Here is a 56,037-nt window from a genome sequence, read left to right on the forward strand (position 1 = left end):
TCTGCGACCCCTTCGCGGTGCGATGGGGCAACCTGCGTCGGTGCGGTTGCGGGGTGCGCCGAAGAACACACTGCGCTGCGTTGCAGCTCCGTTCAGACAACTGCGGCGAGTCAGATCACGACGCACGCGCGCTCCGACGCGCGTGCCACCCCGCAACCGCCCCGCCGCAGGCGCAGCCAGCAGGGGTGGGACAGCCGAACAGCCGGACATCCACACGGGCCATTGCTTCGCTCGGCCCCGCCTCGCGGGCGCAAGCGCCACGCGCTGCGCAAACTGGGCCCAGCGAAGCAATGGCCCGTGTGGATGTTGGGTCCCCTTGCCCCTCTGGCTGCGCCGAGGAGCGCAGGGTTTGGCGGATCAGGGCTCGCGATTGTTTGAGCGCAGTGAAACGAAGCGAGTTCGAGCGAGACCCCGCCAAACCCGAGCACCGCAGGTTGCCCCGGCGCGCAGCGGCGGGGACGCAGACAGTGGGGTCGCCCTTTCTTTGGTTCCTTTCTTTCGGCGACGCGAAAGAAAGGGACTCGCATGCCGGGCGACTCCCGGCCTCCGCCCTCAACACAGGCATGCGGCCATATCAGCGCACGCAACCAAACACTACAAAATCAATAGCGGCGAGCGCATATCCCACTAGCGTATTCAGCCAAAATCACCAAAAAAAGATCACATCACCCGCCCATACCACCACACCGACAACCCGGTCGCCACCAACGCCAGCACCGCTCCCAACAACGCCAGCAAAGAAGAAATCTCCGTCTCCTTCTTCTCCACCGTCAGCCGCGAGCTCAGCGTCTCGTACACCTTCTTCAGATCCGCTGCCGTCGCCGCATGAAAGTATTCGGCATGGGTCCGCGCGGCCACGGCCTTCAGGGTTTCTTCGTCCAGCCGTACCCGCATCGACCAGCCCTCAAAGCCAATGGTCTCGCCCTGCACCGTGCCCACCCCCACCGTGTACACCCGCACCCCCCGGTCGGCCGCCCACTTGGCGGCTTCCAGTGGGTCCACACCCGTCGTGCGCTGGCCGTCCGTCAGCATGATGATGGCGGCCGAGTTGTACGAGCCCGGTGCCACGGGCGTGAACGTCTTGGCGGGGTCCTGTTGCTTGCCCAGCTCTTCGATGGGCTTCGGGCGCATGGCCTGGCGGCCGCCCAGGGCGGCGATGTCGATGCCCGCGTCGGGGAAGATCGTGGCCAGTGACAGCATGATGCCGTTGCCCGTGGCCGTGCCGCGCTGCAGCTGGAAGCTGTCGATGGCTTTGACCAGGTCTTCACGGCTCTGGGTGGGCAGCTGGGCCAGCTGGGCGCTGCCCGCAAAGGCCACGATGCCCACGCGCACATGGCGCGGCAGGTCGGCAATGAAGGCCTTGGCGGCGTTCTGGGCGGCGGTGATGCGGTCGGGCTCTACGTCGGCAGCGCGCATGCTGCCCGACACGTCCATCGCCAGCATGATGGTCTGGTCCTGCGACGGCAGGGTGATGACGGCCAGCGGGCGCGCGGCAGCCAGCAGCAGTGCCACCAGGGCCAGCAGGAACAGCGCGGGCGGGATGTGGCGGCGCAGGTGCTGGCCGGGGCCCATGGCCTCGCGCACCAGGGACAGGCTGGAGTAGGTTAGCGCTGTTTTCTTGCGCCGGTGCAGCAGCCACCAGTACAGCAGTACCAAGAGGGGCACAACCAGCAGCAGCCAGAGCAGGGTGGGCCAGAGAAAAACCATGGTGTGTGTCCTTGGTGGCTTGGGGCGTTGGGCGGTTGATCAGGCGGCAGTAGCCTGTGCGGCTGGGCCTGCGGATGCCGATGCGGGGACGAGATGGTTGCTGTGCGCCCGCACCCGGCGCTGGCGCAGGTCCATGAAGCGCAGCAGGGCATCGACCAGGTCGTCGTCGGTGCACAGCTCCAGCGTGTCTGCGCCCGCGCGGGTCAGGCCTTCGCGCAGCGCGGCCTCGCGGTCGGCGGCCAGCTGGGCAAAGCGGCGGCGAAAGCCCGCGTCGTGGGTGTCCACCTGCAGTTGCTCGCCGCTTTCGGCATCGCGCAGCGTGACCAGGCCCACGTCGGGCAGCTCCAGCTCCAGCGGGTCGAGCAGGCGCACGGCCACCACGTCATGCCGCTTGGCCAACTGGGCCAAGGGCTTTTCCCATCCGGGCGCGCTGATGAAGTCGGACACCACAAACACGGTGGACCGGCGCTTGAGCGTGGCCAGGCCTGTCTGCAGCAACCGGTGCAGCTCGGTGGCCCCACCACCCGTCTTGTGCTGCGGCACGGGGGTTTTGGGGGGCAGCAGTTTGTGCACCAGGTGCAGCACATGGGCACGGCTGCTGCGCGGGGGCAGCACGGCGTCCACTGCGCGTTCGGCCTGCGGGCTGGCGCCGCCGTAGAACACAGCGCCCACACGGTTGCCGTGGCGGGTGAGCAGACGCGAAAGCACGGCCACAAAGCCGGTCAGGATGTCGCGCTTGGCATGGCCGGTGGGGCCAAAGCTGATGGACGGACTCAGGTCCAGCAGAAACCAGGCCGACATTTCGCGGTCTTCGGTGAATACGCGCACGTGGGGCGTGTTCAGCCGCGCGGTCACGTTCCAGTCGATGTGGCGCACGTCGTCGTGGGGCTGGTATTCGCGCAGGTCGGTCAGGTCCAGGCCAGTGCCGCGCATCAGCGTGCGGTAGTCGCCCTGCAGCAGGCCGTCCAGGCGGCGGATCACCTTCCACTCCAGCTCGCGCAGCAGCCGGTCGGCCTGCCCCGGCAGCGTGGGCAGGGTGTGCACCGTGGCGGAGGTTTCGTGCGGCTTGCTGGTCATGGCGGGTGGACTCAAGCGGCCTTTTGTTCGTGGTGCAAGGGGCGCGCCGGTGCCAGGATCTTGGCCATGATGCGCTGGATGAGCGCGTCGGCATCCAGTCCCTCGGACAGCGCCTCGTACGACAGCGCCACGCGGTGGCGCAGTACATCGGCGGCCAGGTCGGTCATGTCTTCGGGCAGCACATAGTTGCGCCCGCGCAGCATGGCCAGGGCCTGCGCGCCCTCGGCCAGGGCAATGGTGGCGCGCGGGCTGGCGCCGCAGCTGATGTAGCCGGCCAGGTCCTTCAGGCCATGGCGCGCAGGCTCGCGCGTGGCGGCCACCAGCTTCACGGCGTATTGCAGCATCGAGGGGTCCACATACACCGTGCGGCATTCGGCCTGCAATGCCGCCAGCTGCACCGTGGTGGCCACGGGTAGCACCTGCACGGGCACATCGAGCGCGCGCTGGGCGATCACGAACTCTTCCTCCTCGGTGGGGTAGCCCAGGAGCACCTTCATCATGAAGCGGTCCACCTGCGCCTCGGGCAGCGCGTAGGTGCCTTCGGTCTCAATGGGGTTTTGTGTGGCCATCACCAGGAAGGGCTCGGGCACCTTGTGCGTCTCGCCCGCAATGGTCACTTGGCGCTCCTGCATCACCTCCAGCAGCGCACTCTGCACCTTGGCGGGTGCGCGGTTGATTTCGTCGGCCAGCAGCAGGTGGGTAAAGACGGGGCCCAGCGAGGTGCTGAACTCGCCGGTCTTCTGGTTGTACATGCGCGTGCCCACCAGGTCGGCGGGCACCAGGTCGGGCGTGAACTGGATGCGCTTGAAGCTGCCCTGGATGGTGCTGGCCAGCGTTTTCACGGTGAGCGTCTTGGCCAGGCCCGGCACGCCTTCGACCAGCAGGTGGCCCTGGGCCAGCATGGCGACCATGACGCGCTCCAGAAAGCGGTCTTGCCCGACCACCACGCGTTTGACCTCGTAGAGCACCTGTTCCATCAGCGTGGCGGTGGCGGCATTCGATGCATTGGGCGACGTGCTGGATGACATGGTGCTCCTTGCGATGGCGGATGGGAATGGTGGGGCGGGGTGCGGTCAGAACGGTGGCATGCCGATGGCAGACGCTGCGTTTTCGATGGGCACCGCAAAACCGATGCCGATGAAGGTGCGCGCCTGCGTGGGGTTGAGGATGGCGGTGACGATGCCCACCACCTCGCCGTCCAGCGTCACCAGCGGGCCGCCAGAGTTGCCAGGGTTGGCGGCTGCGTCGAACTGAATCAGGTTGCTGAGCTGGCGCTTGCCCTCGGGCGATGTGAATTCGCGCTGGAGGCCGGACACCACGCCCGCCGAGGCCGAGGGGCCGATGCCGAAGGGAAAGCCTACGGCCACCACATGGTCGCCCGGACGCAGGTTCTGGGTGGACCGCAGGGTGGCGGCCTCCAGGTCGTCGGGCACCTTGTGGGCCTGCAGCACGGCCAGGTCGTTCTCGGGCTGCGCGCCGGTGATGCTGGCCGTGGTTTCCAGCCCGTCGTGGAAGGTGATGCGGATGCGGTCAGCGCCCGCCACCACATGTAGGTTGGTCAGGATGACGCCCTTGTCCACGATCACCACGCCCGTGCCAATGCCGCGCTCGACCTCTTCCTTGCCGTTTTTGCTGCGCCCGTAGCCCACCACGCGCACCACCGAGGGGCCAATGCTCTCCACGGCGCGCGCGGCGGCTGAGGGCGGGGTGGTGGTCTCCAGCGTGCGCAGCACGGCAGCGTCGACGTCGTCCTGGGTGATCTTGCGGGGGGTGTTGCGGGTGTGCTGCCAGGTGCTGGCCGCCAGCAGGGCCGCCAACAGCACCACGATGGTCCACAGTGCGACCAACTGGCGCTTGAATGCCGGAGGCTGGAGGGCGGGGTGTGCGGCGGTGGCCGCACTCGACGCTAGTGGCGCGTCGTCCGCATGCGGGGCGGCAGGTGCCGCAGCTTCGGTGGCATCCACCGCCGCAGGCGTGCGGTTGCGGGCGGGGCGGGAGCTGCTGTAGAGGGCGGGCCGGGGCATCCTGTCACCTTTGCTCGTACACGCCAGGGGCTGGCGCACGCAAATGACGGTAGCACGGTTTGCCCGCAAATGCACAAGCAGGGCTACACAGGCCCGCAGGCCCGTCGGCCCCGTAGGCTGTATCGGGCATCATCGGCGCATGACCGCCTGGATTGACACCCACTGCCACCTCGATGCGCCCGAGTTCGATGCCGACCGCAGCGCGGTGCGTGCGCAGGCGGCGGCCCAGGGGGTGTGCCACTGTGTGATCCCGGCGGTGGAGCGCAGCAACTGGCACACCGTGCGCCAGTTGGCGCATCAGCACGGCGACAGCTATGCGTTGGGCATTCACCCGCTGTACACGGCGCGTGCGCAGGACGACGACCTGCAGCATCTGGCCGAGCGGTTGGAGCAGCACCATGCGGACCCGCGCCTGGTGGCGATCGGGGAGATTGGCCTGGACTACTTTGTGCCGGGCCTCGACCCCGTGCGGCAGGAGCGGTTTTACCGTGCCCAGCTGCAACTGGCCCGGCGGTTTGACCTGCCGGTGATCCTGCATGTGCGCCGCTCGGCCGACAAGCTGCTCAAGGGCCTGCGGGACCTGCCCGTGCGTGGTGGCATTGCACATGCCTTCAATGGCAGCCTGCAGCAGGCACAGGCGTTCATTGCCTTGGGCTTCAAGCTGGGGTTTGGCGGTGCGGTGACCTACGACCGCGCCCTGCAACTGCGTCGCCTGGCGGCCGAGCTGCCGGGGGATGCGCTGGTGCTGGAAACCGACGCGCCCGACATTCCACCCCACTGGCTGTACACCACTGCCGCAGAGCGCGCCACAGGGCAGGCACAGGGCCGCAACAGCCCGGAGGAGCTACCGCGCATCGCGGCCGTGGTGTCCGAACTGCGCGGCCAGCCACTGCAGGCGCTGGCCCGCAGCACCTGGGCCAACGCCGTGGCTGCGTTGCCTCGGTTGGAGCGGCTGCTGGCGGACGGGCGGCCATAGCTGGATCGATGGAGGAGATCGGCAGGGGCATCAATCAGGAGAAATTTAGGAGATTGGCGCAATGTGGCAAAGGGCCGACAGCTATCTTTTTTGTGTAGCAGGATGGGGGCGGCTGCCCTTTGGGCCCAAAATTGCACCATGCCCCTAGCCCCCGCCGCCGCCGGTCTATCCCCGGCCTTCAACCCCGATGCCGGTGGGCAGGCAGTGCGTTGGCACGGTCTGGCTCCGGTGGCCGGTGCGCACACCGTGGTACTGGTGCTGGGCAGTTTTCCTGGGGTTGCGTCGTTGCAGGCGCGTCAGTATTACGCCCACCCCCAGAACCATTTCTGGAAGATCCTGCAGGCCCTGTGGCCACAGCATCCCTTGCCCCCGGCGGGGCCGGATGGCTACCCCGACCGCTGCGCCTGGTTGCTGGCGCGCGGCCTGGGCCTGTGGGATGTGTACCAAAGCTGTGAGCGCGAGGGCAGTCTGGACACCAGCATTCGCCACGCCCGGCTCAACGACTTTGCGTCGCTGCGCAGCGCCTGCCCCCAACTGGCGGTGCTGGCGCACAACGGTGCGGAGAGCTTTCGGCACGCCCAGGCGGTACTCGCTGGGCTGGGCTCTGCCGGGCAGGCATCGCTCTTGCCGCATGATGCGGGGGGTGCGCTGGCGCTGTCTGGCGCGCGGCCCGTGGAGGCGGTCCGGCTGCCATCGACCAGCCCGGCCAACGCCTCCTGGAGTTTTGAACGTAAATTGACCGCCTGGGCCGATGTCATGGCCCGGCATGGATTGCTGTGAATGGCCCGAAAAAAAGAAACCTTGCAAGAGCTGCCTGAAGTCAGCGTGTCCGACGACGGCGAAGTGCGCCACCTGCATCTGGGTACGCCCTGGATCCAGGGCTCCATGCGCATTGACGAGCCCTTTGCCCTGGAGCTGGAATATGTGCAGCGCATGATGGCCTGGCTGCTGTTTGCCGACCTGGCGCAGGTGTCCAAAGGCCATGCCATGCAACTGGGCCTGGGGGCCGGGGCCATCACCAAGTTCTGCCACAAGAAGCTGCGCATCTGCACCACCGCCATCGAGCTGAACCCGCAGGTGCTGGCCGTGTGCCGCCAGTGGTTCAAGCTGCCGCCCGACGGCCCCAAGCTGCGTGTGGTGCTGGCCGATGCGGCCAAGGAGATCCAGAACCCCATGTGGCAGGGCACGGTGGATGCCCTGGCTGTGGACCTGTATGACCACGAGGCAGCCGCCCCCGTGCTCGACAGCCCTGACTTTTATGCCGACTGCCGCGCTCTGCTCACCGAGACGGGTTGCATGACGGTCAACCTGTTTGGCCGTGCGTCAAGCTATGACCGCAGCCTGCAGAGCATGGCGCAGGCGTTTGGCGACAGCGCGCTGTGGGCGTTCAAGCCCACGCGCGAAGGCAACACCGTGGTGCTGGCGCAGCGTACCCCCACGCGCCCCAAGCGTGCGGAGCTGGCCGAGCGGGCCGAGGCCATCCAGGCGCGTTGGGACCTGCCCACCACCAAATGGTTGCGGGTGTTCAAGCCGGTGAACCCCTGAGAGGAAATCTTGCAATGAATGCTCCTGTCGTGACGCCTGACCGGCTGAAATCGGCTTCGTACATCGGTCCAGTGGACTGGCGCCGCATGGTGCAGTGGCTCAGTGATGACAAGGTGATTTCGCGAGAGGAAGCGCAGCGCACCATTGCCCGCTGCTCGCAGGCCGAGAGCTCCCAGCACGCCTTGGTGCGTCTGGCCAGTGTGGCCATGGAGCGCGCCAGCGACGGCAAGCCGCTCGACATCGAGTCGCTGTCCGAGTACCTGGCGCAACGCGCGGGCCTGTCATACCTGCGCATCGACCCGCTCAAGGTGGACGTGGGCCGCGTGGCCGACACCATGAGCGCCACCTACGCGGAGCGCCACAAGGTGCTGCCCGTGCAGGTGACCAGCAAAGAGGTGGTGGTGGCCACGGCCGAGCCATTCATCGACGACTGGGTGGCCGAGGTGGAGCGGCAGTCGCGCCGCTCGGTGCGCCGGGTGGTGGCGAACCCACAGGACATTCATCGCTTTACGGCCGAGTTTTTTGCGCTGGCCAAGTCGGTGCGCGCGGCACAAAAGGCGGGGGGCAGTTCGGGGGGCAACAGCTTTGAGCAACTGGTGGAGCTGGGCAAGAGCAACAAGCAGCTCGACGCCAACGACCAGGGCGTGGTCAAGGTGGTGGACTGGCTCTGGCAGTACGCGTTTGACCAGCGCGCCAGCGACATTCATCTGGAGCCGCGCCGCGACCAGGGCGTGATTCGTTTTCGCATCGATGGTGTGCTGCACCCGGTCTACCAGATGCCCATGGGCGTGCACAACGCCATGGTGGCGCGCATCAAGCTGCTGGGCCGTATCGATGTGGTGGAAAAACGCCGCCCCCAGGACGGCCGCATCAAGACCCGCAACCAGCGGGGCGAAGAGGTGGAAATGCGCCTGTCCACCTTGCCCACTGCGTTTGGCGAAAAGATGGTCATGCGCATTTTTGACCCGGACAACGCGGTCAAGGACCTTGATGCCCTGGGCTTTGCGCAGCACGATGCGCAGCGCTGGGAGGCGTTGGTCAAGCGCCCGCACGGCATCATCCTGGTGACCGGCCCCACGGGCTCGGGCAAGACCACCACGCTGTACTCCACCTTGAAGCGCGTGGCGACCGAAGAGGTCAACGTGAGCACGGTGGAAGACCCGATCGAAATGATCGAGCCCAGCTTCAACCAGACCCAGGTGCAGCCGCAGCTCGACTTCAACTTTGCCGAGGGCCTGCGTGCCCTGATGCGGCAGGACCCGGACATCATCATGGTGGGCGAAATCCGCGACCTGGAGACCGCCGAGATGGCCATCCAGGCGGCGCTGACGGGCCACCTGGTGTTCTCCACCCTGCACACCAACGATGCCCCCAGCGCCATCACCCGCATGATGGAGCTGGGTGTGCCGTCGTACCTCCTCAATGCCACCTTGCTGGGCGTGCTGGCCCAGCGGCTGGTGCGCACCCTGTGCAAGCAGTGCAAACAAAAGGATGAGGCCGCGAGCCGCGAAGCCCTGACCGAGGTGGTCAAGCCCTGGAAGATCAGCGGCAGCTACCACCCCTACAAGCCGGTCGGCTGTGTGGATTGCCGAATGGGTGGATTTCGGGGCCGTATGGGGTTGTATGAACTGCTCACCGTCAGCGAGGCGTTGAAGGACAAGATCACCCAGGCGCCTTCCATCGATGTACTGCGCCGCCAGGCCGTGCAAGATGGCATGCGCCCCCTGCGCCTCGCGGGCGCGCTGCGCGTGGCCGAGGGCCTGACCACCATGGAAGAGGTGATAGCGGCCACGCCGCCCCTGGAGTGAGCAACAGGGCGGGCGAGGTTGCGCGCGGGGCAGTCTTCTCCTTCCCGACTTCTTTTTTGTTTCTGAGACGGTCTCTTTGGTGACTTGTCCCGCCGTCAGGGGGCTGGGCGTTACCGGATGTAGGTGGAATCCACATCGCATCGCCCCCGCCTTGCCAGCACAATCGCGCAGTCGAGAATTCCGTCAAGGAGACAATTCGTGAAAATCAAGAGTAACAAAGACTTTGCGTCCGGGCTCATGTTCATGGGCGTCGGTATCGCATTTGCGTGGGGCGCCACCACCTACAACGTGGGTACGGGTGCACGCATGGGGCCCGGCTACTTCCCGCTGTTGCTGGGGATCTTGCTGGCCATCATCGGCAGCGTGATCACCTTCAAGGCGCTCACCGTGGAAACCGCCGATGGCGACAAGATCGGCAAGTGGGCCTGGAAGCCGCTGTTCTTCATCCTGGCCGCCAACTTTGCCTTCGGCATTCTGCTGGGCGGTCTGCCCAGCATGGGCATCCCGGCCATGGGGCTCATCGTGGGCATCTATGCGCTGACCTTCATCTCCAGCCTAGCTGGCAATGAGTTCAACGCCAAGGCCGTATTCGTATTGGCCACCGTGCTCGCCATTGGCAGCTACGTGGCTTTTGTGTGGGCGCTCAAGCTGCAGTTTCCTGTGTGGCCGAGTTTCATCGCAGGTTAAGCAGGAGCACCGACCATGGATCTTATTAACAACTTGTCGTTGGGTTTTGGTGTTGCTTTCACCTTCCAGAACCTGATCTACTGCTTTGTGGGCTGTTTGCTCGGCACGCTGATTGGCGTGTTGCCCGGTATCGGCCCAGTGGCGACCATCGCCATGCTGCTGCCTGCCACCTACGCACTGCCCCCAGTGGCCGCGCTGATCATGCTGGCCGGTATTTATTACGGCGCGCAATACGGTGGTTCGACCACCGCCATTCTGGTGAACCTGCCGGGCGAGTCTTCGTCGGTGGTGACCGTGATTGACGGCTACCAGATGGCACGCAAGGGGCGAGCGGGGCCGGCGCTGGCGGCTGCAGGCCTGGGTTCGTTCTTCGCGGGCTGTGTGGGTACGTTGATCCTGGCGGCCTTTGCGCCTCCACTGACCGAAGTTGCCTTCAAGTTCGGCCCTGCCGAATACTTCTCCCTGATGACCTTGGGTCTGATTGGCGCCGTGGTGCTGGCCTCGGGCTCGCTGCTCAAGGCCGTGGCCATGATCGTGCTGGGTCTGTTGATGGGCCTGGTGGGTACCGATGTGAACTCGGGGGTGGCACGTTTCAGCTTCGATATCCCTGAGCTGACCGACGGCATTGGTTTCGTGACCATCGCCATGGGCGTGTTCGGCTACGGTGAAATCATTGCCAACCTGTCGCGTCCCGACGATGAGCGCGAGGTGTTCACTGCCAAGGTGGAAGGCCTGTTCCCCACCAAGGAAGACTTCAAGAACATGATCCCCGCTGTACTGCGTGGCACGGCACTGGGTTCTGCCCTGGGTATCTTGCCCGGTGGTGGTGCCTTGCTGGCGGCCTTTGCTGCCTACACGGTGGAAAAGAAGACCAAGCTGCGTCCTGGCGAAGTGCCCTTCGGTCAAGGCAACATCCGCGGTGTGGCGGCCCCCGAGTCGGCCAACAACGCAGGTTCGCAGACCTCGTTCATTCCACTGCTGACGCTGGGTATTCCTCCCAACGCCGTGATGGCGCTGATGGTGGGTGCCATGACCATCCACAACATCCAGCCTGGTCCCCAGGTGATGACCAGCAATCCCGAGCTGTTCTGGGGCCTGATCGCCTCGATGTGGATCGGCAATGCGATGCTGGTGATTCTGAACTTGCCCCTGATCGGCATCTGGATCAAGCTGCTGACCGTGCCTTACCGTTGGCTGTATCCGTCTATCGTGCTGTTTTGTGCGGTGGGTGTGTACTCCACCAACAACAACACCTTCGATATCTGGATGGTGGGCGCGTTTGGCCTGATTGGCTACATCTTCCACAAGCTGGGCACTGAACCTGCACCGCTGCTGCTGGGCTTCATCCTGGGCCCGATGATGGAAGAAAACCTGCGCCGTGCGCTGCTGCTGTCGCGTGGCGACTGGAGCGTGTTTGTCACGCGTCCGTTGTCGGCCGGTCTGCTGGCGGCTGCGGCCCTGCTGCTCATCATCGTGCTGCTGCCTTCTGTGAAGAACAAGCGCGAAGAAGCGTTCGTGGAAGACTGATCTGTCCCGATTGACTTTTCCACCCTGACCAACGGCACCTTCGGGTGCCGTTGTTTTTTGGGTAGTGGCGTCCACATTGCACCGCTGCTGCCAGTACACAATGGCGGGCAGAGGTCCGCATGTCCACACCCTTTCTCCCCACGCAGCACCCCCATCGGGTGATGCTGCACAACGAAATTCATGCCCGCCCGCCCGAGGCGATGAATGCCCCCCTGGCCATCGCCCACATCGTGATGTTGGCCGATGCTGCCGGGCGCGAGGCCAGCCGGGCCCATGTGGCCGCGCTGCTGCGGGACCACCACATGGCGCTGCCGGATGCCCAGACCACCCATCTGCGGATGGACCTGGGCGCTTTCAGGATGCGCTGGGAACTGCACACCGAATTCGTCACCTGGACCTTCATGGCCCCGGCGTCTGTGGAGGCCTTTGGCGAACGCGAGCCTGCGAGCGCGGTGGACTCAGTGCCCCACGACTGGCTAGCCGCCTTGCCTGGCCAGTGCCTGTGCAGCTTGAACCTGTGGGTGTTGCCCACACACACCTTCGGCTCGGGTTCGTTGGTCAAGCATGTGCTGTATGAAGACACGCTGGTGGCGTCCACCGTGGCCGACGGGCATGGCGAGGTGTACACCGACTTTGCGATCCATGCCGACGGCTTTTCGCGCATGGTACTGCTGGCAGGGGGCATGACACCACGGCGCTTGGGGCGCCTGGTGCAGCGTCTGCTGGAGATCGAGACCTACCGCATGGCGGCCTTGCTGGGCCTGCCTGCCGCCCGCGAGGCCGCCAGCGTGCTGGCCTTTGCCGAGCGCGAACTGGCGGCATTGGCCGAGGCCATCCGCACGGCCAACCGAGACGACGAGCCCGCCTTGCTTGACCGGCTGACGCGTCTGGCCGGACAGGTGGAGAGTCAGTATGCGGCCACGCACTCGCGCTTCTCGGCCAGCAGCGCCTACTTTGAATTGCTGGACCGCCGCATCCAGGACATTGCCGAGTCGCGCCTGGCGGGCATGCAGACCATTCGCGAGTTCATGGACCGGCGCCTCACCCCAGCGCGCAGCACCTGCGAGTGGGCAACCCGTCGGCAAGATGCGCTGTCGCAGCGCGTGTCGCGCATGAGCAACCTGCTGCGCACCCGGGTGGAGATCGAGCAGCAGCAAAGCAGCCAGGCGCTGCTGACCACCATGAACCACCGGCAGGATCTGCAACTGCAAATGCAGTCCACGGTGGAGGGCTTGTCCGTGGCGGCCATCACCTATTACATCGTGGGGCTGGTGAGCTATCTGGCCAAGGGCGCGCAAAAGCTCGGGTGGCCCTTGTCGGCAGAGACGACGGCTGCCCTGGCGATACCGGTGGTCGCGGTGGGGGTGTGGTGGTCGTTGCGGCGGCTGCACCAGCGGGTGTTCCACAAGCACCGCTGAGGCGGTAGACCCGGCGATCCGTCGGGCGGCACGGAGCAGGTTCAGCCACGCAGCCATCGTTGATGAAGGGGGCGCCCGCGCAGAGGTTCGATGGCCCGCGCCAGCCCTGTCGTGTCACACTGGGGGCTGCTTTCCGGTAGCGCCTGGTGGGCAGACATTCCAGCGGGCGCATCGCGCCCCTTCATACCCGTGACCACTGAAAAGAAGAGCATTGCGTCCGGCCTCGTGCTGGCATTCCTCGGTTCCATCGCATTCAGCGGCAAGGCCATCATCGTCAAGCTGGCCTACCGCTACGGGGTGGATGCGGTCACGCTCATCATGTACCGCATGCTGTTTGCGCTGCCCATCTTTGCCGTGATGGCCTGGTGGGCCAGCCGGGGCAAGGCGCCGCTCACCCGCAAGGACTGGCTGGGGGTGCTGGGCCTGGGCGTCACCGGCTACTACCTGGCGAGTTTTCTCGACTTTGCAGGGCTGGCCTACATCAGTGCCAGCCTGGAGCGGCTCATCCTGTACCTCAACCCCACGCTGGTCGTGTTGCTGGGCTGGCTGCTGTATGGCCGCGGTATCCGCTGGGCGCAGGCTGCAGGCATGCTGGTGAGCTACAGCGGTGTGGTGCTGGTGTTTGGCCACGAGGCCAACCTGCAGGGTGCCAACGCCGCCTGGGGCACCTTGCTGGTGTTCCTGAGCGCGGTGAGCTACGCCATCTACCTAGTCTATAGCGGCGAGATGGTGCAACGCCTCGGCGCACTGCGGCTGGTGGGCCTGGCCACCACGGTGGCGTGCCTGTGCTGCCTGTTGCAGTTTGTGGTGCTGCGGCCGCTGAGTGCGGCAGTGGTGGCTCCGGAGGTGATCTGGCTGTCGGTGCTCAACGCCACCCTGTGCACGGCCGCGCCGGTGCTGATGGTGATGATGGCCATTGAGCGCATTGGAGCGGGCATGACCGCGCAGACGGGCATGGTGGGCCCGTTGTCCACCATCCTCATGGGTGTGTGGATTTTGGGCGAACCGTTCACGGTGTGGGTGGCCGCGGGTACGGCGCTGGTGGTGGTGGGCATCTTCACCTTCACCCGCATGGCGCGCAGGGCCTGATGGCCGTTGTCACAGAGCTATAGCGATCTGTTCCAGGCGCCAAGTGCCGCCTTGAGAAGTCGTAAACAGGCTCTACGACGTTTTTTTCTTGGGTGCCGCCTTGCGGACTGGCGCGTTGGCGGGGGCTGCGGGAGAGGGCTCCGTCACGGCTGTCGGGGCGGCCTTGGGGCTCATGCGCTGGGCCACCGTCACCGGTGCCGCACCCGTGAAGCTGTCCAGGTTTTTGCCCATGGCCAACTCCAGTTGCTCCAGGCGCGCCTGGGCGGGTGGGTGGGTCGCCAGGGCCAGGGTGAATGCCGGGTTGTCGGGGGTGGCTGTGCGCAGCTGTTGCAGCACGGACACCAGTCCATACGGGTCGAATCCAGCGCGGGTGGCCAGGGCCACGCCGGTGCGGTCGGCATCGTACTCATCGGTCTGGTCCAGGCCGCGTGCGTACAGGTTGCGCCCCAGTGCCAAAAACTGCGAGGCCACCACGTTGCCCACGGCGTTGGTCCTGATCTGCGACGCCACCAACTGGGTCAGCATGCCCGACTGCGCCGTCTTGCGAATGGCCAGCAGGTGGTGCTTAGCGGTGACGTGGGTGATTTCGTGGGCCAGGATGCCCGCCAGTTCGGCCTCGTCGGCGCAGCGGTCGATCAGTCCCTTGGTCACGAAAACATAGCCGCCCGGTGCCGCAAACGCGTTGTAGCCCGGGTCGTCCAGCACCACAAAGGTCCAGGGCAGATGGGGGCGGGGCGATTGCAGGCTGATCCAGCGCCCGAGCTGGTTCACGTAACGCTGCAGGGCCATGTCCGGGTGCAAGGGCTTGCTGCCCAGCAGCACGGCCGAGAGTTGTCGGCCGATTTCGATCTCACGGGGCTCGTCGATGCTCTCGACCGAACGGGTGAGCATGCTGATGAGGTCATCCCCCTGGCCTGCGGGGCTGCCCCCACCGGTGATGGCGCCCAGCAGGCCGCCGCCGGTGTTGCTGGTGCTGCCGCCGCCCAGGGCATTGAGCAGATTCATGACACCCTGGCTTTGCCCCTGGCTCGGCAGCAGGGTCAGGGCCAGGGCTGTGCAGGCCGTTGCGAGTAGCCGGGTGCGAGCGGGGGATTGGGGCAGGCGCATGGCAGCTCTCGTTCAGTTGGGGCTGAAATTGGGGTCGGACGGGTTGTTGGACGAGCCTGTCGCACCCGGTCCGCTGCTGGAGGAGGGGCGGGGCGGCTCGGCCAGTGGGGCCACGTTGCGTGGTTGCAGCGCGGCATTGTTGGCGAACTGACGGGCCTGGTCGGCGTTGACGCGCAGACCTTCGGCCTGGCTCACAGCTGCAGGGTTGGGCTGCGCCTTGGCGATGTCTTCGGCGCCCAGACCTCGGATGCCCACGGTGGAGGTGGCGGTGGTGGTGCCACCGCTGTTCCCGCCGAACAGGCTACCCAGGCCGCGCATGCCACTGGTGGCAGCGTTGCTGGTAGCGGGGGCCGCGCCCGACTGGGGCCCCAGGTCAAACATGTGGACCCAGCCGGTGGCGCCTTGTGCCGTGCTGACCTTGGTCCAGGGGCCCTTGCGCTCGCTGGTGCGCGTGACGACGGAGTTGGCCTCCAGGGGCGCCACGCTGGCGCCATTTTCTGCGGGGCTGTCGCGCAGTTGGGTGGCGCGTTTGACCATGGCTGCTTCCTGCGCATGTGCTGTGGCGGCAAACAGTGGCAGCAGCGCCATCGCGGCCGATGCCAGCCAGGGGGCCAGGGCTCTGCAGTGCAGCCGGATCATTTGGTAACTCTCCACTTATGATTTGTTGTGGCTGCAGTGCGCAGCGCGAAAACCGGAGATTGTTATGGATTTGGGTATTGCAGGCAAATGGGCGCTGGTGTGTGGCGCGAGCAAGGGGCTGGGTTATGGCTGCGCACAGGCGCTGGTGCGTGAGGGCGTCAACGTGGTGATCAATGCCCGCAGCGCCGAGGCACTGAATCAAGCTGCTACTCATTTGATAGCTGAAGGCGCAAATAGAACAGGCGCTAGTGGCCAAAATGGCACCCAACCGCAAGTGCTGGCCGTGGCCGCTGACATCACCACCCCCGAAGGGCGTGCAGCGGTGTTCTCGGTGGCGGGTGGCCCGGGGCGGGACTTTGACATCGTGGTCACCAACGCGGGCGGCCCGCCAACCGGCGACTTCCGGGACTGGAATCGCGATGCCTGGATCAAGGCGGTGGACGCCAACATGCTGACTCCCATCGAGCTGATCCAGGCCACGGTGGACGGCATGGCCGCGCGCGGGTTTGGCCGCATCGTCAACATCACCTCCAGCGCCGTGAAGGCGCCCATCGACATCCTGGGCCTGTCCAACGGCGCACGCAGCGGACTCACCGGGTTTGTGGCAGGCGTGTCGCGCAGCAAGATTGCAGCGCGCGGCGTGACCATCAACAACCTGCTGCCCGGAAAATTCGACACCGACCGACTCGCCGCCACAGTGACCGCTGCCGCCACGAAGGCGGGCAAGAGTGTTCAGGACGTGCGCTCCGTGCAGCAGGCGCAGATTCCGGCCGGGCGCTACGGCACTGCTGAAGAGTTTGGCGCTATCTGTGCCTTCCTCTGCAGCGTGCAGGCAGGCTATATGACAGGCCAGAACGTGCTGGCCGATGGTGGTGCCTACCCTGGTACGTTCTGACGCAGGCCGGGCCCGACGCGGCCCGGCTGGCGGGCTGTGCGGCGCAGTGCTTCCGCAGAACGGGGGCAGCCGTGGTGTTTTGCCGACAGCTTTACCGGAGCGCTGAATAATTGGTGGAATACTGCGGGCCAGCGCCTGCCACTGCCCGCCTCCATGCACCCTGCTCACACCCCTTTATTGCTGCGCCTGAAACGCTACGGCGCCCTGCTGTACCTGGCGCTGGGCACTTTGGGGGGGGTGCAGGCCGCGGAGGCGGTCAACACGCTGGGTACGGGGGCAGGTGCGGGGGCGACAGTGGCCGCTCCTTATCGGCTGCGCATCGTGGGGGGGCTGGCGGGCATCAGCCAGTATGTCCGGCAGGAAGAGCCCTTCTGGACCAAGGAGCTGTCGCGCCTGAGTGCCGGGCGCTTCCAGGCAGAGATCGTGCCCTTTGACCGGGCTGGCGTGCCCGGGGCCGAGATGCTGCGGCTGTTGCAGCTGGGCGTGGTGCCTTTTGGCACGACCCTGATGAGTTCCTTTACGGCGCAATACCCCGAATACACCGCGCCCGATCTGGCCGGACTGAACCCCGACCTTGCCACGCTCAAGACTACGCTGGCTGCGTTTCGCCCCTACCTCGAAAAGGCGCTGCGCGAACAGCATGGTGTCGAGGCGCTGGCCATTTACGTGTACCCGGCGCAGGTCGTGTTTTGCAAGAAGCCGCTGCGTGCGCTGGCAGAGCTGACCGGCCGACGGGTGCGTGTGTCGTCGGCCAGCCAGGCCGACTTTGTAGCGGCCCTGGGCGGGGTGCCGGTGCTGACCAGCTTTGCGCAGATCGTGCCAAGCTTGACGGCGGGCAATACCGAATGCGCGATCACCGGCACCATGTCGGGCAACATGCTTGGCCTGCCATCGCTCACTACCCACGTCCACACCCTGCCCATCACCTGGGGGCTGGCCGTGTTTGGTGCCAACCAGGCTGCCTGGGCGGCGCTACCGGCCGATCTGCGCACGCTGCTTGCGCGCGAGTTGCCTCGCCTGGAGGCTGCGATCTGGGCCGAGTCCGAGCGCGAAACCGCAGACGGACTGGCCTGCAACCGGGGCGCTCCCACCTGCAACGGCGGTGTCAAGGGCAGCATGGTGGTGGTGCCCGTGTCGCCCCAGGATGAGCGCAGTCGCCAGGAGATCCTCGGGTCCACCGTGTTGCCGCGCTGGGTACAGCGTTGCGGCGCCCGCTGTGCGCAGGTCTGGAACCAGACCATCGGGCCAGCACGTGGTCTGCAGGCAGCGCCTGCGAAATGACAGAGTTCGCTGCACCTTCGCGCATCAAGGCCTATGTCTGGGCGGGCGGCGCCATTTTTGTGGCGGCCGTGGTGATGGTGGCCGGCACTCTGGCATGGGATGCCCGCCAGACCGCGCTGGCCGATAGCAAGGCGCAAGCCACGCGTTTTGTGGCCGGGGCAGAAGCGGCGCTCAACCGGTCGCTGCTGGCCGTGGACGTGTTGCTGGCCAGCATGGACGAGCTGCTGGGGCTGTCCAACGTCATGACGGCGTGGGTGGACGCCGACGCTGCCAGCCAGCGGCTGCGTGGGTCGGCCCGGCAGAACCTCATGGTGCGCTACGTGGCCGTGCTCGACGGCGCGGGCAAAACCCTGGCTTCGTCCGACCCGGCTGGCGGAGGCCTGTTGGTGCAGTTGCCCGCCGGTTTTCTGGAGAGCGTGTTGGAGCAACCGGTGTCAACGCTGATGGTCAGCGCACCGGTGGTGAGCTTTGCCAGCTCCGAGCGGGTGCTGTACTTTGCGCGCCACCTGCGCATGGCAGGCAGCACGCGCGTAGTGGCGGTGGCTGAGCTGCCGGTGTCGGCGCTCAGCTCGGTGCTGGTGCAGGGCGTGGACATCAGCGGACTGCAGGTGACGCTGGAGCGCGCCACCGGCCAGTTGCTGCTGAGCGTGCCTAACCGCGAAGACGTGATGACCGCGCCCACCCTCACGCCGCCCATTGGTGACCTGGCCGATCAGGGCATGGCCTGGCAGGCTCCGGCGCGCCTGACCGGGGACCCGTCGCTGGTGGTGTTCCGGCCCATCCTGTACCAGGATCTGCGCATTGCGGCCAGCGTTCCGCTGGATGCAGCGCTGGCCGACTGGCGCAATCAGCGCGATGCCATTGCGCTGACCACCTTGTTGTTCATCGCCATGATCGTTGCCGCAGGGGTGATGGCGTTGCGGTATGTCGACCGGATGTACCAGGCCCGCCTGGCCATCGCGCAGTCCAAGGCCACGCTGGACCAGGCGCTGGAGTCCATGGTCAGTGGCTTCTTGCTGCTCGACAGTCAGCAGCGCGTGGTGCAGTGGAACCTACAACTGGAGACGATTCTCCCGTGGCTGCGTGGCGTGGTCGCGCCGCTGGTGCCGTTTCGCACGCTGCTGGAGGCCACGGTGGAGCACCATGCGCCCCGCCTGTCCGATGACGAGGGCAGGCGCTGGGTGAGCCAGCGCCTGCAGCGGCAAAAACACCAGCCCGAGCCGCGCGAGCAGTCGTACGCCAACGGCAGCACCATTCAGATCACCGAACGCGGCACCCCCGACGGCGGGCTGGTCATCAGCTACCACGACGTCACCGCATTGCGCAAGGCCAGCACAGAGATCGAGAGCCTGGCCTTCTACGACCCGCTGACCAACCTGCCCAATCGCCGCCTGCTGATGGACCGCATGCAGCAGGCCATTGCCGCCAGCGTGCGCAGCGGGCAGTACGGGGCCTTGCTGTTCCTGGACCTGGACCACTTCAAGACCTTGAACGACACGCGCGGCCACGAGGTGGGCGACATGCTGCTGCGCCAGGTGGCCCAGCGCCTGAAGACCTGCGTGCGGCGCGAGGACACCGTGGCGCGGCTGGGAGGTGACGAGTTTGTGCTCATGCTCAGCGACCTCTCGGTCCACCGCGACGAGGCCGCCGCCCAGGCGCGCCGCGTGGGCGAGAAGATATTGCGCAAGCTCAACGTGCCCTACACCCTGGGGGCCAACGCGCACCACAGCACGCCCAGCATCGGTGCCACGCTGATGGGCGGTTCCCTGCAGTCGTCGGTGGACCTGCTCAAGGAGGCCGACATCGCCATGTACCAGGTCAAATCGCAGGGGCGCAACGCGCTGTGCTTTTTTGACCCGCAGATGCAGATCGTCATCAGCATGCGCGCGCAGTTGGAGAGCGACCTGCAGATAGCGCTCACCGGACGGCAATTTGTGCTGCACTACCAGCCCCAGTTCCACCTGGATGGCCGCTTGGTGGGCGCCGAGGCCCTGATCCGCTGGCAGCACCCCGAGCGCGGGCTGGTCGCCCCTGGCGAGTTCATCGGTGTGGCCGAAGAGAGCGAACTCATCGTGCCCATGGGCCACTGGGTGCTGCGCACCGCCTGCGAGCAACTGGCTGTCTGGCAGGGGGACGAGCGCTACCGGCACCTGCAGGTGTCGGTCAACGTGAGCGCGCGGCAGTTCCGCCAGCGCGACTTTGTGGCCCGGGTGGTGGAGGTGCTGCGCGAGACCGGCGCCAAGCCGCACCTGCTCAAGCTCGAACTGACCGAGTCGCTGGTGCTGGACAACGTGGACGACACCATCGCCAAGATCGGCATGCTCAAGACCAAGGGCGTGCGCTTTTCGGTGGACGACTTTGGCACTGGCTATTCATCGCTGGCCTACCTCACGCGACTGCCGCTGGACCAGCTCAAGATCGACCAGTCCTTTGTGCGCAACCTGGGGGTGCGACACACCGACGATGTGATCGTGCAGACCATCCTCGGCATGGCGCGCAACCTGGAGCTGGATGTGATCGCCGAAGGGGTGGAAACCGTGGCGCAAAAAGACTTTCTGGCCCGGCACGGCTGTGTGTACTTTCAGGGCTATCTGATGGGGCGGCCCACCCCGGCGGCCGCGCTGGAAGCGCTGATGGAGTCCAGCGCCATGGCTGCTACGCAGGGCTGAACCGGGTTTTCATATGCTCCATTGTCGCTATGTTTTGTGTAGCTATGGAGGTAATATTGAGTAGCGCTACAGCCGGATATTGTTCAAAATATCCCTCGCCTCAGCGCCGTGACGACACCACAATGCCCCCCACGATCAGTGCGAACGCCACACCGTGGAAGGTCTTGGGTGTTTCGCCCAGAAACGCGGCCGACAGCACCCCGGCAAACAGCGGCGTGAGGTTGATGAAAAACCCCGCCACCGCAGGCCCGGCGCGCTGCACGCCCACGCCCCAGCAGCGGTAGGCCAGCACGGCGGGCCCCACGGCAATGAAGGCCAGGGCGGCGGCCAGCGGCCAGCCCCATTCAATGTGCGTGCGTCCGCTGGCCCACTCGGCCCCCGCAAAGCTGCCCGACCAGGCCAGTCCAAACACCATCTGCGCCATCAAAAACGCGGCCCAGTCGCCCCGGATGCTGGAGGGCTCGGTGGTGCGCGACAGCAGCCAGCTGTAGAACGCCCACGAGACGGTGGCCAGCAGCATGAACAGGTCCCCCGGCACCAGGCGGAAGGCCAGCAACTGCGACCACTCGCCCCGGCTGAGCACCAGCAGCACCCCACACACCGACAGCAGCGCCCCCAGCACCTGCCGCCGGGTGACGGACGCCCCGAAGAACAGGGCACCCACGGCCAGCATCCACACCGGCATGCTGGACCCCACCAGCGTCACGTTGATGGGCGTGGAGGTCTGCAGCGCCATGTATTGCAGCGCGTTGTAGGCCCCGATGCCCAGCAGCCCCAGCAGCGCATAGCGGCGCCAGTGGGGCCACAGGGGGCTGTCGGCGCGCAGCACGCCTTGGGCCAGGGGCAGCAGGATGGCAAAAGCCAGCACCCAGCGGATGAAGTTCAGGGTGATGGGGGGAATCAGGTCGTGTACCAGCCGCCCCACCACGGCATTGCCGGCCCACAGCAAGGGCGGAATCACCAGCAGCACGGCCGTGCCGGGTGTGATTTTTTGAGTCATGGGGCTGCACTGTAACGGTGCGGGCTGGGCCTTGCTGCGCCCGGGGCACAAGGCCCCAGCGCACACCGGCGTCGCGCGGGCCGTCGGCAACCGTGCAGGATTCGTGGCAGGATGGCCGCCGTTGTGACTTCACCCCCATTTTTGAGGAGACCGTTAGCCATGAGCCTTGCCGTCCAGATCCGCCAGCACGGTGGTCCCGAAGAACTCCACATTGTGGATGTCACCGTGGGCGAACCCGGCCCCGGCGAAGTCCGCATTCGCCACCACGCCATCGGCCTGAACTTCATCGACGTGTACCACCGCACCGGCCTGTACCCGTTGAACATGCCCGCCACCATCGGCATGGAAGGCGCAGGGGTGATCGAGGCCGTGGGCGAGGGTGTCACGCACCTGAAGGTGGGCGACCGCGCCGCCTATGCCAGCAACCCGCCGGGTGCCTACTGCGAAGTGCGCGTGATGCCCGCCAAGTGTGTGTGCAAGCTGCCCGATGCCATCAGCTTCGAGACCGGCGCGGCCATGATGCTCAAGGGGCTGACGGCGCAGTACCTGCTCAAAAAGACGCGCCCTGTGGAAGGACTGGAGCCCGGCGATTTTGTGCTGTTCCACGCGGCGGCTGGTGGTGTGGGCCTGATCGCCAGCCAGTGGGCTAAGGCGCTGGGCCTGCAGCTCATTGGCACGGCGGGCTCGGATGCCAAGTGCCAGTTGGCCTTGGCCAACGGCGCGGCGCACGCCATCAATTACAGCACTGAGGACTTCGCCGCACGCGTGAAGGAGATCACCGGCGGCAAGGGCGTGAAGGTGGTGTACGACTCGGTCGGGAAGGACACCTGGGACAAGTCGCTCGAATGCCTGCGTCCCTTCGGCCTCATGGCCAGCTTTGGCAACGCGTCGGGCCCGGTGGCGCCGTTTGCACCCGGTAGCCTGGGCGCCAAGGGCTCGCTCTACGTTACGCGCCAGACGCTGTTCACCCACATCGCCACGCGCGAGGCCACGCAGGCCATGGCCGACGACCTGTTTGCCGTGGTCGCCAGCGGGCAGGTGAAGATCCACATCGACCAGCGGTACCCGCTGGCCGATGTGCAACAGGCGCACCGCGACCTGGAGGCGCGCAAGACCACCGGCTGCACCATCCTCACGCTGTGAACGCGCCTGCTCAGACGCCCACGTTTGATCAGTGGCTGGCGGGGGCGCGCCAGGCGGCGCAGCAGCCCCCGGCCCAACAGCGGCAGCCGCTGGTGGTGGCGGGGCAGGTGGTGGGATCGGTGGCACCTGGATTCTTAAGTCAAATCAGCCTGAAGCGCTTTATCCATAAGCGCTATCAGCTATCAGAAAAGGAGCATCTTCAGGGCAGCGCATGGTCTTTGCACGCGTTGCCTGAAGACACCACGGACGCCCTCAACACCTTGGCCGCCGCGCTGCGCGATGCCGACCTGTGTGGCCCCTGGCGCGATGAGCAACTGGCGGTGACCAACCCGGCGGGCGAGGTCATCGGCACGGTGGAACGTGGGGCCGTGCGCGTGCTGGGCGTTGCCACCCGGGCCGTGCACTTGGTGGGCCTGGCGCCCGACGGCCGCATGTGGGTGCAAAAGCGCGCCATGACCAAGCCCAACAACCCCGGTCTGTGGGACACGCTGATGGGCGGCATGGTCTCGGCGGCCGACTCGCTGCCCCAGGCCCTGGCCCGCGAAACCTGGGAAGAGGCTGGCTTGCAGGTGGACACCTTGGCCGACGTGTCCCATGGTGGCCAGGTGCTGTTCAGCCGCCCCAGCCGTGAGGGCGGCGGCGCGGGCTTTATGGTGGAGCGCATCGACTGGTTCCGCGCCCAGGTGCCCCAGGGCATGGAGCCCGACAACCAGGACGGCGAGGTCGAGCACTTTGAGCTGCTGCCCCTGGACCTGGTGCGCGAGCGCGTGGCGCAGGGGCTGTTCACGCTGGAAGCCGGGCTGGTGATTGCGGGGTTTCTGGGCGTGTAGTTGCCGCTGCGGCGTGGGCGTTGCCTGCGCGGGCGGACCATGGTGCTCGCCGCTACACCTCAAGTTCGCCGGTTTGGCGCCGATACAACTCCCAGAAGAGGTTCTCACAGACCTCAATAAACACTACAAACTGGGACGGAGCATTGGCATGGCATCCACGATCAACACCAACGTAGCGTCTTTGACGGCGCAGCGCAATCTGGGCATGAGCCAGACTTCGTTGAATACTTCCATTCAGCGTCTCTCGTCCGGCCTGCGCATCAACAGCGCCAAGGATGATGCCGCCGGCCTGGCGATTTCCGAGCGCTTCACCAGCCAGATCCGTGGCCTGAACCAGGCTGTTCGTAACGCCAACGACGGTATCTCTCTGGCGCAAACCGCTGAAGGCGCCTTGAAGGCTTCCGGCGACATCCTGCAACGGGTGCGTGAACTGGCTGTGCAGTCGGCCAACGCCTCCAACAGCGCTGGCGACCGCCAGGCCCTGCAACAGGAAGTGGGCCAACTGGTGTCCGAACTGGACCGTATCTCGCAAACCACGGAATTCAACGGCTCCAAGCTGCTGGATGGAACCTTCGGCACGCAGCAGTTCCAGGTGGGGGCCAATGCCAATCAGACCATTGTGGCGGCCACCGCCAACCTGCGTACCGGCGTTTATGGCAACAACCAGCTGATTGCATCCGGCGCCGCTCAGCAGGTGTACGGCCCCGAGCCCGCAAACGCCTATGGAACCAACGGCGTGAGTGCGGGCTCCGTGCTCATCAATGGAGCCCTGGGCTCCGGGACCGCAACCATCAATGCGAATGCCTCATCCAAGGAGATTGCGGACCAGATCAATGGACTCGCTGCGCAAACGGGGGTCAAAGCCCAGGCACAAACCAACCTCCAGCTGACTTTCAGCGGTGCAGGGACCTATTCCCTGACGCTGCAATCGGACAACAGCAGCAAAATTGATCTGTCGTTCTCTTTGAATGGTGGTACGGGCGCCTCCAATCTGGCGGCAGCTGTCTCTGCCATCAATGACCAGTCTGCCAAGACGGGTGTCACGGCCCAGGTGAACGAGGGGGAGACGGGCATTGTCTTGGGCAACCGCAGCGGGAACAACATCCTGGTGGGTGACCGTACGAACCAAAGTACCGGAACCGTGAACGTTCAGAAGATGGTGGATGACGGTGACGGGGGGCTTGCGCTAGTGGGTGCGCCTGCCAACTTGATGATTGGCCCCCTGGACGATGCGGTTGTCGTCAGCGGCTACCTCACGCTGGACTCCGACAAGTCCTTTGCCGTCGATGCGACAGGGACCAATGCTTTGGCTGATGGCAGCTCGGGCCTGGAGAAGGTGGCGGACCTGGATGTCACGACCTTTGCCAAAGCCACCAATGCGCTCAAGACGGTGGATTCGGCGCTGAGCTTCATCAACGGCGAGCGTGCCAAGCTCGGCGCCTTGCAGTCGCGCTTTGAAACCTCGATCAGTAATCTGCAGGTGACCTCCGAGAATCTGTCGGCCTCACGCAGCCGCATTCTCGATGCCGATTTTGCGGCCGAGACCGCCAACCTCTCACGCGCGCAGATCCTGCAGCAGGCGGGCACGGCCATGGTGGCGCAGGCTAACCAGTTGCCCCAGGGGGTATTGGCGCTTTTGCGGTAAAGCGCCGCATTCCCTTGTGCTGGCCATGTATTGGGGCTTCGCAGGCCTGGGCACATCGCCACCCCTGCACGCGCAGGACTGCCTTATTTCGCGGCTTGGCCCTTGCCGGGCAGCCGCTGCAACGCCACCGTTTTCACCAAGTCCCAAGCCGCCTGCGCCACGGGCGAGAGCGCGCGGTGGCGCCGGTGCACCAGCATGATCTCGCGGTCCACGCGCGGCACCAGCGGGCGCACCACCAGCCGCGCCAGGCCTTCGGGCGGCAGGGCCAGGGTGGGGATGACCGAGATGCCCAGGCCCGCGTCCAGCATGCGAAAGATGGTGGTGGGGTGGCCCACCTCCTGCGCTACCGTGCAGGCCACGTTGTGCTCGGCCAGGGCGCGGTCGATCAGGCGGCGGCTGCCGGAGTCGTGGTCCAGCAGCACCAGCGCTTCGCCCTCCAGGTCGGTCCAGCGCACCTGGCGTTTGTGGGCCAGCCGGTGGCCGGGCGGGCAGGCCAGGCAAAACGGCTCGGTCAGGATGGTTTCGCAGTGCAGCGCCTCGCGCTCGCTGGGGTCAATGACCACGCCAAAGTCCACCTCGCCCGACAGCACACTGGCCAGCACCGCGCTCTGGATGCGGTCCAGCAGCACCAACTGCAGCCCCGGCAGCACGCGGTGGCACTCGGCGATGCAGTCGGGCATGAGGTTGGCCGACAGCGTGGGGCTGCTGGCCACGCGCACGCGGCCGCGCCGCTCGGTGGCCAGTTCACGCACATCCAGCAGCGTGTTCTCCAGCTCTTCCAGCACGCGCGGCAGGCGCGCCGACAGGCGCTGGCCCGCATCGGTCAGCGTCACTTCGCGCGTGGTGCGGTTGAGCAGCTTCAGGCCCAGCTGGGCTTCCAGCTCGGTGATGCAGCGGCTCACGGCCGGCTGGGTCAGGCCCACCACATCGCCCGTGCGGCTGAAGTTGCGGGTAGCGGCCACCGACTGGAAAACAAGCAGCTGGCGCAGGGTGATATTCATGCAGCAGAATCATAAATCCATCAGAGAAATCCATTTCTCTTTGGAATGCGGCTGCGGTCCAATGCGTGGCTTCGGGCTCTGTCTGCCCCATGTTTCTGTTTTTTTGCGCCGCTGCTGCGCCGTCACCCATGGCCCGTTCCCGTTTTCTCCCCGACAACTTCACCCTGGCCTTGCTGGGTACCGTCACCCTTGCCAGCGTGTTGCCTGCATCGGGCGTGGCGGCCCAGGCGCTGGAGGGGTTGACCGTGGCCGCCGTGGCACTGCTGTTCTTTTTGCACGGGGCCAAACTCTCGCGCGATGCCATCGTGGCGGGGCTCTCGCACTGGCGGCTGCATCTGGTGGTGGTGGGCGCCACGTTTGTGCTTTTCCCCTTGCTGGGCTGGGCGCTGCGGCCGGTGCTGCTGCCGCTGGTCACGCCGGGGCTTTACACCGGCATCCTGTACCTGTGCGTGCTGCCCGCGACCGTGCAGTCGGCCATTGCGTTCACCGCCATGGCGCGTGGCAACATGCCTGCGGCCATTTGCAGCGCGTCGGCGTCCACGCTGCTGGGCATCGTGATCACACCGCTACTGGTGGGCCTGTTGCTGCCCGAGGCACAGCAGCAGGCGGGCGCTGCGCAGCACGACACGCTGGCCAACATCGGCCGTATCACCTTGCAGTTGCTGGTGCCCTTTGTGGCGGGCCACCTGCTGCGCCCATGGATCGGCGGCTTTGTGCAGCGCCGGGCGGCAGCGCTCAAGCTGGTGGACCAGGGCTCCATCCTGCTGGTGGTGTTCACCGCTTTCAGTGCGGCTGTGGTCGAGGGGCTGTGGCGGCAGTTGCCAGCGTCTGCGCTGCTGGGCCTGGTGGTCGTGTGCGCCGTACTGCTGACCCTGGCGCTGGTGACCACCACCTGGGTCGCGCGGCGCATGGGGTTCTCCAAGGAGGACGAAATCACGCTGGTGTTCTGCGGCTCCAAGAAGAGCCTGGCCAGCGGCGTGCCCATGGCCAAGGTGCTGTTTGCCTCGCACGCGGTGGGCGCCATCGTGTTGCCCATCATGGTGTTCCACCAGATGCAGCTGATGGTGTGTGCAGTGCTGGCGCAGCGCTATGCGCGGCGCGGTATATAGGGTGTATTTGCTATTATTTGTATAGCTACATGCGCTTATTCCATAAGCGCTTGAAGCCAAAATGGTCTCAAGCTTGATCGTTCAGTGCGCGCAGGCGGCTGGGCGCCAGGGCACCGGCCGACTCCAGGATGGGGTAGGCCACCGAGCACAGCAGCGAGTTGATGCGCTTGAGCTCGCTGATCAGGTCGATGTGCAGTGAGCTGGTTTCAATGCTCTGCACCGTGTTGTCCGACAGGCGCGCCAGGTGGGTGGCCGAATACGCATGCTCCAGGTCGCGAAAGCGCGCTTTTTCTTCGAGCAGCTTTTGTGCGTCACGCACGCTGCCGTTGAGGAACACGCTCATTGCCAGCCGCAGGTTGTCGATCAGGCGGGCGTGCAGTTCGTTGATCTCTTCCATGCCCGCTTCGGAGAACTGGCGGCCCTTCTTGATCTTCTTGTCCTCGATGTCGATCAGCACACGCTCGATGATGTCGCCGATCTGCTCCATGTTGATGGTGAAGCTGATGATGTCGGCCCAGCGGCGGCCCTCGCGCTCGTCCAGGGCCTCGCGCGAGATCTTGGTCATGTAGTACTTGATGGCTGAATACAGGCCGTCCACCTCGTCGTCGAGCTTGCGCAGGTCCTGCGCAAGTTGCAGGTCGTCGGTGCGAATCACCTTGTGCAGGCCCAGCAGCATCGATTCGACCACGTCGGCCTGGTGCAAGGCCTCGCGTGCGGCGCAAGAGATGGCCAGGGACGGCGTGGCCAGGGCCGACGGGTCCAGGTGCTGAGGCCGGGTGCCAGCGGCGGCCTGTGCGTTTTCGACAGGCAGCAGGCGCTGCACCGCGCGCGCCACCGTACCCGTGAGACCGATGCAGACGATACCCACCACCATGTTGAAGGCCAGGTGGAACAGCACCACCAGAGCGGCGGTCTCGGGCACGTGAGGGCGCACATGCTGCAGCCACAAGCCGGTGAGGGGCGTCATGATGAGCACGCCAATGATCTTGAAGAACAGGTTGCCCAGCGGTACCTGGCGCGTCTGTACGTTGGACTTCATCGTGGTCAGCACGGCCAGCACGCCGCTGCCCAGGTTGGCACCCAGCACCAGGCCCAGCGCCACCTCAGCCGGGATACCGCCCGAGCCCGCCAGCGCCGCCGTGAGCAGCACGGTGGCAAGGCTTGAATACGCCACGATAGCCAGCACGGCGCCGGTGAAGATCTCCAGCAGCAAGTCGCTGGTGAGCGCCGAGAGCAGCGTGCGCACGGTGGGCGACTGGGTGAGTACCGTGGTCGATTCGGTGATGAGGCGCAGCGCCAGCAGCATCAGCCCCAGGCCAATCAGCACGCGGCCCACACGCCCCACGGCCGTGTCCTTGCGCGAGATGAACAGCACCACGCCCACAAAGATGAACAGTGGCGACAGCCACGACAAGTCCATCGAGAACACCACGGCCATCACGCTGGTGCCCACGTCGGCCCCCAGCATCACCGCCAGCGCCGCAGGCAGTCCCACCAGGCCCTGGCCCACAAAGGACGCCACGATGAGCGCGGTGGCCGTGCTCGACTGCACGACAGCGGTCACGCCGATGCCCGACAGCACCGCCGTGAACCGGCTGCTCACGCTGTGCGCAATGAGCTGGCGCAGGTTGGCGCCGAAAACCCGCAGGATGCCGGTGCGCACCAGATGGGTGCCCCAGATCAGCAGCGCCACGGCTGCCAGGAGATTGAGGAGATGCTTCATGAAAACCGCTGTTTCTTCTTCTTGTGATGGGCGCAAACCCGGCTACGACCAGACCCCGTGGGTCAATGCAAGAACCGCGCGCACTAGACTGTCATAAAACTGACACATAAGCATACTCCTGAATCCATAGCGCTGGAGCAGATGCCCATGTCGGTGCTGGGTGCGTTGCTGTGCCCCAAACAGCACGGCCCGCATGCAGCGGGCCGTCTGTGGGATGAGCGCCTGGGTGTCTTCAGCGCTCGCGCCGCACCCTCAGCAGCTCATCCAGAATCAGGCAGGCCGCGCCCACCGTGATGGCCGAGTCTGCCAGGTTGAACGACGGGAAGTACCAGCCCGCATAGTGGAACTGCAAAAAGTCCACCACATAGCCGTGCATGAGCCGATCCACCACGTTGCCCACCGCCCCGCCCAGGATGCTGGACAGCGCAAAGCTGAACAGCTTCTGGCCAGGGTGGGCACGCAACTGCCACACGATGAAAATCGTGGCCACCACGCCGATGCCGGTGAACAGCCAGCGCTGCCAGCCGCCCGCGTCCGACAGGAACGAGAAGGCCGCCCCGGTGTTGTGCGCGCGCACGATGTTGAAGAAGCTGGTGATGAACGTGGAGTCGCCCAGCTGGTAGTGGTTGAGGATCAGCGTCTTGGTGATCTGGTCAGCCCCCAGAAGGAACACTGCCCACGCCAGCCAGGGCCACATGCCGACGCCGGAGCGCGCGCGCACCATCAGGCGTGCGCACGGCTTTCGCCGTCGCCGTACAGGTTGCTGGTGCAGCGGCCGCAGATGGTGGGGTGTGCGGCATCGCTGCCCACATCGCTGCGGTAGTGCCAGCAGCGCTCGCACTTGGCATCCGAACTGGGTTTGACGCTGATTTGAAGGGCGTCACCAGCTACCAATTCAATAGCAGAAGTGATGAACACAAACTTCAGGTCGTCGCCCAGGCTGGCCAGCAGCGCATGGTCTTCGGGTGCAGCCGTGAGGGTGGCGGTGGCCTGCAGCGAAGAGCCCACCTGGCCGGCGGCGCGCAGGGCCTCGATCTCCTTGTTCACCGCATCGCGGATCTCGCGCAGGCGTGCCCACTTGGCCAGCAGGCCTTCGTCGGCACCGGCACCCACCCCGGCCACGTTGCCGTAGGTCTCCAGGAAGATGGAGTCGGAGCTGCCGAACACCTTCCACGCCTCTTCGGCCGTGAAGGACAGGAACGGCGCCATCCAGCGCAGCATGGCGTGGGTGATGTTGTAGAGGGCGGTCTGCGCGCTGCGGCGGGCCAGGCTCTTGGGTGCCGTGGTGTACAGGCGGTCCTTGAGCACGTCCAGATAGAAGCCGCCCAGGTCTTCCGAGCAGTACAGCTGCAGCTTGGCCACCACGGGGTGGAACTCGTACACCTTGTAGTGCGCCAGCACCTCGGCCTGGAACTCGGATGCGCGGGTGAGCGCGTAGCGGTCGATTTCCAGCATCTGGTCGAACGGCACGGCGTCCTTGGCCGGGTCGAAATCGCTCACGTTGGCCAGCAAAAAGCGCAGCGTGTTGCGGATGCGGCGGTAGGCGTCCACCACGCGCGCCAGGATCTTCTCGTCGCCCGCGATGTCGCCCGAGTAGTCGCTGGCGGCCACCCACAGGCGGATGATCTCGGCGCCCAGCTTCTTGTTGATCTCTTGCGGGTCGATGCCGTTGCCCAGCGACTTGCTCATCTTGCGGCCCTGGCTGTCCACGGTGAAGCCGTGGGTCAGCAGGCCGCGATACGGCGCGCGGCCTTCCAGCGCCGAGGCCAGCAGCAGCGAGCTGTGGAACCAGCCGCGATGCTGGTCGTGGCCTTCCAGGTACAGGTCGGCCTCGGGGCCCGTGTCGTGGTGCACGTTGGGGTGCGTGCCGCGCAGCACATGGCTGAAGGTGGAGCCCGAGTCGAACCACACTTCCAGGATGTCAGTGCTCTTGGTGTAGTGCGGCGCATCGGCAGCACCCAGGATCTCTTCGGTCGTCACGCGGCTCCAGGCCTCGATGCCGCCCTTTTCGACGATGTCTGCCGCCTGGTCCATGATTTCCATGGTGCGCGGGTGCAGCTCGCCCGAATCCTTGTGCAAAAAGAACGGGATGGGCACGCCCCAGCTGCGCTGGCGTGAGATACACCAGTCGGGCCGCCCGGCGATCATGTCATGCAGGCGGGCCTTGCCGTTCTCGGGGTAGAAACTGGTGTGCTCGATGGCATCCAGCGCGATCTGGCGCAGCGTCTTGGCGGGCTTCATGCCGGGCTGGGTGAATACGCCTTCGCCCTCGTCCATGCGCACGAACCACTGGGCGGCCGCGCGGTAGATCACCGGCGTCTTGTGGCGCCAGCAGTGCGGGTAGCTGTGCGTGATGTCCTTGGTGGTCATCAGGCGGCCCGCATTGCGCAGGGCCTCGATGATGACGGGAATGGCCTTCCAGATGTGCTGGCCGCCGAACAGCGGGAAGTCAGCCGCGTAGGTGCCGTTGCCTTGCACGGGGTTCAGGATGTCGTCGAGCGCCATGCCGTGGGACACGCAGGAGTTGAAATCCTCCAGCCCGTAGGCGGGCGAGGAGTGCACGATACCGGTGCCGTCGTCGGCCGTGGCGTAGTCGGCCAGGTACACGGGCGAGAGGCGGCGGTAGCCAAAGCTGCCGTCCTCGCTGGCCACGTCGTACAGCGGGTGTTCAAACGTGAGGCCACCCAGGTTCTTGCCCAGGGTGGTGGCCAGCACGCTACCGGTCAGGCCGTAGCGCTCCAGGCACGAAGCGACCAGCGGCTCTGCCACGAGCAGAATGCGCTCGCCCGTGTCCACCAGCGCGTAGGTGATCTCGGGGTTCAGGTTCAGCGCCTGGTTGGCGGGGATGGTCCAGGCGGTGGTGGTCCAGATGACGACGAACGCGTCCTTAGACAGCGACGGCAAGCCAAAGGCAGCGGCCAGCTCGGCGGGGTCGTGCGACTTGAAAGCGACGTCCAGCGTGGTGCTCTTCTTGTCCTGATACTCGATCTCGAACTCGGCCAGCGACGAGCCGCAGTCAAAGCACCAGTACACGGGTTTGAGGCCGCGATACACAAAACCGCGCTCCATCACCCGCTTGAAGGCGCGGATTTCGCCTGCCTCGTTGGCGGGGTTCATGGTCTTGTAGGGGTTGTCCCATTCACCGAGCACGCCCAGGCGCTTGAAGTCCACCATCTGCTGCTCGATCTGCTCGGTAGCGAACGCGCGGCTCTTGGCCTGCATGTCGTCGCGGCTCAGGTTGCGGCCGTGTCTCTTTTCGATGGCGTTCTCGATCGGCAGGCCGTGGCAGTCCCAGCCGGGCACATACAGGGCGTCAAAGCCTTCGAGTTGGCGCGCCTTGGTGATCATGTCCTTGAGGATCTTGTTCACCGCGTGGCCCATGTGGATCTGGCCGTTGGCGTAGGGCGGACCGTCATGCAGGATGAACTTGGGCGCGCCGCAGCGGGCGTCGCGCAGGCGCTTGTACAGACCCTTGTCTTCCCAATCTTTCACCCAGCCCGGCTCGCGCTTGGGCAGGTCGCCACGCATGGGGAAGGGGGTGTCGGGCAGGTTCAGGGTGCCGCGGTAATCCGGGGCGGTGGCTGCGGTGGTACTGGCGTTGTCGGACATGAGGGAGCCTTAAAACGGGGCATTCCGGGGCAGGCCCGGAGCAATGCGGGGAAACAGGGAGCGAAACGCGAGAGGTGTCGGGCCTGCGGGGCAGGCGCTGCGCAGGCAGCCCCCTAAATTCGGTCGCGCGTGGTTTGGCGCCGGGTCTCGGTGTGGTTGGGAGCGGCGTGGGCCGATGCAAAGTAGGCGCGCGCATCCGCACAGTCTTTCGCAATACCCGTCGTCAGGGCATCCAGACTGTCGTACTTCAGTTCGTCGTGCAGTTTGTGCAGCAGTTCCACGCGTACGATTTTACCGTACGCCCCTTCGGCACCCAGTTCGGCGGGCCACTGCAGGCAATGGGTTTCCAGCAGTACGCGGCCACCGTTCACGTCATTGGGGTCCAGCGAGGGGCGCACCCCCAGGTTGGCCACGCCCGGCAAAGGCTCGGCGGCAAGGCCATGCACCAGCACGGCAAAGATGCCGCTGGCGGCGGGCTTCCAGTGCGCAAAACGCAGGTTCAGGGTGCGAAATCCGTCGCCAACTCCCTCGGCGGTAGCACCCAGTTCGCGCCCCAACTTGCGGCCATGCACCACATGGCCGCTGATGGTGTAGGGCCGCCCCAGCAGCCGCGCGGCAGCCTCCATATCGCCCGCCGCCAGGGCCTGGCGCACGGCAGAGCTGGACACACGCAGTCCATGCACCTCGTAGCTGTTCATGCGTGCCACGTCGAAGCCCTTGGCTTGCCCTGCCGCGTCCAGCATCGTGTAGTCGCCCGCGCGCTGGCGGCCGAAGCGAAAGTCGTCGCCCACCAGCACGTAACGCGCGCCCAGGCCACGCACCAGCACCTCGTCGATGAACACTTCGGGCGGCTGCCCGGCCAGCCGGGCGTCGAAGGGCAGCACCACGGTCTGCTGCACGCCGCAGCGGGCCAGTTCGGTGAGCTTGTCGCGCAGCGTGCCAATGCGGGCTGGTGCCAGTTCGGGCTTGTGGTGGACCCCGGCAAAGTAGTCGCGCGGGTGGGGCTCGAAAGTGAGCACACAGCTGTTGACCCCCCTGTGTGCCGCCTCGCTGTTCAAAAGGGCCAGCATGGCCTGATGACCCCGGTGCACGCCATCGAAATTACCGATGGTCAGCGCACAGGCATCGGCGATGCCAGGGTGGTGGAATCCGCGAAAGATCTTCATCGGTTTGCTATGGTTTTGATAGCAGTCTGCGCAGGTGCATCAAGCGCAGGACGCCAATTTGTCATGAAAACGGAGTATATTGTGACCCACGAGTTGCCCAGCGCAGGGCTGCCCGCGAGACATCTGCGTTCCGAATCCTTGTGTACTTTGTGTTCCAGGAGGCGTGTTTTGAAGGTCTTGAAGCTGTCAGCCCAAGGGCTGCCCCAATCGTGGATTTCACTCGAACAGGCGGTGATTCACTACGCCGCTGGAGAGGTGCGCTGGGAGTCCGGCGCCCAGATCGCCCGGTTCCGGGGCGGGCACAACGCCATCACGGGTGAGCAGTCGGTGATCGCCATCAACAGCATCATCGGCACCAAGGGCGTGCCCAGCATCAACCCGTTTGACCTCAAGCCCAGCCTGACCAACAGCAAGCTCTTTGCCCGCGACCGCAATGTGTGCGCCTACTGCGGCGGGCATTTCCATGAAGAGCACCTCACCCGCGAACACATCGTGCCCTTTGCGCGCAACGGGCAGGACCACTGGATGAATGTGGTCACGGCGTGCCGCCCCTGCAACCACCGCAAAGGCCCGCGTACACCCGAGCAGGCCCACATGCCCCTGTTGTACGCGCCTTATGTGCCCAGCCTGTGGGAAGACTTCATCCTGCGCAACCGGCGCATCCTGGCCGATCAAATGGAGTTTTTGATGGCGCACGTACCAAAGTCGTCGCGTCTGTTGGCTTAGTTGGGGGAGCGGCCAATACGACCCTTCTGACGTCGTTGCTCCGTCTTGCCGTAGAGGGTCTGTTCACACTGTTTTCGGGGTCGCGAAGGCTCTTGCCGGCGTGCCAATCTAGGCGTGCGACGCCGCGTGTGCTCATGCCCACGCAAGGAGCGCAACGACGAGTGGCGCGCCGGCAAGGGCCTTTTCTTCGGGTTGCCCGGCCTGGGGGCCGTCTGCGGCGTTGCCCGCGCTTGCAAGGCATCAGCCTTGCTGCGCACGGTCGCCTAGCATGCCGCCCCCAGGCCGGGCAATGCGATCCCCGAAAACAGTGTGAACAGGCCCTAGCGTACTGTCTGCGACGGAGCGCCTAGCCATAAGGGCCGTCTTGACCCCTCTTGGCGGGTGCTGAGAAGAATGCGGTACCGCCCAGCGCCCTGTCCTTCAATACGTCAATTCCAGAAACACCAGGTGGCCGCTGGCCGCAGGCCAGGTCTGGCCCACCACGCGCTCGCCGTTGAACTCTGCCGCGATAGCGCGCACCCCGCCCGCAGGCTTGACCTTGGCCGAGGCCACACCGGCACCGGCGGGCACACCAGCGGGCGCTGCTCCGTCCAGCAGCATCTTGTCGCGTGCCGGGTCCAGGTAGCCGCGCGGGCGGGTCAGTGTCACAACGCTCTCGGCGCCTTTGTCGGCATCGGCCATGCGCTCAGCGCGCAGGTGGATGAGGTCACTGCTGCGCGGGAAACCGCTGCGGTAGATGTGGGTGGTGGCATAGCCGGGGGCGGTGATCACGAACTCGATGGGCGAGCCGGTGGGGACGGGCAGCGGTCCCCATTGGCCATCCGCGCCCACGGTCTTGCGCAGCAGGGCGCTCCCCAGGCGGGCGCCGGTGGCGGCGTCGGTCGCGTACACCTCCAGCTGTGCTCCCGCCAGGGGCAGGTTGTTGCTGAAGCTGCCGGTCTTGGGGTCTGCAGAATCCACGCCCAGACCCGTGATCTTGCCGTTCAGGACGGCAGATTTTTCGGCCGCAATCTCGGTCCGTACCGGTGCCTTGCCGGTGATGAAGCGGTAGGTGGCTTCAAACGCGGCGGGGGAGTACGACGTCTCGCGGTGGTCGATGCGCGGGATCACCACGTTGGTGGCGCCCTTGAGTTCGGGGCCTGCGGCGGTCACGTAGGTAGGTTTGCCTTTCTGGCCGATCCACAGGCCATCGGGCTGGGCGAACTTGTCGTTGTTGTCCGAGCGGATCGTCATCCATTTCGCGGGGCCGCTTACCTCGTCGCCCGCCGCGTTCTTGGGAGCATTCAGCGCTTTGAGGAAGGGGCCGGTGCCCGAGAACTCGTTGCCTTCCCGAAACCCCGGAATCGCCCACACGCCATGGTTGGGGGTGCCGCCCAGGATGGCGTGGCTCACGGTCTTGTCGCCGCCGCCGTTGTCAATGTAGTTGCGGATGGCATTGCCGCCGCGCGAGTTGCCCATCAGCACCACCTGGTTGGCGCCAGTGGTCTTGAGCACCTTGTCCACCTCGGCCTTCAGGTAGGCCATGTGCTCTGCGGTCGACGTGCGGCCCGCTTGTGGCTTGGCGTCCTCATCGCGCGACAGAGGGTAGGGCACATCGATGGCGTGCAGGCGCTCGCGGGGCCAGCCGTTGGATTCGAACCGCCAGACGGTGGTCTGCCACAGCGCGGCGGTGTCGCCATTGCCATGCACAAAGACAATGGGCGGCGCTTCGGCCAGGCTGGGGCTGCGGGTGGCGCAGCCTGCCAGCGCCAGGCTGGCGGCCGCTGCGGCCAACAAAAGGGATCGGCGGGGCAGCAAGAAGGGGTGATTCATGGGGTGTCTTCAGAATAAAAAATGCCCGTGGATCGGGGAATCCACGAGCATCGTTGGTGGGTGTGACGCGCCTGCGTCAGTTCACATCAGGCAAACACGCCTGCGGTGTCTTGCATGCGGGCGGACACTTCGCCCAGGTGGTGCAGTGTGTCGCCAAAAGTCACTTCCAGCTGGGTGAGCTTCTTGAAATAGTGGCTCACGATGTACTCGTCTGTCACGCCGATGCCACCATGCAGTTGCACGGCCTGCTGGCCCACAAAACGCATCGACTGGCCCAACTGCACCTTGGCGCGGGCCATGGCGGCGCGGCGTTCGGCAGCGGGGGCGCCCAGCTTGAGGCTGGCGTAGTAGCTCATCGAACGGGCCAGTTCCAGTTGCATCTTCATGTCGGCCACGCGGTGGCGCAGGGCCTGGAAGCTGGCGATGAACACGCCGAACTGCTTGCGCTGGTTCATGTATTCGACAGTGATGGCCACGGTCTTGTCCATCACGCCCACGGCCTCGGCGCAGGTAGCGGCGATACCGGTGTCCACCGCCAGTTCCAGCGCGGCCAGGCCGTCGGTGGTGATGAGCGTGGCGGGGGCGTTGGTGAACTTCACTTCGGCGGCACGGCTGCCGTCCTGCGTGACGTAGCCTTGGGCGGTTACGCCCGCGGCGGTGCGCTCGACCAGGAAGAGGGCGATCTTGCCGTCCAACTGGGCGGGCACGATGAATGCATCAGCTTTGTCACCGGCAGGTACTACGCTTTTGATAGCTGTTACCGCATATGCAGATTGCGCTTTAGCCGCTTTTGCCTCGCAAACGTCCAGGCGGTAGCGTGCCTTGCGCTCCTGCTGGGCCAGCACCACCAGGGCTTCGCCACTGGCCACGCGGGGCAGCCAGGCCGATTGCACGTCGGCCGGTGCGTAGTGCGACAGCACGCTGCTGGCCATGAAGGCCTGCGCGATGGGCTCCAGCACGATGCCGCGGCCCAGTTCTTCGGCCACCACCATGGCGTCGATGGCGCCCTGGCCCATGCCGTCGTGCGCTTCGGGTACGGTGAGGGCGGTCAGGCCCAGCTCGGCGAGTTCGCTCCAGGCGGCGCGGTCAAAACCGCCAGCGGCCACGGCGGCGCGGCGGCGCTCGAACGTGTAGCCCTTGTCCACCCACTTGCGCACGGCGTCGCGCAGTTGTTCCTGGTCGTCAGAAAAATCGAAATCCATGTTCTTGTCTCCTGGAGCTTGGGATCAGCCGAGGACGGTCTGAGCCACGATGTTGCGCTGCACTTCGTTGGAGCCACCGTAGATCGTGGTCTTGCGCAGGTTGAAGTAGGTGGACGCCAGTGGCGCATTGGCGGTGACACCGCCAGGGAAGTCGCCCTGCCAGCCCGCTTCCATGGCCTCTTCGATGAAGGGCATGGCAAAGGGGCCTGCGGCCAGCATCATCAGCTCGGCATAACGCTGCTGGATCTCGCTGCCCTTGATCTTGAGAAGGCCAGCAATGTCGAGCGAGTTCTTGCCCGATTTTTCGGCCGACAACACGCGCAGCACCAGCATTTCGAGGGCCACGATGTCCACTTCGAGCAGTGCGATCTGGTCGCGGAAGCGCTGGTCGTCCCACACACCTTCGGCCTTGGCGATGCGCTTCAAGCGCTCCAGTTCGCGCTTGCTGCGGTTCACATCGGCGATGTTGGTGCGCTCGTGGCTCAGCAGGTGCTTGGCGTAGGTCCAGCCCTTGTTCTCTTCGCCAATCAGGTTCTCGGCGGGCACTTCGACGTTGTCGAAAAACACCTCATTGACTTCGCATTCGCCGTCCAGCAGCTTGATGGGGCGTACGGTGACGCCCTTGGACTTCATGTCCAGCAGCAGGAAGGAGATGCCGGTCTGGGGCTTGCCCTCGGTGCTGGTGCGCACCAGGTTGAACATCCAGTCGCCATGCTGACCCAGGGTGGTCCAGGTCTTTTGGCCGTTGACGATGTACTTGTCGCCCACGCGCTCGGCGCGGGTCTTGACGCTGGCCAGGTCCGAACCCGATCCGGGTTCGCTGTAGCCCTGGCTCCACCAGACTTCGCCGCTGGCGATGCCGGGCAGAAAGCGCTTTTGCTGTTCGGCATTGCCAAACGCCATGATCACCGGCGCCACCATCACGGGGCCGAAGGGGATGATGCGCGGCGCGCCAGCGAGGGCGCATTCCTCTTCAAACAGGTGCTTTTGTACGGCCGTCCAGCCGGGGCCACCAAACTCTTTGGGCCAGCCAAAACCCAGCCAGCCCTTTTTGCCCAGAATCTTGGCCCAGCCCTGCATGTCTGCACGGGTCAGGCGCAGGGCGTTGTGCACCTTGTGCGAGATGTCCTGGGGTAGGTTGGCGTGAACCCATGCGCGAACTTCTTCGCGGAAGGCCTGCTCTTCGGGGGTGAATGCGAGATCCATGCGGTGCGTCTCCTAATGATGTTGCATTTGTAGCACGGTCGTTCGTTTTATTCCTGTCCGGGTGGCGACATGGGACTGAAGTCAGGGGAAATGCCCAGCTCGGCGCACAGCCGCTGCACGGTATTGCGGAGGGCGGCCACTTCGGCCTCCAGGGCGTCCATGCGGGCCTGCAGGGCGGGCGATGGGGCGGCGGTGGTGCTCCCGGTGGCTGGCTGGCTGGCGGTGGTGTCCACCGGCCCGCACATCAAGTGGGCCCAGCGCTGCTCGCGCGCGCCAGGAGCGCGGGGCAGCTGCACGACCAGCGGGCCACCCTTTTCGGCACTGCGCTCCTGCAGCTCGTCCAGAAAGGCTTCTACCGACGAAATGTCCGCAAACCGGTACCAGCGCTCGGCGTTGATGCGCAACTCACCCGCCGTCTGCGGGCCGCGCAACATCAGCAAGCCCAGCAGCACGGCCGACTGCTCGGGCACGCCCACGCCACGCTGAAAGTTGTGCTCCCAGCGCGTGGTGCGGTTGCCGCTGCTCTCAAACGCCAGCGTCAGCAGCTTGAGCGAATCCAGCGCCTCCTGGGCCTCGGCGTCGCTGAGCTGCATCACCGGGTCGCGGCTGGTTTTTTGGTTGCAGCCGGTGACCAGGCCGTTGAGCGACATGGGATAGCTGTCGGGCACGGTGCGTGCCTTCTCCATCAGCGTGGCGAGCACGCGGGCTTCGTGGGGGGTGAGAGGGCGGGTGACGGGATCGAAGGGCATGGCTGGGATAATCCGGGGCTGATATGAAGAACATCGTCATTTTGATCTCTGGCGGCGGCTCGAACATGGCCACCATCGTCCGCACGGCGCAACAGGAGCAATGGGAGCAGCGCTACGGCGCCCGGGTGGCGGCCGTCATCAGCAACAAGCCCGATGCCGCCGGGCTGGTGTTTGCACGAGAGCACGGTATCGCCGCCGAGGCGCTGGACCACAAGGCCTTTGCCAGCCGCGAGGCGTTCGATGCTGAGCTGGCGGCCATCATCGATCGCCATCAGCCCGCCCTGGTGGTGCTGGCGGGGTTCATGCGCATCCTGACGCCAGGGTTTGTGGCGCACTACGCGGGGCGGCTCATCAACATCCATCCTTCGCTGCTACCGGCCTTTACCGGGCTGCACACGCACCAGCGCGCCATCGACGCGGGCTGCAAGTTTGCGGGCGTGACGGTGCACCAGGTGACGGCCGAGCTGGATGTGGGCCCTATCCTGGACCAGGCCGTGGTGCCGGTGCTGCCGGGCGACACCGCCGAGACGCTGGCGGCCCGGGTGCTGACCCAGGAGCATGTGATCTACTCCCGCGCCGTGCGGGCGCTGGTGCGGTCCCTGTAGCGGGTGGGGGCAGGGCGAGGCAGGCCGGGCGCGTGGTGTGCCCACCGCTCCCAGCCCGACAGGGGTGTTTGCTACCAAATTTATAGCTATAAAGGCATGATGCACTGGCGCATCTGGCCGATTTGAATCAGATTTTTTGTCCAAGGCCCCACCCACTGGCCCCGGGGCCGGTTTCTGGCTCGCGCAGCTCGTCAACTGACGGGCGAATCGCACTGCGCGGCCAGAAATCAGGGGCGCGCCCGGAGGGCGCCGCCGGGTCGTTCACACCTTGTCAGGCCACGGCGCTCAGGCTGCTGGTGTTTGACGCCGTGCGCCAGTCGCTGGCTGCGCGTTCGTACTGCTGCCGCGCAAAGTCGGCCAGCCGCGCCAGATCGTTGCGGCCAGTGGACTCGGTGCTGTTGCTGGTGGTGGACTGGACCTGGCTGGTCAACTGGTCGATGAACGTTTTGGACTCGCTGGCGCTGATGCTGGCATCGCCGTCGGTGTCGATCGCGTTGAAAAGCGCCGTGATGGCGTCCTGCTCCACCGTGCTGGTTCCGCCCGCCAGGCGCTCGGTGGCCGAGACCACGCCGTCCTCGTTGGTGTCCAGTGGGTCGTAGCTGGTCGTCGAGCTGCTGTCGGACGCGGCACCAGCACCCCCTGCGCCGCCAGGGCCACCCGGCCCGCCAGGGGGTGGCGGCATACCACCCGTGGCCTGCATGCCGCCTGTACCCGCGCCAGGCCCAGAGGGGCGGCCTGCATCGAACTCGGCCTGTGTCAGGCTGCCGTCGCCGTCGGTATCCAGCTGGCTGAACGCGTCGTCGCTGCTCACGCCGGTCTGGCTGGCGGTGCCGCCGGACATGGCCTCCAGCAGGGCCTGCAGCTCGGTCTTGCTCACGGCACCATCGCCGTCGCTGTCCACCTTGCCAAACAGGTCGTCGCCCGCCTGGCCGGTGGCGTTGGTGGCGGAGCTGCTGCCTTCGCCGCTGCGCGACTGGGCAAACGCCATGGTGGAAGGGGGCGGTGGCAGCACGCTTTGGAGGGTCTTGCCCAGCTCGTCGGCATTGAGGCTGCCGTCGCCGTTGGCGTCGTATTGCTGGACCAGGTCTGCCGCGCTGGTCTGGCTGCTGACGCCGTTTTTTTTCGCCACGTCGTCCAGCAGGCCCTGCAATTCGGTGTCGCTCACGCCGCCGCTGCCGTCGGCATCGATTTTGGACAGCAGCCGCTCCGGCGAAGGCCCCGGGCGCGATGCCCGCTGCACACTCGCACTGGACCAGGCACTGCTGACGCTACTGATGGTCGTCATCGTCGTTCCTTTCGTTCCAAAGGTGGGTTGGTGCCGGGTCCTCCACTGCGGAGGCCCTCAGCCATGGCCCGAGCCCATTCTTTGGGGCGCGTGTCTCCGGGGTTTGTCTGCTTTGTACCAAGGTCGATACAAAGGGCGGCAACAAGGCCCGAACAAGGGGGCAAAGGCCCGCCAGATTGCCCCGAGGAGGGGTGCGCAGGCTCCCTAAACTTGGGGCGTCCTTTTGTGCCTGTACCCGCCCATGCAACACATCCTGGTGGTGGACGACGATGTCGAAATCACCACACTGCTCACTGACTACCTGACCCGCTTTGGCTATGCAGCCCACGCGGCCTGTGACGCGCAGACGATGCGCGCCCAGATGGCCGCGCAGCCCATCGGGCTGGTGGTGCTGGACGTGATGCTGCCCGGCACCGACGGCATCACGCTGGCGAGGGAGCTGCGTGAGCGCTCGCGGGTGCCGATCATCATGCTCACTGCCCGCGCCAACCCGTATGACTGCGTGCTGGGGCTGGAGATGGGCGCGGACGACTACATGGGCAAACCCTTCGAGCCGCGCGAGCTGGTGGCTCGCATCCAGACCGTGTTGCGCCGCACGCGTGGCGCCGAGGCTCCTGTCCACCAGGGGCCTGACGAAGTGGTGCGGTTTGATGGCTGGACGCTGCACAGCCTGGAGCGGCACCTGGTGTCGCCTGGGGGCATGGTGGTACCCCTGTCGAATGCCGAGTTCCGCCTGCTGTGCACCTTTTTGCGCATGCCGCGTCGCGTTTTCAGTCGCGACCAGCTCATGGAGCAGGCCCGGGGGCGCGCCATGGATGCGTTCGAGCGCAGCATCGACCTGCTGGTGTCGCGCCTGCGCAGCAAGCTCGCGGACGACCCACGGTCGCCCTCCATGATCCGCACCGTGCGCGGTGCGGGGTATCTGTTCAACGTGCAGTCGCTGCAAGGGCAGGTAGGGTGGCCTCACTGATGCCTTCGCGCCTGCGCGCAGCAGCCCAGCGCTGCGTGCCCGACACCCTGTTTGGCCGGCTCGCGTTGCTGCTCATCGCCGCCGTCATCGTGAGCCATGTGCTGGCGCTGACCCTGATGTTCGAGCTGCGCCCCGCCCACCCAGGGCCCCCACCGGGTCCGCCGCCGCATGTGGTGGCCTCGGATGGGCGACCGTTGCCGCCGCCGGGGCCCGCGCAGGGCTTGTGGAACGCACCGCCTTCGCTGCAGCTGGGCCTGCTGCTGGACATCAGCGTGCGCCTGGCTGCGCTGGTGGCTGCGGCATGGTGGGCGGCGCGCTGGCTGTCGCGCCCCATGCATCGGCTGGCCACGGCCGCACAAGAGCTGGGGCGCGACATCCACCGCATGCCGTTGCCAGAGGACGGCACGCTGGAGTGCCGCGACGCCAGCCGCGTGTTCAACCAGATGCAGGCGCGCATCCGTCAGCAGCTGGCCGAGCGCGACCGGTTTGTGGCAGCCGTGTCGCACGACTTGCGCACGCCCCTGACCCGGCTGCGCCTGCGCACCGAAAGCCTGGGCGACGCCCAGGCGCAGCAGCTGTTTCGGCGCGACATTGCCGAGATGGACGCCATGATTGCCTCCACGCTGGACTACCTGCGCGGCGTGGCAGGCGCCGAGGCCTGGGTGCTGCTCAACGTGCAGGCCCTGGTGGACAGCATGGCAGACGACCAGGTGGCCATGGGGCACTCGGTGTCGGTGGCTGGGCAGGCCGCCCCCTTGCGGGTGCAGGCGGTGGCGCTGCGGCGTTGCCTGGACAACCTGGTGGGCAATGCCGTGCGCTACGGCGGCAGCGCCGAGGTCACGCTGCACGATGCGGCGGACGCCCTGACCATCGAGGTGCGCGACCACGGCCCCGGCCTGCCGCCCGAGGAGCTGGACCGGGTCATGGAGCCGTTCTACCGCGTCGAGGCCTCGCGCAACCGCCAGAGCGGCGGGGTGGGGCTGGGGCTCACCATCGCCAGCGACATCGTGCGGCGCCATGGCGGGCAACTGGCGCTGCGCAATGCACCGGGCGGCGGGTTGGTGGTGGCAGCGGTGTTTTCGCGCACAGTCGCTGGATATCAGTAGGGCTCAGGCGGCGGGGGCTTCGCCCTCCCATTTTTCAAACCGCGGGCGCAGTACGCCATCGATGAGCACCTGCTCCTCAAACATGGCGGCCGGCCGCACCCACAGGCCGCGCTGGCCGTACAGCGCGCGGTACAGCGTCATGGGCTCCAGCGTCTCGCTGTGTCGCACGGTGTCGATCACTTCATAGAGCATGCCCTTGTAGTGGCGGTACAGGCCGGGTGGCGTGCGGATGAGGTCGGGCAGGTCGTCGTCGGTCATGGTGCTGCGGTGGCGTGAGTGGTTAGGATGGGGGCTGAAAAAATCCAACCAGAGTGAGGGACGCCCGTGGATCAGGCAGATTTTGTGCACATGGTGCGCATGAGCGAGCATGCCAGCGCCGACAACAGCCGGGCATACCGCCGCAGTGTGGCAGCGTTTGCGGCACTGGGTTATGCATGGGTGCTGGGGTGTCTGGCGCTTGCCGTGGGTATTTTGCTGTGGGTGGTGCCCCAGTTGCTGCAGGGGCGCTTTCGTTTTGCAATGCTGTGGGCCCTGCTGGGTGCTGGAGGCCTGCTGTGGGTGAGCCTGCGGGCGCTGTGGGTGCGGTTTGACGAGCCGGAAGGCGTGGAGATCACCGCACTGGATGCCCCCGACCTGTTTGAAGCGCTGGCGCGCATCCGCCGCAAGATCAAGGGCCCGCCCATCCACAAGGTCACGCTGACCGACGAGTTCAATGCCAGCATCCAGCAGTTGCCGCGTTTTGGCCTGCTGGGCGGCGCGGTCAACCACCTGAGCATTGGCCTGCCCTTGTTGATGGCGCTGGACCGGCCGCGTTTTTTGGCGGTGCTGGCGCATGAATACGGCCACCTGCGGGGCGACCATGGCCGCTTTGCGGCCTGGATTTACCGCACGCGCCTGTCGTGGATGCGCCTGAACCACAGCTTGGCCGACGACGAAGGCCCGGTCGCCGCCGCCACGCAACTGTTCATGCGCTGGTACTTTCCCCGGTTTTCTGCCAAGACCTTCGCGCTGGCCCGCCAGGACGAGTACGAGGCCGACCGCATCGCCGGCAAGCTGCTGGGCCGCGACGTGACCGCCGCTGCCCTGGCTGAGATCGATATCCGGGGTGCGTGGCTGCAGGCGGAGTTTTGGGGCAACCATTGGTGTGCTGCGGCGGGCAATCCGTTGCCGGTGGGCCCCTACCGCAGCATGCGTCGTGCCTTGGCCAAGGCACCCGACGCAGCCTTTGCCAACGATGCCTTGCGCCAGGCGCTCAAGCGCCTGAGCAACCTGGACGACACCCATCCCGGCCTGCGTGACCGCATCGAGGCACTGGACGCCACCCCCACGCTGCCCGACTGGTCGCGGGGCAACGCGCTGGCCCTGTTGGGCCCGGACGCCAAGCGTTGGGTGACACATTTCGACAAGCAATGGTGCCGCGACAACGCCAGCGAATGGAAGCAGCACCACGCCTGGCTGGGGCGTGTACGCGCACGCGCCGAGGCCCTGGGCGCATCGACTGCGCAGAGTAGTGCCGCCGACCTGGTGGAGCTGGCCCGCCTCAAGCGCCACCTGGACCCGCACGCCGATGTGCGCGCGCTGTACGAGCTGGCGCTGCAGCGCAGCCCCGAATACCCCGCTGCCCTGCGTGGACTGGTGCCTTGCCTGGCGGAAGATGATCGCGAGGGCAAGCTCCAGTTGCTGCACCGGTTGTGGGAGACGGGCAGCAGCGACCGCTATTGGGCCGCGCGCACGGCGCTGGCCGAGCTGGAGGCCCCGCGCCTGGGGCTGGACCACGATGCGGCCGCTTTCAAACAGTGGCGCAAGCGGCTGGAGCGAGCGCAAGAGTCTGAAGAGAGGGCCTGGGAAGAGCTGTCGGGTACCTCGTTCTTCAGTCAGATCGTGCGGCACGACCTCAGCTCCTTCGAGCTGGCCGAACTGCAGTCCGAACTGGCCCGCTGCGCCCCTCTGGCCCGCTGCTGGCTGGTGCGCAAGAACCTGCGCGAATACCCTCAGCGCAGGGCCTATCTAGTGTTTGTAGAGCTGCCGGGCATGGACGATGAAAGCCGCTACCACCTGTGCCGCGCCCTGGAGCGTAACCTGAGCCTGCCTGGTCCCGCGCTGGTGCTGTGGGCAGGCGAGTCGCCGACGCTGCAGCAGATCGAGCGCTCGGCGTTTGAACCTATTTATTCACGATGAGGGGGTTAGCTTCTGTGCGCTTGAATGGAATTCTTGGTTGTAACCTCACTGCGCAGTAACTCCGGTCTATGCAACTGGCGCGACCCAGGCCAGTGCCCCCGCGCAAGGGCCGCCCCGCCGCGCTAGGGGGCGTCCCCCTCCGGGGGAAGGCGCCGAAGGCGACTCAGGGGGGCTTCAGGGTGGGACAATCGGGGGATGCATCCCAAAGTTCTTCTCGACGCCTGCGCCGAACTGGTCAGGCTCACCCTCACGTTTGAACACCCCGCCGACGCGGTGGTGTCACGGTTCTTCCGCGACAACCGAGGCCTGGGGCCGCGCGAGCGCGCCACGCTGGCTGAAACGGTTTACACCGTGTTGCGCAAAAAGCTGCTGTTTGACCACATGGCCCCCTCGGGCTCGGGCCCCAAGGAACGCCGCCTGGCCATCCTGGGTTTCTATGGCCCGCGCGACTTCCTCAAGAGTGCGTTGACCGATCAGGAAAAGAACTGGCTGGACCAGTGCGATGCGGTCACGGTCGATGACCTGATGGAGCGCCATCGCCACAACCTGCCCGAATGGATGGTCAAACCCCTGAAGGACCAGTTGGGAGATGGTTTCTGGCCGCTGGTGGCAAGCCTGGCTCAGAGCGCTCCCCTGGATTTGCGCGTCAATGCCCTCAAGGACAAGCGCGCCGATGTGCAAAAGGAGCTGGCCAAGGCGGGCATCAAGGCGCATCCCACACCGTATTCGCCTTGGGGTCTGCGCATTGACGACAAGCCTGCGCTGACCAAGCTGGAGGCCTTCACGCGGGGCGCCATCGAGGTGCAGGACGAGGGCTCGCAGCTGCTGGCCCTGTTGCTCGACGCCAAACGTGGCGAGATGGTGGTGGACTTTTGTGCGGGCGCAGGGGGCAAGACGCTGGCCATTGGCGCGAGCATGCGCAGCACCGGGCGCCTGTACGCTTTTGACGTGTCGGCACATCGCCTGGATGCGCTGAAGCCCCGCCTGGCACGCAGCGGCCTGTCGAACGTGCACCCCGCAGCCATCGCCCACGAGCGCGATGACCGCGTCAAGCGCCTGGCGGGCAAGATCGACCGCGTGCTGGTGGACGCGCCTTGCTCGGGCCTGGGCACCTTGCGGCGCAACCCGGACCTCAAATGGCGCCAGTCGCCCAAGGCCATCGAAGAGCTGGTGGCCAAGCAGACCGCCATCCTGGACAGCGCCGCGCGCTTGCTCAAGCCCGGCGGCCGCCTGGTGTATGCCACCTGCAGCATCCTGCCGCAGGAAAACGAGGCCATTGCAGAGGCCTTCAGTGCAGCCCACCCCGACTTTCAGCTGCTGGATGCGGGTGAGTTGCTGGAGCAGCTCAAGGTCGAAGGTGCCAAGGGCTTGTGCAGCGGTGGTGCATCGGGCAGTGGTTATTTGCGCTTGTGGCCCCATCTGCATCAGACCGACGGGTTCTTTGCCGCCATCTGGGCCAAAAAGGACTGAAATGCTGGGGGTAGGGCTCTAAACCAGCGTAAATACGGTGGATTCCCCTGATCCGTTCAGAGGGCAGCCATCTAAAATTAGCGACCTGTTTCGTTGGTGAGCGGGTTCTCTGTAGTAAGGTTTTTGTGAATATGCTGTTACCCGATTGGGCTGTACTGAACGCCGCCATCGACTGGCTGGGGCATGGGTTGTGGAACCTGGCCTGGTGGCAGGTCGTGCTGTACACCCTTGCCACGACCCACATCACCATTGCGGCGGTCACGATCTTCCTGCACCGCGCGCAAGCGCACCGTGCACTGGACCTGCATGCCATCCCCTCGCATTTCTTCCGCTTCTGGCTGTGGATTGGTACCGGCATGGTCACCAAGGAATGGGTGGCCATCCACCGCAAGCACCACGCCAAATGCGAAACCGTGGACGACCCCCACAGCCCCCAGACCCGTGGGCTGGACACCGTGATGTGGCGCGGCGCCGAGTTGTACCGCGCCGAGTCCAAGAATGCGGAAACCATCAAGAAGTTCGGTCACGGCACACCCGATGACTGGATGGAACGCAATGTGTACACCCGCTACGGCTGGCAGGGCGTGGGCCTCATGCTCATCCTGGACCTGGCCTTGTTCGGCGCTCTGGGTGCTGCAGTTTGGGCGGTGCAGATGCTCTGGATTCCGTTCTGGGCGGCGGGCGTGGTCAATGGCGTGGGCCACTATTGGGGCTACCGCAACTTCGAGGCGCAGGACGCCAGCACCAATTTGTCGCCCTGGGGCATCATCATTGGCGGCGAAGAGTTGCACAACAACCACCACACCTATCCCACGTCGGCCAAGTTTTCGGTCAAGCCGTATGAATTCGACATTGGCTGGGTGTACATAAGCCTCATGAAGAAAATCGGCTGGGCTACCGTCAAGAAGGTGCCGCCCAAGCTGCAATTGGGTGACGTCAAGCCCGTGGCTGATGAAAAGACGCTGGAGGCCCTGATTGCCAACCGCTACGAGGTCATGGCCGGTTATGCCCGTGGTGTGCGCCAGGCCTGCAAGGAGGAAATCGCTGCGCTTAAGGCCCGCCAGGCAGATGTCTCGGTGCTCCAGGCGGCCAAGCGCTGGCTGCCCCGTGATGCCGAGAAGGTGCCAGCCATCGCGTTGCCGCAACTGGCCCAGGCCCGTGCTGCACACCCTGCGCTCGACAAAATGGTGACCATGCGCGAGGAACTGCGCCAGCTGTGGCTCAATACCTCCCAATCGCGCGAGCAGCTCACGGCAGACCTGCAGGCCTGGTGCCGCCGTGCGGAAGAAAGCGGGATTTCCGCGTTGCGCGAGTTCTCGCTGCGACTGCGGGCTGCGCAGGCCTGAAGCGGACGCGCTCCGCACCCGATCCCAAAAAGGCCTTGCCAAGCGGCAAGGCCTTTTTCTTTGGGGCTCTCGCTCATCGCACGGTGCGCAATGCGCCGTGATGTCCGAGGTTCTTCGCCGCCTTTCGAGGGCGCCTGAGGGCCGTGCGCAGCCCCTGCATGATCTTGAGCAGCAGCCCCGGCACGGCGGGTGCTGCCTCCATGAGCTGAATCTGGGCGGGGTGGTGAAAGGGGTTGTGCAGTTGGACCCAGGTAGCCTGTATCTGCCCGCTCAATGGCAGGTGTTCACCCGCCTTCAGCCGCGTGTGCGGCGGTGTGTGCAAGGCTTCTCCGCAGGCTGTCGGGGCCCAGCGCACGGCCACTTCCCCTTGGGATGTGTGCAGCGCGATGCCGGGGGACAGGCAAAGCCAGAGGCTCTGCCCGGGGCCCAGAGCTAGTAGTGGGGGCGTGGTGGGTGTGCGGGGTGAAGACATGGTGCCGGGCTCCAGGAAAAAAGGACTGCGAGGAAGCCCAAGCGTAGGAAAAGTTGCCTTGGTTCAACAGGTACACGCACCGGAACAGGAATGTAGAACAGCATCGATTGCTGGGGTGCTGTTATGGTTCTGGTTGCGTCTTCCTGTATCTGTACCCGTCAGCAGCATTCGGGCACGATCTGCTGCCGCGCCCGCGCTGCTTGCTGCGCGGCACCGTCCCACGCCACGCCATGTCACAACATTCTTCCGATACCCGGGATGCTCCGCTGTACCGCCGACTGGCGGCCTTGTACGAACAGGCGATCGCCGCTGGCAGCCTCACGCCTGGCATGCGCATGCCGTCGGTGCGCGAGCTGTGCCAGCGGCACCAGGTCAGCCTGACCACGGCGCTGCAGGTGCTGCGCCAGCTCGAATCCCAGGGCTGTGTGGAAGCGCGTGATCGGGTGGGCTACTTTGTGTGCGAGCCGGGTGGAGTGGTTCTGCCCGGCGCCCGCGAGCCGGAGCTGCATGAACCTCTGACCCAAGACCCGCGTGTGTTTGCAGGTATCAACGAGCGTATTTCCGGCTTTCTCGATAAGGCCCGCCGTGCCGGACCCCTGCCGCTGGACCTGGGCAGCGCCATGCCTGCCCCCAGCCTGTTCGACGCGGCCGCGCTCAATCGGCTGGCCCACGGCCTGCTGCGAGAGCAGCCGGACATTCTGGTGTACGGCCCCTCGGCGCCCACGACCCACCCCGAGTTCCAGCAGGCCATGGCGCGGCATGCGCTCACCTTTGGCGTGTGTGTGGCGCCTGCCGACATTGGCGCGACGCATGGCAACTCCGAAGCTGTGAACCTCGCGCTGGATGCGGTGGCAGAGCCGGGGGACGTGATTGCCGTGGAATCCCCCACGTTCTTTGGCATCCTGCAGGCCATCGAGGTGCGCGGGCTGCGTGCGCTGGAGATCCCGAGCAGCCCGCACACCGGCATCTCGCTGGAGGCGCTGGAGCTGGCTGCGCGCAACGAGCCCCGGCTCAAGGGTGTGGTGGTGGTGCCCCATCTGCAGATGCCCCAGGGCAGCGTGATGCCCGACGCCCACAAGGAGCGCCTGGTGGGGCTGTGTGTGGAGCATGGGCTGGCGCTGATCGAGGACGACATCTACCGAGAGTTTGTGGAGTCCCCGCGCGTGTTGCGCCCTGCCAAGGCGTGGGATCGCCAGGGAGACGCAGGCCAGGTGATCTACTGCGCATCGCTCAGCAAGAGCTTCGCGCCGGGCCTGCGCCAGGGCTGGATGAGCGCAGGCCGCTGGCAGGCCCGTGTGCAGATGATCAAGTTCGCGCGCACGCGCAACATGCAGACCTGGTCGCAGCTGCTGGCGGCCCGCAGCGTGGATTCTCCGGCCTATGAGCGCCACATGCGCCGCATGCGGGCACAACTGCGCATCCAGCGTGAACAGGCGGCGCGGGCGGTGGCGCGCTACTTTCCGGCGGGCACACGCCTGAGCCTGCCTCCGGGTGGCCTGAGCCTGTGGCTGGAGCTTCCAGTCGGTATCTCTTCCACGCGCCTGTATGACGAAGCGCTGCAAAACGGCATCCGTGTGGCGCCTGGGCCCATGTTCTCCAACACGGGGCGGTATGAGCACTTTCTGCGCCTGAGCTGCGGCATGCCGTTCACGGCCGAGGTGGAGGCGGGCTACCGCACGCTGGGCGCCTTGCTGGCCGCGCAGATGGCTGAGCTGCCCGTGCCGCGCAAAGCCGCCTGAGTACACCCTGCAGAGGGTGGCCCGGTGGTGTGCGACAGGCAAAAAAAACCGCCCTGGAGGGCGGTTTTTTTTGAAGACAGGAACGAGGCTGAATTACTTCAGCTTCATTTCCTTGTATTCCACATGCTTACGAGCTTTTGGATCAAATTTCATGATCAGCATCTTCTCGGGCATGGTCTTCTTGTTCTTGGTCGTGGTGTAGAAGTGGCCGGTACCCGCAGTGGATTCCAGCTTGATCTTGTCGCGTCCGCCTTTGCTTGCCATGGTGCTTCTCCTTAAGCCTGACCACGTGCACGCAGGTCTGCGAGCACCGAGTCGATACCGTTCTTGTCGATCAAACGCAGGGCAGCGCTCGAAACACGCAGGCGAACCCAGCGGTTTTCAGTCTCGACCCAGAAACGGCGGTATTGCAGGTTCGGCAGGAACCGGCGCTTGGTTTTGTTGTTTGCGTGGGAAACATTGTTCCCAGTCATGGGCTTCTTGCCCGTTACGTCGCAGACGCGTGCCATGAGGACACTCCGATACTTATTAACGGCCGTTCGCTGAGCCCTGGGCTGTTTGCCCAGGTTGGCTTGCGGCCTCACCTCGCCAGAAAGGGTGGCGGTAACCCGATTTGCTTGGTTTCAGGTGCCGCAAAAACGGGCCGAATTCAGCAAAGCCGCAGATTATAACCTGCAGCTTATTTTTTCATCAAGCTTCCTGTTCGAGGAAGCGCTGCGCGTCCAGCGCGGCCATGCAGCCTGTGCCTGCACTGGTAATGGCCTGGCGGTACACGTGGTCCTGCACGTCGCCTGCAGCAAACACGCCGGGTACGCTGGTCTGGGTGGCAAAACCCTTGAGCCCGCCCTGGGTGATGATGTATCCGTTATCCATCTCCAGCTGGCCCTGGAAGATCTCGGTGTTGGGTGCGTGGCCGATGGCGATAAAGCAGCCCTGTAGCTTGATGTCCTCTGTGCTGCCGTCCTGGGTACTCTTGACGCGGATGCCCGTCACGCCCGTGTTGTCGCCCAGCACCTCGTCCAGGGTGTGGAACAGCTTGAGTTCGATCTTGCCCGCTGCCACTTTCTCATGGAGCTTGTCCACCAGAATGGGCTCGGCCTTGAACTTGTCGCGGCGGTGCACCAGGGTGACCTTGCGGGCGATGTTCGACAGGTACAGCGCTTCTTCCACCGCCGTATTGCCGCCGCCGACCACGCAGACGTCCTGCTCGCGGTAGAAGAACCCGTCGCAGGTGGCGCAGCCAGACACGCCCTTGCCCATGAAGGCTTCTTCCGAAGGCAGGCCCAGGTATTTAGCCGATGCGCCCGTGGCCAGGATCAGCGCGTCGCAGGTGTAGGTGCCGCTGTCGCCGGTGAGCGTGAAGGGGCGCTTGCTGAAATCGACCTTGTTGATGTGGTCGAAGATGATCTGGGTCTTGAAGCGCTCGGCGTGCTCCAGAAAGCGTTGCATCAGGTCTGGGCCCTGCACGCCATGCACGTCGGCGGGCCAGTTGTCCACCTCGGTCGTGGTCATCAGCTGGCCGCCCTGGGCCATGCCGGTGATGAGCACCGGGTTCAGGTTGGCGCGGGCGGCATAAACCGCTGCGGTGTAGCCCGCAGGGCCAGAGCCAAGGATCAGAACTTTCGCGTGTTGGGTGGTGGACATGGTAAAAGCCTGTGTTTTGCGCCCGCTACATGGGGCGCTGTTGGGAAAGCTGGGGGTTGAACCGCCGAGTATCAACCGACGTCCGCTCGCAAGAGTGGCCCCGTTTTCAATCACGGTGATTGTAAGAACCCATTGATAACCCGTTGCGGCGCCGGTTGGGTCGCCCCCTGAAAGGAGATGTTTGCATGTCCACGATGTTGTCCAACCTCGACCTGCTGCGCCGGGTGCCTTTGTTCTCGCTGCTGACCGTGGCGCAGGCCGAGGTGATCAGCGGCGCCGTGATCAAGCGCCGCTTCAAACGGGGCGAGGCACTGGTGGAGCAAGGGCAAAAGTCCAATGCCCTGTTCATCCTGCTCACAGGGCGCGCCCGCGTGATGACCTCGGACAGCCGGGGTCGCGAGGTGATTCTGGCCACACTGGCTCAGGGTGATTACCTGGGCGAGATGAGCATCATCGACAACGAACCCCACTCGGCCACGGTGCGCGCCGAGGTGCAGACCGACGTGCTGATGCTGGGGCGTGCGGAGTTTGCACGCTGCCTCACCGAGAACGCGTCCATGTCCTTGGTGGTGATGCGCGGGCTGGTCAAGCGGCTGCGCCACGCCGATCGCAAGATTGAGTCACTGGCGTTACTGGATGTGTATGGCCGTGTGGCCCATGCGCTGCTGGACTTTGCGGTGCCCGATGCGCAGGGGCAGCTGGTGATCAAGGACAAAATCTCCCGCCAGGACCTGGCCAAGATGGTGGGGGCATCCCGCGAAATGGTCAGCCGGGTGATGAAAGACCTGGAGGAGCGTGGCTTCATCGAGGCGTTGCCCAGCGGGGCCACCTTGCTCAAGGACCGCCTGAACGCGCTGGGCTGAGTTATTCATCTGTGGGTGGTACTTTGCCGTCGGCCCGTGAAACTGGCGCGCTAGGCCAGGGCCGCCGCGCAAGGGCCGCCCCGCCGCGCTGGCGGCGTCCCTCTTCCTGCGCGCAGCACCAGAGAAGGGGGAAGCGGCGTAGCCGCTCAGGGGGTTGTCGCTCCCTCCAATGCATGCGGTAAGCTCACCCCGCACGCTTATGACCTATTCCCTCAATACCCTGAATGCATCGGCTGCGGCCAAGTCGCCGCCCCGCACGGGCGCTGCCCGTTTTGGCCACGAAATCGCCCTGGTGGTGGGCTTGCTGGCCCTGGTTTTCTGGCTGCTGGCGCTGGTCAGCTATTCGGCTCAGGACGCGGCCTGGTCCACCTCTGGTGCCCGCGATGTGCGCGCCGTTGCCAACTGGGCGGGGCGTTTTGGCGCCTGGCTCGCCGATGGCAGCTACTTTGCGCTGGGATTTTCCGTCTGGTGGTGCGTGGCGGCTGGCGTGCGCGCCTGGCTGTCGTCGCTGGCGCGCTGGATGCGTGGGGGTGAAGTGGTGGCGGGCGCCGCCAGCCCCCTGGTGCGCCGGGCCACGTTCTGGGGTGGGCTGGTGGTGCTGATGTGTTCGAGCACGGCGCTCGAATGGTCACGTTTGTACCGGTTTGAATCGTTTCTGCCTGGGCATGCTGGTGGCGTGCTGGGGTATCTGGTGGGGCCCGCTGGCGTGAAGTGGCTGGGTTTCACGGGCTCTGGCTTGTTGGCGATCGTGCTGGCGGTGGCGGGGGCGGCGCTGGTGTTCCGCTTCTCGTGGGGCCATGTGGCGGAGTTTCTGGGGGGGCGCATCGATGCGCTGGTGCAGTCACGCCTGGCAAAACGCGAGGTGGCCAAGGACGTGGCCGTGGGCCGAAAGGCCGCACGCGAGCGCGAAGTAGTGGTGCTCGAAGAGCGCACCGAAAGCGAAGTGCACCACCCGGAGCCCGTGCAGATCATCGAGCCAATCCTGGTGGACGTGCCGCAGAGCACCCGCGTGGTGAAGGAGCGCCAGAAACCCCTGTTCACCGAGATGCCGGACAGCAAGCTGCCGCTGGTGGACCTGCTCGACGGCCCCCTGCAGCGCCAGGAAACCGTGGCTCCCGAGACGCTGGAGATGACCAGCCGCCTCATCGAGAAGAAACTCAAGGATTTTGGAGTGGAAGTGCGCGTGGTGGCCGCCATGCCCGGTCCGGTGATCACGCGCTACGAGATCGAGCCCGCCACGGGCGTGAAGGGCTCGCAGATCGTGGGCCTGGCCAAGGACCTGGCACGGTCGCTCAGCCTCGTCTCGATCCGCGTGGTGGAGACGATCCCAGGCAAGAATTTCATGGCGCTGGAGCTGCCCAACGCCAAGCGGCAGTCCATTCGCCTGTCCGAGATTTTGGGCTCGCAGGTGTACCACGAGGCCAAGAGCATGCTCACCATGGGCCTGGGCAAGGACATCGTGGGCAACCCGGTCGTGGCCGACCTGGCCAAGATGCCGCACGTACTGGTGGCCGGTACTACGGGCTCGGGCAAGTCGGTGGGGATCAACGCCATGATCCTCTCGCTCTTGTACAAGGCCGAGGCGCGCGATGTACGCCTCTTGATGATCGACCCCAAGATGCTGGAAATGTCGGTCTACGAAGGCATTCCGCACCTGCTGGCGCCCGTGGTCACCGACATGAAGCAGGCCGCGCACGGCCTGAACTGGTGTGTGGCCGAAATGGAGCGGCGCTACAAGCTCATGTCCAAACTGGGCGTGCGCAACCTGGCGGGCTACAACGTCAAGATCGACGAGGCCAAGGCGCGCGAGGAGTTCATTTACAACCCGTTCAGCCTGACGCCCGAAGAGCCCGAGCCGCTGCAGCGCCTGCCGCACATCGTGGTCATCATCGACGAGCTGGCTGACCTGATGATGGTGGTGGGCAAGAAGATCGAAGAGCTGATCGCCCGCCTGGCGCAGAAGGCGCGCGCGGCCGGCATCCACCTGATCCTGGCCACCCAGCGCCCCAGCGTGGATGTGATCACGGGCCTGATCAAGGCCAACATTCCCACCCGCATCGCGTTCTCGGTGGGCTCCAAGATCGACAGCCGCACCATCCTCGATCAGATGGGCGCCGAGGCGCTGCTGGGCATGGGCGACATGCTTTACATGGCCAGCGGCACGGGCCTGCCGATCCGGGTGCATGGCGCCTTCGTGTCGGACGAAGAAGTACACCGTGTCGTCAGTTACCTCAAGGAACAAGGGGAGCCGGACTACATAGAAGGCGTGCTCGAAGGCGGAACTGTGGATGGCGAGGGGGATCTGTCAGGGGAGGGCGGTGGTGGCGAGGGGGGCGAGAAGGACCCCATGTACGACCAGGCCGTCGAAGTGGTGCTCAAGGACCGCAAGGCCAGCATCTCGTACGTGCAGCGCAAGCTGCGCATTGGCTACAACCGCTCGGCGCGGCTGTTGGAAGACATGGAGAAGGCTGGACTCGTCAGTGGCCTGACCACCAGCGGCCAGCGTGAAGTGCTGGTACCCAACCGCAGCGAATGACCGGCCGGACCACAAGGCCGGTCCCTACCCCACAGGAGTTTCTGTTGAAAAAGATCGCTACTGCAATTTTGATAGCTGCTGCGGCAAGCGTGGCTAGCGCTGACGGGCTGAAGAGCCTGGAATCCTTCATGAAGGGCACGCAGACGGGCAAGGCCGATTTCACCCAGACCGTGACCTCACCGCCCAAGGACGGCCAGACCGCACGCACCAAGACATCGAGCGGCAGCTTTGAATTCCAGCGGCCCGGGCGCTTCAAGTTCGTCTACAAGAAACCTTTTGAGCAGACCATCGTGGCCGATGGGCAGACCCTGTGGCTGTACGACGTGGACCTGAACCAGGTCACGCAGCGCTCGCAGTCGCAGGCGCTGGGCAGCACGCCCGCCGCGTTGCTGGCATCTGCACCTGATCTGTCGGCGCTGAAGGCGGAGTTCACGCTGGAGTCCTCGCCCGACG

Annotated in this window: 48 protein-coding genes (1 of these 48 only partly in view); 26 read left to right on the top strand and 22 right to left on the bottom strand. The window is 65.5% G+C overall.

From position 1 onward, the window contains the following. Positions 1-660 precede the first annotated feature (660 nt). From OIN59_RS05935 to OIN59_RS05950, 4 genes are read right to left on the bottom strand one after another with little or no spacing between them, the layout of a single operon-like run. Positions 661-1,707, bottom strand: a complete 1,047-nt coding sequence (locus tag OIN59_RS05935) for a VWA domain-containing protein (RefSeq protein ID WP_274108095.1) — start codon at positions 1,705-1,707, stop codon at positions 661-663. Positions 1,708-1,746: 39 nt separating this feature from the next. Then, a complete protein-coding gene (locus OIN59_RS05940) occupies positions 1,747-2,784 on the bottom strand; it encodes a DUF58 domain-containing protein (RefSeq protein WP_274108097.1) in 1,038 nt (345 codons plus the stop codon). Positions 2,785-2,795: 11 nt separating this feature from the next. Further along, positions 2,796-3,812, bottom strand: a complete 1,017-nt coding sequence (locus tag OIN59_RS05945) for an AAA family ATPase (protein ID WP_274108099.1) — start codon at positions 3,810-3,812, stop codon at positions 2,796-2,798. Between the two features lie 45 nt (positions 3,813-3,857). Further along, positions 3,858-4,808 (bottom strand): S1C family serine protease, encoded by a 951-nt coding sequence (locus OIN59_RS05950; protein WP_274108101.1) that lies wholly within the window; start codon positions 4,806-4,808, stop codon positions 3,858-3,860. 139 nt (positions 4,809-4,947) lie between these two features. On the opposite strand from OIN59_RS05950, the gene OIN59_RS05955 reads away from it, so the two are divergent. From OIN59_RS05955 to OIN59_RS05990, 8 genes are all read left to right on the top strand, one after another. Beyond that, positions 4,948-5,784: a TatD family hydrolase gene (locus OIN59_RS05955; protein ID WP_274108103.1), complete on the top strand. Its 837-nt coding sequence runs from the start codon at positions 4,948-4,950 to the stop codon at positions 5,782-5,784. 138 nt (positions 5,785-5,922) lie between these two features. Continuing rightward, positions 5,923-6,564, top strand: coding sequence for a DNA-deoxyinosine glycosylase (locus OIN59_RS05960; protein ID WP_274108105.1), 642 nt, complete (start codon positions 5,923-5,925; stop codon positions 6,562-6,564). Continuing rightward, the gene (locus OIN59_RS05965; RefSeq protein ID WP_274108106.1) at positions 6,565-7,329 is read left to right on the top strand and encodes a class I SAM-dependent methyltransferase; all 765 of its coding nucleotides are present in this window, start codon (positions 6,565-6,567) and stop codon (positions 7,327-7,329) included. It abuts the gene before it with no gap. Between the two features lie 14 nt (positions 7,330-7,343). After that, the gene (locus OIN59_RS05970; RefSeq protein WP_274108108.1) at positions 7,344-9,137 is read left to right on the top strand and encodes a GspE/PulE family protein; all 1,794 of its coding nucleotides are present in this window, start codon (positions 7,344-7,346) and stop codon (positions 9,135-9,137) included. A 198-nt stretch (positions 9,138-9,335) separates the two neighbouring features. Continuing rightward, a complete protein-coding gene (locus OIN59_RS05975; protein WP_274108110.1) occupies positions 9,336-9,824 on the top strand; it encodes a tripartite tricarboxylate transporter TctB family protein in 489 nt (162 codons plus the stop codon). Between the two features lie 15 nt (positions 9,825-9,839). Next, positions 9,840-11,351, top strand: a complete 1,512-nt coding sequence (locus OIN59_RS05980) for a tripartite tricarboxylate transporter permease (protein ID WP_056060945.1) — start codon at positions 9,840-9,842, stop codon at positions 11,349-11,351. A 119-nt stretch (positions 11,352-11,470) separates the two neighbouring features. Beyond that, on the top strand, positions 11,471-12,769 hold the full coding sequence (locus OIN59_RS05985) for a DUF3422 family protein (RefSeq protein ID WP_274108114.1): 1,299 nt from the start codon (positions 11,471-11,473) through the stop codon (positions 12,767-12,769). 189 nt (positions 12,770-12,958) lie between these two features. After that, positions 12,959-13,858, top strand: coding sequence for a DMT family transporter (locus OIN59_RS05990; RefSeq protein WP_274108116.1), 900 nt, complete (start codon positions 12,959-12,961; stop codon positions 13,856-13,858). 72 nt (positions 13,859-13,930) lie between these two features. Here OIN59_RS05990 and OIN59_RS05995 read toward each other — a convergent pair whose 3' ends face one another. Both OIN59_RS05995 and OIN59_RS06000 read right to left on the bottom strand, forming a co-directional pair. Beyond that, positions 13,931-14,965, bottom strand: a complete 1,035-nt coding sequence (locus OIN59_RS05995; RefSeq protein WP_274108118.1) for a M48 family metalloprotease — start codon at positions 14,963-14,965, stop codon at positions 13,931-13,933. A 12-nt stretch (positions 14,966-14,977) separates the two neighbouring features. Continuing rightward, positions 14,978-15,604 carry an SH3 domain-containing protein gene (locus OIN59_RS06000; RefSeq protein WP_274108120.1) on the bottom strand — a complete coding sequence of 209 codons (627 nt, stop codon included), beginning with the start codon at positions 15,602-15,604 and terminating at the stop codon, positions 14,978-14,980. Between the two features lie 64 nt (positions 15,605-15,668). Here OIN59_RS06000 and OIN59_RS06005 point away from each other — a divergent pair, with 64 nt between their 5' ends. The 3 genes from OIN59_RS06005 to OIN59_RS06015 all read left to right on the top strand — a co-directional run bounded on the left by OIN59_RS06005 (position 15,669) and on the right by OIN59_RS06015 (position 20,449). Beyond that, positions 15,669-16,499 carry an SDR family oxidoreductase gene (locus OIN59_RS06005; protein WP_274108122.1) on the top strand — a complete coding sequence of 277 codons (831 nt, stop codon included), beginning with the start codon at positions 15,669-15,671 and terminating at the stop codon, positions 16,497-16,499. Positions 16,500-16,652: 153 nt separating this feature from the next. Next, a complete protein-coding gene (locus OIN59_RS06010; RefSeq protein WP_274108124.1) occupies positions 16,653-17,780 on the top strand; it encodes a TRAP transporter substrate-binding protein in 1,128 nt (375 codons plus the stop codon). Continuing rightward, positions 17,777-20,449 carry a bifunctional diguanylate cyclase/phosphodiesterase gene (locus OIN59_RS06015; protein ID WP_274108126.1) on the top strand — a complete coding sequence of 891 codons (2,673 nt, stop codon included), beginning with the start codon at positions 17,777-17,779 and terminating at the stop codon, positions 20,447-20,449. The genes OIN59_RS06010 and OIN59_RS06015 overlap by 4 nt, the downstream gene beginning before the upstream one ends. A 100-nt stretch (positions 20,450-20,549) precedes the next feature. On the opposite strand, the gene OIN59_RS06020 is transcribed toward OIN59_RS06015, so the two are convergent. Beyond that, positions 20,550-21,449 carry a DMT family transporter gene (locus tag OIN59_RS06020; RefSeq protein ID WP_274108128.1) on the bottom strand — a complete coding sequence of 300 codons (900 nt, stop codon included), beginning with the start codon at positions 21,447-21,449 and terminating at the stop codon, positions 20,550-20,552. A 159-nt stretch (positions 21,450-21,608) separates the two neighbouring features. Between OIN59_RS06020 and OIN59_RS06025 the strand changes: the two genes are divergently transcribed. The 3 genes from OIN59_RS06025 (at position 21,609) to OIN59_RS06035 (ending at position 25,067) form a co-directional block, all read left to right on the top strand. Next, positions 21,609-22,592, top strand: coding sequence for a quinone oxidoreductase family protein (locus OIN59_RS06025; protein ID WP_274108130.1), 984 nt, complete (start codon positions 21,609-21,611; stop codon positions 22,590-22,592). Continuing rightward, positions 22,589-23,422, top strand: a complete 834-nt coding sequence (locus OIN59_RS06030) for an NUDIX hydrolase (RefSeq protein ID WP_274108131.1) — start codon at positions 22,589-22,591, stop codon at positions 23,420-23,422. The genes OIN59_RS06025 and OIN59_RS06030 overlap by 4 nt, the downstream gene beginning before the upstream one ends. Positions 23,423-23,570: 148 nt before the next feature. Then, a complete protein-coding gene (locus OIN59_RS06035; RefSeq protein ID WP_274108133.1) occupies positions 23,571-25,067 on the top strand; it encodes a flagellin N-terminal helical domain-containing protein in 1,497 nt (498 codons plus the stop codon). 83 nt (positions 25,068-25,150) lie between these two features. On the opposite strand, the gene OIN59_RS06040 is transcribed toward OIN59_RS06035, so the two are convergent. Beyond that, positions 25,151-26,068, bottom strand: a complete 918-nt coding sequence (locus tag OIN59_RS06040) for a LysR family transcriptional regulator (protein WP_274108135.1) — start codon at positions 26,066-26,068, stop codon at positions 25,151-25,153. A 128-nt stretch (positions 26,069-26,196) separates the two neighbouring features. Here OIN59_RS06040 and OIN59_RS06045 point away from each other — a divergent pair, with 128 nt between their 5' ends. After that, positions 26,197-27,177 carry a bile acid:sodium symporter family protein gene (locus OIN59_RS06045; RefSeq protein ID WP_274108137.1) on the top strand — a complete coding sequence of 327 codons (981 nt, stop codon included), beginning with the start codon at positions 26,197-26,199 and terminating at the stop codon, positions 27,175-27,177. 67 nt (positions 27,178-27,244) lie between these two features. Here the strand turns inward: OIN59_RS06045 and OIN59_RS06050 are convergent, their stop codons facing one another. The 4 genes from OIN59_RS06050 to OIN59_RS06065 all read right to left on the bottom strand — a co-directional run bounded on the left by OIN59_RS06050 (position 27,245) and on the right by OIN59_RS06065 (position 33,675). Continuing rightward, complete coding sequence (locus OIN59_RS06050; RefSeq protein ID WP_274108139.1) at positions 27,245-28,900, bottom strand: Na/Pi cotransporter family protein; 1,656 nt, start codon at positions 28,898-28,900, stop codon at positions 27,245-27,247. A gap of 232 nt (positions 28,901-29,132) precedes the next feature. Next, positions 29,133-29,597, bottom strand: coding sequence for a signal peptidase II (lspA, locus tag OIN59_RS06055; RefSeq protein ID WP_274108141.1), 465 nt, complete (start codon positions 29,595-29,597; stop codon positions 29,133-29,135). A gap of 26 nt (positions 29,598-29,623) precedes the next feature. Beyond that, positions 29,624-32,509, bottom strand: coding sequence for an isoleucine--tRNA ligase (ileS, locus tag OIN59_RS06060; RefSeq protein ID WP_274108144.1), 2,886 nt, complete (start codon positions 32,507-32,509; stop codon positions 29,624-29,626). A 113-nt stretch (positions 32,510-32,622) separates the two neighbouring features. Further along, on the bottom strand, positions 32,623-33,675 hold the full coding sequence (locus OIN59_RS06065) for a bifunctional riboflavin kinase/FAD synthetase (RefSeq protein WP_274108146.1): 1,053 nt from the start codon (positions 33,673-33,675) through the stop codon (positions 32,623-32,625). A 168-nt stretch (positions 33,676-33,843) separates the two neighbouring features. Between OIN59_RS06065 and OIN59_RS06070 the strand changes: the two genes are divergently transcribed. Next, positions 33,844-34,401 (top strand): HNH endonuclease, encoded by a 558-nt coding sequence (locus OIN59_RS06070; protein ID WP_274108148.1) that lies wholly within the window; start codon positions 33,844-33,846, stop codon positions 34,399-34,401. Positions 34,402-34,821: 420 nt separating this feature from the next. Here the strand turns inward: OIN59_RS06070 and OIN59_RS06075 are convergent, their stop codons facing one another. The 4 genes from OIN59_RS06075 to OIN59_RS06090 form a co-directional block, all read right to left on the bottom strand. Then, positions 34,822-36,213 (bottom strand): alpha/beta fold hydrolase, encoded by a 1,392-nt coding sequence (locus OIN59_RS06075; RefSeq protein ID WP_274108150.1) that lies wholly within the window; start codon positions 36,211-36,213, stop codon positions 34,822-34,824. 86 nt (positions 36,214-36,299) lie between these two features. Next, the gene (locus tag OIN59_RS06080; RefSeq protein WP_274108151.1) at positions 36,300-37,415 is read right to left on the bottom strand and encodes an acyl-CoA dehydrogenase family protein; all 1,116 of its coding nucleotides are present in this window, start codon (positions 37,413-37,415) and stop codon (positions 36,300-36,302) included. Positions 37,416-37,439: 24 nt separating this feature from the next. Then, positions 37,440-38,621, bottom strand: a complete 1,182-nt coding sequence (locus tag OIN59_RS06085; protein WP_274108153.1) for an acyl-CoA dehydrogenase family protein — start codon at positions 38,619-38,621, stop codon at positions 37,440-37,442. A gap of 47 nt (positions 38,622-38,668) precedes the next feature. Then, positions 38,669-39,370 (bottom strand): YceH family protein, encoded by a 702-nt coding sequence (locus tag OIN59_RS06090; RefSeq protein WP_274108155.1) that lies wholly within the window; start codon positions 39,368-39,370, stop codon positions 38,669-38,671. A gap of 23 nt (positions 39,371-39,393) precedes the next feature. Between OIN59_RS06090 and purN the strand changes: the two genes are divergently transcribed. Beyond that, positions 39,394-39,975 carry a phosphoribosylglycinamide formyltransferase gene (gene purN, locus OIN59_RS06095; RefSeq protein ID WP_274108157.1) on the top strand — a complete coding sequence of 194 codons (582 nt, stop codon included), beginning with the start codon at positions 39,394-39,396 and terminating at the stop codon, positions 39,973-39,975. A gap of 271 nt (positions 39,976-40,246) precedes the next feature. Here purN and xopAW read toward each other — a convergent pair whose 3' ends face one another. Next, positions 40,247-41,260, bottom strand: a complete 1,014-nt coding sequence (gene xopAW, locus OIN59_RS06100) for a XopAW family type III secretion system calcium-binding effector (RefSeq protein ID WP_274108159.1) — start codon at positions 41,258-41,260, stop codon at positions 40,247-40,249. Positions 41,261-41,501: 241 nt separating this feature from the next. On the opposite strand from xopAW, the gene OIN59_RS06105 reads away from it, so the two are divergent. Together OIN59_RS06105 and OIN59_RS06110 are read left to right on the top strand one after the other, a co-directional pair. Next, positions 41,502-42,230, top strand: coding sequence for a response regulator (locus OIN59_RS06105; RefSeq protein ID WP_274108162.1), 729 nt, complete (start codon positions 41,502-41,504; stop codon positions 42,228-42,230). Next, the gene (locus OIN59_RS06110; protein ID WP_274108164.1) at positions 42,230-43,336 is read left to right on the top strand and encodes an ATP-binding protein; all 1,107 of its coding nucleotides are present in this window, start codon (positions 42,230-42,232) and stop codon (positions 43,334-43,336) included. Before OIN59_RS06105 ends, OIN59_RS06110 begins: the two co-directional genes overlap by 1 nt. A gap of 3 nt (positions 43,337-43,339) precedes the next feature. On the opposite strand, the gene OIN59_RS06115 is transcribed toward OIN59_RS06110, so the two are convergent. After that, complete coding sequence (locus tag OIN59_RS06115; RefSeq protein WP_274108166.1) at positions 43,340-43,594, bottom strand: DUF1653 domain-containing protein; 255 nt, start codon at positions 43,592-43,594, stop codon at positions 43,340-43,342. Between the two features lie 66 nt (positions 43,595-43,660). On the opposite strand from OIN59_RS06115, the gene OIN59_RS06120 reads away from it, so the two are divergent. The 3 genes from OIN59_RS06120 to OIN59_RS06130 all read left to right on the top strand — a co-directional run bounded on the left by OIN59_RS06120 (position 43,661) and on the right by OIN59_RS06130 (position 48,330). Then, positions 43,661-45,514 carry a M48 family metalloprotease gene (locus OIN59_RS06120; protein ID WP_274108168.1) on the top strand — a complete coding sequence of 618 codons (1,854 nt, stop codon included), beginning with the start codon at positions 43,661-43,663 and terminating at the stop codon, positions 45,512-45,514. Positions 45,515-45,709: 195 nt separating this feature from the next. Beyond that, on the top strand, positions 45,710-46,984 hold the full coding sequence (locus OIN59_RS06125; protein WP_274108178.1) for an RsmB/NOP family class I SAM-dependent RNA methyltransferase: 1,275 nt from the start codon (positions 45,710-45,712) through the stop codon (positions 46,982-46,984). A gap of 131 nt (positions 46,985-47,115) precedes the next feature. Continuing rightward, positions 47,116-48,330 (top strand): DesA family fatty acid desaturase, encoded by a 1,215-nt coding sequence (locus tag OIN59_RS06130; protein ID WP_274108186.1) that lies wholly within the window; start codon positions 47,116-47,118, stop codon positions 48,328-48,330. A 73-nt stretch (positions 48,331-48,403) separates the two neighbouring features. Here the strand turns inward: OIN59_RS06130 and OIN59_RS06135 are convergent, their stop codons facing one another. After that, positions 48,404-48,802, bottom strand: coding sequence for a hypothetical protein (locus OIN59_RS06135; RefSeq protein WP_274108188.1), 399 nt, complete (start codon positions 48,800-48,802; stop codon positions 48,404-48,406). Positions 48,803-49,032: 230 nt separating this feature from the next. Between OIN59_RS06135 and OIN59_RS06140 the strand changes: the two genes are divergently transcribed. Beyond that, on the top strand, positions 49,033-50,541 hold the full coding sequence (locus OIN59_RS06140; protein ID WP_274108190.1) for an aminotransferase-like domain-containing protein: 1,509 nt from the start codon (positions 49,033-49,035) through the stop codon (positions 50,539-50,541). A gap of 93 nt (positions 50,542-50,634) precedes the next feature. On the opposite strand, the gene rpmG is transcribed toward OIN59_RS06140, so the two are convergent. The 3 genes from rpmG to trxB form a co-directional block, all read right to left on the bottom strand. After that, positions 50,635-50,805 carry a 50S ribosomal protein L33 gene (rpmG, locus tag OIN59_RS06145; RefSeq protein WP_008904999.1) on the bottom strand — a complete coding sequence of 57 codons (171 nt, stop codon included), beginning with the start codon at positions 50,803-50,805 and terminating at the stop codon, positions 50,635-50,637. Between the two features lie 11 nt (positions 50,806-50,816). Next, positions 50,817-51,050: a 50S ribosomal protein L28 gene (gene rpmB, locus OIN59_RS06150; protein ID WP_010463481.1), complete on the bottom strand. Its 234-nt coding sequence runs from the start codon at positions 51,048-51,050 to the stop codon at positions 50,817-50,819. Positions 51,051-51,231: 181 nt separating this feature from the next. Further along, complete coding sequence (gene trxB / locus OIN59_RS06155; RefSeq protein ID WP_274108196.1) at positions 51,232-52,185, bottom strand: thioredoxin-disulfide reductase; 954 nt, start codon at positions 52,183-52,185, stop codon at positions 51,232-51,234. Between the two features lie 185 nt (positions 52,186-52,370). On the opposite strand from trxB, the gene OIN59_RS06160 reads away from it, so the two are divergent. From OIN59_RS06160 to lolA, 3 genes are all read left to right on the top strand, one after another. After that, positions 52,371-53,048, top strand: coding sequence for a Crp/Fnr family transcriptional regulator (locus OIN59_RS06160; RefSeq protein ID WP_055403075.1), 678 nt, complete (start codon positions 52,371-52,373; stop codon positions 53,046-53,048). 199 nt (positions 53,049-53,247) lie between these two features. Then, positions 53,248-55,584: a DNA translocase FtsK gene (locus OIN59_RS06165; RefSeq protein ID WP_274108199.1), complete on the top strand. Its 2,337-nt coding sequence runs from the start codon at positions 53,248-53,250 to the stop codon at positions 55,582-55,584. Positions 55,585-55,628: 44 nt separating this feature from the next. Next, positions 55,629-56,037, top strand: the 5' portion of a protein-coding gene (gene lolA, locus OIN59_RS06170; RefSeq protein WP_274108201.1) for an outer membrane lipoprotein chaperone LolA. 224 nt of this gene lie beyond the right edge of the window; 409 of the gene's 633 nt are visible here — the first part of the coding sequence; it begins with the start codon at positions 55,629-55,631; the stop codon falls past the right edge of the window.

It is taken from the genome of Acidovorax benzenivorans (assembly GCF_028680575.1).
GTDB lineage: Bacteria > Pseudomonadota > Gammaproteobacteria > Burkholderiales > Burkholderiaceae_C > Acidovorax > Acidovorax benzenivorans.

What these genes read in the sequence shown, in the direction of transcription:
- OIN59_RS06005 (WP_274108122.1), top strand. Translation starts at nt 15,669, where the DNA reads ATGGATTTGGGTATTGCAGGCAAATGGGCGCTGGTGTGTGGCGCGAGC.
- purN (WP_274108157.1), top strand. Translation starts at nt 39,394, where the DNA reads ATGAAGAACATCGTCATTTTGATCTCTGGCGGCGGCTCGAACATGGCC.
- rpmB (WP_010463481.1), bottom strand. Translation starts at nt 51,050, where the DNA reads ATGGCACGCGTCTGCGACGTAACGGGCAAGAAGCCCATGACTGGGAAC.
- OIN59_RS06140 (WP_274108190.1), top strand. Translation starts at nt 49,033, where the DNA reads ATGTCACAACATTCTTCCGATACCCGGGATGCTCCGCTGTACCGCCGA.
- OIN59_RS06040 (WP_274108135.1), bottom strand. Translation starts at nt 26,068, where the DNA reads ATGAATATCACCCTGCGCCAGCTGCTTGTTTTCCAGTCGGTGGCCGCT.
- rpmG (WP_008904999.1), bottom strand. Translation starts at nt 50,805, where the DNA reads ATGGCAAGCAAAGGCGGACGCGACAAGATCAAGCTGGAATCCACTGCG.
- OIN59_RS06135 (WP_274108188.1), bottom strand. Translation starts at nt 48,802, where the DNA reads ATGTCTTCACCCCGCACACCCACCACGCCCCCACTACTAGCTCTGGGC.
- OIN59_RS06165 (WP_274108199.1), top strand. Translation starts at nt 53,248, where the DNA reads ATGACCTATTCCCTCAATACCCTGAATGCATCGGCTGCGGCCAAGTCG.
- OIN59_RS06105 (WP_274108162.1), top strand. Translation starts at nt 41,502, where the DNA reads ATGCAACACATCCTGGTGGTGGACGACGATGTCGAAATCACCACACTG.
- OIN59_RS06020 (WP_274108128.1), bottom strand. Translation starts at nt 21,449, where the DNA reads ATGACTCAAAAAATCACACCCGGCACGGCCGTGCTGCTGGTGATTCCG.
- OIN59_RS05945 (WP_274108099.1), bottom strand. Translation starts at nt 3,812, where the DNA reads ATGTCATCCAGCACGTCGCCCAATGCATCGAATGCCGCCACCGCCACG.
- OIN59_RS06050 (WP_274108139.1), bottom strand. Translation starts at nt 28,900, where the DNA reads ATGAAGCATCTCCTCAATCTCCTGGCAGCCGTGGCGCTGCTGATCTGG.
- OIN59_RS06160 (WP_055403075.1), top strand. Translation starts at nt 52,371, where the DNA reads ATGTCCACGATGTTGTCCAACCTCGACCTGCTGCGCCGGGTGCCTTTG.
- ileS (WP_274108144.1), bottom strand. Translation starts at nt 32,509, where the DNA reads ATGTCCGACAACGCCAGTACCACCGCAGCCACCGCCCCGGATTACCGC.
- OIN59_RS05935 (WP_274108095.1), bottom strand. Translation starts at nt 1,707, where the DNA reads ATGGTTTTTCTCTGGCCCACCCTGCTCTGGCTGCTGCTGGTTGTGCCC.
- OIN59_RS06000 (WP_274108120.1), bottom strand. Translation starts at nt 15,604, where the DNA reads ATGATCCGGCTGCACTGCAGAGCCCTGGCCCCCTGGCTGGCATCGGCC.
- xopAW (WP_274108159.1), bottom strand. Translation starts at nt 41,260, where the DNA reads ATGACGACCATCAGTAGCGTCAGCAGTGCCTGGTCCAGTGCGAGTGTG.
- OIN59_RS06065 (WP_274108146.1), bottom strand. Translation starts at nt 33,675, where the DNA reads ATGAAGATCTTTCGCGGATTCCACCACCCTGGCATCGCCGATGCCTGT.
- OIN59_RS06125 (WP_274108178.1), top strand. Translation starts at nt 45,710, where the DNA reads ATGCATCCCAAAGTTCTTCTCGACGCCTGCGCCGAACTGGTCAGGCTC.
- OIN59_RS06085 (WP_274108153.1), bottom strand. Translation starts at nt 38,621, where the DNA reads ATGGATCTCGCATTCACCCCCGAAGAGCAGGCCTTCCGCGAAGAAGTT.
- OIN59_RS05970 (WP_274108108.1), top strand. Translation starts at nt 7,344, where the DNA reads ATGAATGCTCCTGTCGTGACGCCTGACCGGCTGAAATCGGCTTCGTAC.
- lspA (WP_274108141.1), bottom strand. Translation starts at nt 29,597, where the DNA reads ATGTGGCCCTGGCTGGCGTGGGCAGTGTTCCTTCTGGGGGCTGACCAG.
- OIN59_RS06110 (WP_274108164.1), top strand. Translation starts at nt 42,230, where the DNA reads ATGCCTTCGCGCCTGCGCGCAGCAGCCCAGCGCTGCGTGCCCGACACC.
- OIN59_RS05965 (WP_274108106.1), top strand. Translation starts at nt 6,565, where the DNA reads ATGGCCCGAAAAAAAGAAACCTTGCAAGAGCTGCCTGAAGTCAGCGTG.
- OIN59_RS06035 (WP_274108133.1), top strand. Translation starts at nt 23,571, where the DNA reads ATGGCATCCACGATCAACACCAACGTAGCGTCTTTGACGGCGCAGCGC.
- OIN59_RS06115 (WP_274108166.1), bottom strand. Translation starts at nt 43,594, where the DNA reads ATGACCGACGACGACCTGCCCGACCTCATCCGCACGCCACCCGGCCTG.
- OIN59_RS06090 (WP_274108155.1), bottom strand. Translation starts at nt 39,370, where the DNA reads ATGCCCTTCGATCCCGTCACCCGCCCTCTCACCCCCCACGAAGCCCGC.
- OIN59_RS06130 (WP_274108186.1), top strand. Translation starts at nt 47,116, where the DNA reads ATGCTGTTACCCGATTGGGCTGTACTGAACGCCGCCATCGACTGGCTG.
- OIN59_RS06045 (WP_274108137.1), top strand. Translation starts at nt 26,197, where the DNA reads ATGGCCCGTTCCCGTTTTCTCCCCGACAACTTCACCCTGGCCTTGCTG.
- OIN59_RS05940 (WP_274108097.1), bottom strand. Translation starts at nt 2,784, where the DNA reads ATGACCAGCAAGCCGCACGAAACCTCCGCCACGGTGCACACCCTGCCC.
- OIN59_RS05985 (WP_274108114.1), top strand. Translation starts at nt 11,471, where the DNA reads ATGTCCACACCCTTTCTCCCCACGCAGCACCCCCATCGGGTGATGCTG.
- OIN59_RS06075 (WP_274108150.1), bottom strand. Translation starts at nt 36,213, where the DNA reads ATGAATCACCCCTTCTTGCTGCCCCGCCGATCCCTTTTGTTGGCCGCA.
- OIN59_RS06010 (WP_274108124.1), top strand. Translation starts at nt 16,653, where the DNA reads ATGCACCCTGCTCACACCCCTTTATTGCTGCGCCTGAAACGCTACGGC.
- OIN59_RS05955 (WP_274108103.1), top strand. Translation starts at nt 4,948, where the DNA reads ATGACCGCCTGGATTGACACCCACTGCCACCTCGATGCGCCCGAGTTC.
- OIN59_RS05950 (WP_274108101.1), bottom strand. Translation starts at nt 4,808, where the DNA reads ATGCCCCGGCCCGCCCTCTACAGCAGCTCCCGCCCCGCCCGCAACCGC.
- OIN59_RS05995 (WP_274108118.1), bottom strand. Translation starts at nt 14,965, where the DNA reads ATGCGCCTGCCCCAATCCCCCGCTCGCACCCGGCTACTCGCAACGGCC.
- OIN59_RS06080 (WP_274108151.1), bottom strand. Translation starts at nt 37,415, where the DNA reads ATGGATTTCGATTTTTCTGACGACCAGGAACAACTGCGCGACGCCGTG.
- OIN59_RS06015 (WP_274108126.1), top strand. Translation starts at nt 17,777, where the DNA reads ATGACAGAGTTCGCTGCACCTTCGCGCATCAAGGCCTATGTCTGGGCG.
- OIN59_RS06025 (WP_274108130.1), top strand. Translation starts at nt 21,609, where the DNA reads ATGAGCCTTGCCGTCCAGATCCGCCAGCACGGTGGTCCCGAAGAACTC.
- OIN59_RS05980 (WP_056060945.1), top strand. Translation starts at nt 9,840, where the DNA reads ATGGATCTTATTAACAACTTGTCGTTGGGTTTTGGTGTTGCTTTCACC.
- trxB (WP_274108196.1), bottom strand. Translation starts at nt 52,185, where the DNA reads ATGTCCACCACCCAACACGCGAAAGTTCTGATCCTTGGCTCTGGCCCT.
- OIN59_RS05960 (WP_274108105.1), top strand. Translation starts at nt 5,923, where the DNA reads ATGCCCCTAGCCCCCGCCGCCGCCGGTCTATCCCCGGCCTTCAACCCC.